This window comes from Pseudomonas thivervalensis, assembly GCF_001269655.1.
GTDB classification, from domain to species: domain Bacteria; phylum Pseudomonadota; class Gammaproteobacteria; order Pseudomonadales; family Pseudomonadaceae; genus Aquipseudomonas; species Aquipseudomonas thivervalensis.
Genome location: NZ_LHVE01000007.1, coordinates 288,358 through 345,524, shown reverse-complemented (window position 1 = coordinate 345,524; position 57,167 = coordinate 288,358). Strand labels below are relative to the sequence as shown.

The 57,167-nt window shown below is 57.8% G+C and carries 55 protein-coding genes (2 of these 55 only partly in view); 13 read left to right on the top strand and 42 right to left on the bottom strand.

The genetic code is table 11. The features are described 5' to 3' along the window. Together AD659_RS09360 and AD659_RS09355 are read left to right on the top strand one after the other, a co-directional pair. Window positions 1-294 carry the 3' portion of a cytochrome b/b6 domain-containing protein gene (locus AD659_RS09360; protein WP_053120483.1) on the top strand. The gene continues 93 nt to the left of window position 1, outside the view, so only the last 294 of its 387 coding nucleotides appear in the window; its start codon lies off the left edge, out of view; it ends in the stop codon at window positions 292-294. A 1-nt stretch (window position 295) separates the two neighbouring features. Further along, window positions 296-778 carry a GreA/GreB family elongation factor gene (locus AD659_RS09355; protein ID WP_053120481.1) on the top strand — a complete coding sequence of 161 codons (483 nt, stop codon included), beginning with the start codon at window positions 296-298 and terminating at the stop codon, window positions 776-778. A 9-nt stretch (window positions 779-787) separates the two neighbouring features. Here the strand turns inward: AD659_RS09355 and cysB are convergent, their stop codons facing one another. The 4 genes from cysB to AD659_RS09335 all read right to left on the bottom strand — a co-directional run bounded on the left by cysB (window position 788) and on the right by AD659_RS09335 (window position 4,351). Then, window positions 788-1,762 carry an HTH-type transcriptional regulator CysB gene (gene cysB, locus AD659_RS09350; protein WP_003199376.1) on the bottom strand — a complete coding sequence of 325 codons (975 nt, stop codon included), beginning with the start codon at window positions 1,760-1,762 and terminating at the stop codon, window positions 788-790. A gap of 110 nt (window positions 1,763-1,872) precedes the next feature. Beyond that, window positions 1,873-2,373, bottom strand: a complete 501-nt coding sequence (locus AD659_RS09345) for a universal stress protein (RefSeq protein ID WP_053120475.1) — start codon at window positions 2,371-2,373, stop codon at window positions 1,873-1,875. Between the two features lie 96 nt (window positions 2,374-2,469). Beyond that, complete coding sequence (locus AD659_RS09340; protein WP_053120473.1) at window positions 2,470-3,375, bottom strand: 5'-nucleotidase; 906 nt, start codon at window positions 3,373-3,375, stop codon at window positions 2,470-2,472. Window positions 3,376-3,397: 22 nt separating this feature from the next. After that, a complete protein-coding gene (locus tag AD659_RS09335) occupies window positions 3,398-4,351 on the bottom strand; it encodes a putative 2-dehydropantoate 2-reductase (RefSeq protein WP_053120471.1) in 954 nt (317 codons plus the stop codon). Between the two features lie 266 nt (window positions 4,352-4,617). Here AD659_RS09335 and AD659_RS09330 point away from each other — a divergent pair, with 266 nt between their 5' ends. Continuing rightward, window positions 4,618-5,694, top strand: a complete 1,077-nt coding sequence (locus tag AD659_RS09330) for a 3-deoxy-7-phosphoheptulonate synthase (RefSeq protein ID WP_003183777.1) — start codon at window positions 4,618-4,620, stop codon at window positions 5,692-5,694. 175 nt (window positions 5,695-5,869) lie between these two features. Here the strand turns inward: AD659_RS09330 and AD659_RS09325 are convergent, their stop codons facing one another. Beyond that, on the bottom strand, window positions 5,870-6,151 hold the full coding sequence (locus tag AD659_RS09325; RefSeq protein ID WP_053120470.1) for a GNAT family N-acetyltransferase: 282 nt from the start codon (window positions 6,149-6,151) through the stop codon (window positions 5,870-5,872). 635 nt (window positions 6,152-6,786) lie between these two features. Here AD659_RS09325 and oprI point away from each other — a divergent pair. Next, window positions 6,787-7,038, top strand: a complete 252-nt coding sequence (gene oprI / locus AD659_RS09320) for an outer membrane lipoprotei OprI (RefSeq protein WP_003183784.1) — start codon at window positions 6,787-6,789, stop codon at window positions 7,036-7,038. A gap of 139 nt (window positions 7,039-7,177) precedes the next feature. Here oprI and AD659_RS09315 read toward each other — a convergent pair whose 3' ends face one another. The 3 genes from AD659_RS09315 to AD659_RS09305 form a co-directional block, all read right to left on the bottom strand. Continuing rightward, window positions 7,178-8,149, bottom strand: coding sequence for a L,D-transpeptidase family protein (locus tag AD659_RS09315; RefSeq protein ID WP_053120467.1), 972 nt, complete (start codon window positions 8,147-8,149; stop codon window positions 7,178-7,180). A 242-nt stretch (window positions 8,150-8,391) separates the two neighbouring features. Continuing rightward, complete coding sequence (locus AD659_RS09310; RefSeq protein ID WP_003199347.1) at window positions 8,392-8,685, bottom strand: hypothetical protein; 294 nt, start codon at window positions 8,683-8,685, stop codon at window positions 8,392-8,394. 56 nt (window positions 8,686-8,741) lie between these two features. Then, window positions 8,742-9,347, bottom strand: coding sequence for an arylesterase (locus tag AD659_RS09305; RefSeq protein WP_053120465.1), 606 nt, complete (start codon window positions 9,345-9,347; stop codon window positions 8,742-8,744). Window positions 9,348-9,357: 10 nt separating this feature from the next. Here AD659_RS09305 and AD659_RS09300 point away from each other — a divergent pair, with 10 nt between their 5' ends. Genes AD659_RS09300 through greB form a run of 3 tightly spaced genes read left to right on the top strand, consistent with a single transcriptional unit; the run spans window position 9,358 to window position 13,077 of the window. After that, window positions 9,358-10,041 (top strand): ABC transporter ATP-binding protein, encoded by a 684-nt coding sequence (locus tag AD659_RS09300; RefSeq protein WP_053120463.1) that lies wholly within the window; start codon window positions 9,358-9,360, stop codon window positions 10,039-10,041. Further along, on the top strand, window positions 10,041-12,545 hold the full coding sequence (locus AD659_RS09295) for an ABC transporter permease (protein ID WP_053120462.1): 2,505 nt from the start codon (window positions 10,041-10,043) through the stop codon (window positions 12,543-12,545). Before AD659_RS09300 ends, AD659_RS09295 begins: the two co-directional genes overlap by 1 nt. 34 nt (window positions 12,546-12,579) lie before the next feature. After that, on the top strand, window positions 12,580-13,077 hold the full coding sequence (gene greB / locus AD659_RS09290; RefSeq protein WP_003199337.1) for a transcription elongation factor GreB: 498 nt from the start codon (window positions 12,580-12,582) through the stop codon (window positions 13,075-13,077). A gap of 8 nt (window positions 13,078-13,085) precedes the next feature. On the opposite strand, the gene AD659_RS09285 is transcribed toward greB, so the two are convergent. The 3 genes from AD659_RS09285 to AD659_RS09275 form a co-directional block, all read right to left on the bottom strand. Further along, window positions 13,086-13,394 (bottom strand): hypothetical protein, encoded by a 309-nt coding sequence (locus AD659_RS09285; RefSeq protein ID WP_053120460.1) that lies wholly within the window; start codon window positions 13,392-13,394, stop codon window positions 13,086-13,088. 878 nt (window positions 13,395-14,272) lie between these two features. Next, a complete protein-coding gene (locus tag AD659_RS09280) occupies window positions 14,273-14,707 on the bottom strand; it encodes a DoxX family protein (protein ID WP_053120458.1) in 435 nt (144 codons plus the stop codon). A gap of 100 nt (window positions 14,708-14,807) precedes the next feature. Beyond that, complete coding sequence (locus tag AD659_RS09275; RefSeq protein ID WP_053120456.1) at window positions 14,808-16,229, bottom strand: MltF family protein; 1,422 nt, start codon at window positions 16,227-16,229, stop codon at window positions 14,808-14,810. Window positions 16,230-16,465: 236 nt separating this feature from the next. Here AD659_RS09275 and AD659_RS09270 point away from each other — a divergent pair, with 236 nt between their 5' ends. The 3 genes from AD659_RS09270 (at window position 16,466) to AD659_RS09260 (ending at window position 19,637) form a co-directional block, all read left to right on the top strand. Beyond that, on the top strand, window positions 16,466-17,272 hold the full coding sequence (locus AD659_RS09270) for a TatD family hydrolase (RefSeq protein WP_053120454.1): 807 nt from the start codon (window positions 16,466-16,468) through the stop codon (window positions 17,270-17,272). Between the two features lie 161 nt (window positions 17,273-17,433). Continuing rightward, a complete protein-coding gene (locus tag AD659_RS09265) occupies window positions 17,434-18,915 on the top strand; it encodes a methyl-accepting chemotaxis protein (protein ID WP_053120452.1) in 1,482 nt (493 codons plus the stop codon). Window positions 18,916-19,262: 347 nt separating this feature from the next. After that, the gene (locus tag AD659_RS09260) at window positions 19,263-19,637 is read left to right on the top strand and encodes a DUF962 domain-containing protein (RefSeq protein WP_053120450.1); all 375 of its coding nucleotides are present in this window, start codon (window positions 19,263-19,265) and stop codon (window positions 19,635-19,637) included. On the opposite strand, the gene AD659_RS09255 is transcribed toward AD659_RS09260, so the two are convergent. The 3 genes from AD659_RS09255 to AD659_RS09245 all read right to left on the bottom strand — a co-directional run bounded on the left by AD659_RS09255 (window position 19,634) and on the right by AD659_RS09245 (window position 21,823). Then, a complete protein-coding gene (locus AD659_RS09255) occupies window positions 19,634-20,431 on the bottom strand; it encodes an acyl-CoA thioesterase (protein WP_053120448.1) in 798 nt (265 codons plus the stop codon). The two genes, AD659_RS09260 and AD659_RS09255, sit on opposite strands and share 4 nt — an antisense overlap. A 246-nt stretch (window positions 20,432-20,677) precedes the next feature. Next, the gene (locus AD659_RS09250) at window positions 20,678-21,439 is read right to left on the bottom strand and encodes a CHAD domain-containing protein (protein WP_053120446.1); all 762 of its coding nucleotides are present in this window, start codon (window positions 21,437-21,439) and stop codon (window positions 20,678-20,680) included. Window positions 21,440-21,532: 93 nt separating this feature from the next. Next, window positions 21,533-21,823: a hypothetical protein gene (locus tag AD659_RS09245; RefSeq protein ID WP_014337256.1), complete on the bottom strand. Its 291-nt coding sequence runs from the start codon at window positions 21,821-21,823 to the stop codon at window positions 21,533-21,535. Window positions 21,824-22,030: 207 nt separating this feature from the next. Between AD659_RS09245 and AD659_RS09240 the strand changes: the two genes are divergently transcribed. Next, window positions 22,031-23,068: a patatin-like phospholipase family protein gene (locus tag AD659_RS09240; protein WP_053120444.1), complete on the top strand. Its 1,038-nt coding sequence runs from the start codon at window positions 22,031-22,033 to the stop codon at window positions 23,066-23,068. Between the two features lie 175 nt (window positions 23,069-23,243). On the opposite strand, the gene AD659_RS09235 is transcribed toward AD659_RS09240, so the two are convergent. The 6 genes from AD659_RS09235 to kdpF form a co-directional block, all read right to left on the bottom strand. Beyond that, window positions 23,244-23,942, bottom strand: coding sequence for a response regulator (locus AD659_RS09235; protein ID WP_053120442.1), 699 nt, complete (start codon window positions 23,940-23,942; stop codon window positions 23,244-23,246). A 79-nt stretch (window positions 23,943-24,021) separates the two neighbouring features. Further along, window positions 24,022-26,673 carry a sensor histidine kinase gene (locus tag AD659_RS09230; protein WP_053120440.1) on the bottom strand — a complete coding sequence of 884 codons (2,652 nt, stop codon included), beginning with the start codon at window positions 26,671-26,673 and terminating at the stop codon, window positions 24,022-24,024. Between the two features lie 132 nt (window positions 26,674-26,805). Further along, complete coding sequence (gene kdpC, locus AD659_RS09225) at window positions 26,806-27,351, bottom strand: potassium-transporting ATPase subunit KdpC (RefSeq protein ID WP_053120438.1); 546 nt, start codon at window positions 27,349-27,351, stop codon at window positions 26,806-26,808. Window positions 27,352-27,556: 205 nt separating this feature from the next. After that, window positions 27,557-29,611 (bottom strand): potassium-transporting ATPase subunit KdpB, encoded by a 2,055-nt coding sequence (gene kdpB / locus AD659_RS09220; RefSeq protein ID WP_053120436.1) that lies wholly within the window; start codon window positions 29,609-29,611, stop codon window positions 27,557-27,559. 10 nt (window positions 29,612-29,621) lie between these two features. Then, a complete protein-coding gene (gene kdpA, locus AD659_RS09215) occupies window positions 29,622-31,316 on the bottom strand; it encodes a potassium-transporting ATPase subunit KdpA (protein ID WP_053120433.1) in 1,695 nt (564 codons plus the stop codon). 8 nt (window positions 31,317-31,324) lie between these two features. Then, window positions 31,325-31,414 (bottom strand): K(+)-transporting ATPase subunit F, encoded by a 90-nt coding sequence (gene kdpF / locus AD659_RS09210; protein ID WP_003218754.1) that lies wholly within the window; start codon window positions 31,412-31,414, stop codon window positions 31,325-31,327. A 394-nt stretch (window positions 31,415-31,808) separates the two neighbouring features. Between kdpF and eat the strand changes: the two genes are divergently transcribed. Then, window positions 31,809-33,173: an ethanolamine permease gene (eat, locus tag AD659_RS09205; RefSeq protein WP_053120431.1), complete on the top strand. Its 1,365-nt coding sequence runs from the start codon at window positions 31,809-31,811 to the stop codon at window positions 33,171-33,173. A 120-nt stretch (window positions 33,174-33,293) separates the two neighbouring features. Further along, complete coding sequence (locus AD659_RS29160) at window positions 33,294-33,461, top strand: DUF2897 family protein (protein WP_003183831.1); 168 nt, start codon at window positions 33,294-33,296, stop codon at window positions 33,459-33,461. A 153-nt stretch (window positions 33,462-33,614) separates the two neighbouring features. Here AD659_RS29160 and AD659_RS09200 read toward each other — a convergent pair whose 3' ends face one another. The 22 genes from AD659_RS09200 to neuC all read right to left on the bottom strand — a co-directional run. After that, on the bottom strand, window positions 33,615-34,466 hold the full coding sequence (locus AD659_RS09200) for an urea carboxylase-associated family protein (RefSeq protein WP_053120430.1): 852 nt from the start codon (window positions 34,464-34,466) through the stop codon (window positions 33,615-33,617). Between the two features lie 15 nt (window positions 34,467-34,481). Then, the gene (locus tag AD659_RS09195; RefSeq protein WP_053120428.1) at window positions 34,482-35,135 is read right to left on the bottom strand and encodes a GntR family transcriptional regulator; all 654 of its coding nucleotides are present in this window, start codon (window positions 35,133-35,135) and stop codon (window positions 34,482-34,484) included. Between the two features lie 143 nt (window positions 35,136-35,278). Further along, a complete protein-coding gene (locus tag AD659_RS09190) occupies window positions 35,279-35,614 on the bottom strand; it encodes a ComEA family DNA-binding protein (protein ID WP_053120426.1) in 336 nt (111 codons plus the stop codon). A gap of 114 nt (window positions 35,615-35,728) precedes the next feature. Further along, window positions 35,729-37,723: a polysaccharide biosynthesis protein gene (locus AD659_RS09185; RefSeq protein WP_053120424.1), complete on the bottom strand. Its 1,995-nt coding sequence runs from the start codon at window positions 37,721-37,723 to the stop codon at window positions 35,729-35,731. Window positions 37,724-37,914: 191 nt separating this feature from the next. Beyond that, on the bottom strand, window positions 37,915-39,924 hold the full coding sequence (locus tag AD659_RS09180) for a polysaccharide biosynthesis protein (protein WP_053121350.1): 2,010 nt from the start codon (window positions 39,922-39,924) through the stop codon (window positions 37,915-37,917). Window positions 39,925-40,023: 99 nt separating this feature from the next. Next, entirely contained in the window at window positions 40,024-41,040 is a 1,017-nt protein-coding gene (locus tag AD659_RS09175; RefSeq protein WP_053120422.1) for an MraY family glycosyltransferase, read from the bottom strand. Further along, on the bottom strand, window positions 41,037-42,002 hold the full coding sequence (locus AD659_RS09170) for a UDP-glucose 4-epimerase family protein (protein ID WP_053120420.1): 966 nt from the start codon (window positions 42,000-42,002) through the stop codon (window positions 41,037-41,039). Before AD659_RS09170 ends, AD659_RS09175 begins: the two co-directional genes overlap by 4 nt. Beyond that, a complete protein-coding gene (locus tag AD659_RS09165) occupies window positions 42,002-43,255 on the bottom strand; it encodes a glycosyltransferase family 4 protein (protein WP_053121347.1) in 1,254 nt (417 codons plus the stop codon). The genes AD659_RS09170 and AD659_RS09165 overlap by 1 nt, the downstream gene beginning before the upstream one ends. A 14-nt stretch (window positions 43,256-43,269) precedes the next feature. Continuing rightward, window positions 43,270-44,400 (bottom strand): non-hydrolyzing UDP-N-acetylglucosamine 2-epimerase, encoded by a 1,131-nt coding sequence (wecB, locus tag AD659_RS09160; protein WP_053121345.1) that lies wholly within the window; start codon window positions 44,398-44,400, stop codon window positions 43,270-43,272. 22 nt (window positions 44,401-44,422) lie between these two features. Continuing rightward, window positions 44,423-45,541 (bottom strand): UDP-2-acetamido-2,6-beta-L-arabino-hexul-4-ose reductase, encoded by a 1,119-nt coding sequence (wbjC, locus tag AD659_RS09155; protein ID WP_053121343.1) that lies wholly within the window; start codon window positions 45,539-45,541, stop codon window positions 44,423-44,425. 5 nt (window positions 45,542-45,546) lie between these two features. Next, complete coding sequence (locus AD659_RS09150) at window positions 45,547-46,581, bottom strand: polysaccharide biosynthesis protein (RefSeq protein ID WP_053120419.1); 1,035 nt, start codon at window positions 46,579-46,581, stop codon at window positions 45,547-45,549. Window positions 46,582-46,612: 31 nt separating this feature from the next. Then, window positions 46,613-47,395 (bottom strand): AglZ/HisF2 family acetamidino modification protein, encoded by a 783-nt coding sequence (locus AD659_RS09145; RefSeq protein WP_053120417.1) that lies wholly within the window; start codon window positions 47,393-47,395, stop codon window positions 46,613-46,615. Window position 47,396: 1 nt separating this feature from the next. Then, on the bottom strand, window positions 47,397-48,011 hold the full coding sequence (gene hisH, locus AD659_RS09140) for an imidazole glycerol phosphate synthase subunit HisH (RefSeq protein ID WP_053120415.1): 615 nt from the start codon (window positions 48,009-48,011) through the stop codon (window positions 47,397-47,399). After that, complete coding sequence (locus AD659_RS09135; RefSeq protein ID WP_053120413.1) at window positions 48,008-49,153, bottom strand: N-acetyl sugar amidotransferase; 1,146 nt, start codon at window positions 49,151-49,153, stop codon at window positions 48,008-48,010. Before AD659_RS09135 ends, hisH begins: the two co-directional genes overlap by 4 nt. Before the next feature lie 20 nt (window positions 49,154-49,173). Further along, a complete protein-coding gene (locus AD659_RS29745) occupies window positions 49,174-50,436 on the bottom strand; it encodes a hypothetical protein (RefSeq protein WP_153043997.1) in 1,263 nt (420 codons plus the stop codon). A 22-nt stretch (window positions 50,437-50,458) separates the two neighbouring features. Continuing rightward, entirely contained in the window at window positions 50,459-50,995 is a 537-nt protein-coding gene (locus AD659_RS09125; protein ID WP_153043996.1) for a hypothetical protein, read from the bottom strand. 183 nt (window positions 50,996-51,178) lie between these two features. Continuing rightward, window positions 51,179-52,486, bottom strand: a complete 1,308-nt coding sequence (locus AD659_RS09120) for an MATE family efflux transporter (protein WP_053120406.1) — start codon at window positions 52,484-52,486, stop codon at window positions 51,179-51,181. 153 nt (window positions 52,487-52,639) lie between these two features. After that, window positions 52,640-53,332 (bottom strand): acylneuraminate cytidylyltransferase family protein, encoded by a 693-nt coding sequence (locus tag AD659_RS09115; RefSeq protein WP_053120405.1) that lies wholly within the window; start codon window positions 53,330-53,332, stop codon window positions 52,640-52,642. A 49-nt stretch (window positions 53,333-53,381) separates the two neighbouring features. Next, entirely contained in the window at window positions 53,382-54,428 is a 1,047-nt protein-coding gene (locus AD659_RS09110) for a nucleotidyltransferase family protein (RefSeq protein ID WP_053120402.1), read from the bottom strand. 9 nt (window positions 54,429-54,437) lie between these two features. Next, complete coding sequence (locus tag AD659_RS29155; RefSeq protein ID WP_082341889.1) at window positions 54,438-55,103, bottom strand: acetyltransferase; 666 nt, start codon at window positions 55,101-55,103, stop codon at window positions 54,438-54,440. After that, complete coding sequence (neuB, locus tag AD659_RS09105; RefSeq protein WP_053120400.1) at window positions 55,100-56,185, bottom strand: N-acetylneuraminate synthase; 1,086 nt, start codon at window positions 56,183-56,185, stop codon at window positions 55,100-55,102. Before neuB ends, AD659_RS29155 begins: the two co-directional genes overlap by 4 nt. Further along, window positions 56,182-57,167 carry the 3' portion of a UDP-N-acetylglucosamine 2-epimerase gene (gene neuC / locus AD659_RS09100; RefSeq protein WP_053120398.1) on the bottom strand. The gene runs 175 nt beyond the window's last position, so only the last 986 of its 1,161 coding nucleotides appear in the window; its start codon lies off the right edge, out of view; it ends in the stop codon at window positions 56,182-56,184. The genes neuB and neuC overlap by 4 nt, the downstream gene beginning before the upstream one ends.

Here is a 57,167-nt window from a genome sequence, read left to right as displayed (position 1 = left end):
CTGACGGGCTGGTTGCTGTCCCGGTTCCTCTTCACCGAGCAACTGGCGCCCGTGGCCGCCGCCGTCCACCAACTGGCGCAACCGCCGGCAGAGCAACCGGCCCCGGAGCCGCCCACGCCGATGTTTGAACAGTACCAGCAGAACCTGCAACGCAACGAGCAGCGCCAGGCCCTTGATCAAGCCCGCAGCAACCCTCGCAACCTGTCCAACCCCAAGTGCCAGTTCTGGTTGCAACAGGACCAGAATGCGCCCAGTGAAAAAAGCCGCGCCAACGTACTGCAATTCTGCGAATGACATGAATAAACAGACCGTCCACCAGTTGATCCTCGACAAGCTCAAGATTGATCTCGACATCGCCGAACGCGCCGCGCAGACCGCCTACGAAACCGCGACCCACGAAGAAAACATCGCCGAGAACAAATACGACACCCTGGGCCTCGAGGCGTCCTACCTCGCCGCCGGACAAGCCAGGCGCGTGGAAGAAATCCGTCAGGCCCTCACCCTCTGCCAGAACCTGGCGTTGAGGCCTTACGACGAACAGCGTGGCATTCAGGTCGGCACGTTGATCGGGTTGGAAGACGAGGACGGCCGCCAGCAATGGCTATTCCTGGGGCCGGATGCGGCGGGGTTGAAGGTCTCGCTGGTGGGTCAGCCGATCACCGTCATCACCCCTCGCTCACCGCTGGGCCGAGGCCTGCTGGGCAAGTTCGAAGGGGATGAGATAGAGATCGTCGTAGCGGGCGCCCGGCAACAATTCGCTGTCACCGAGGCGATCTAGAAAGCGGCCTCAGTGCACCGGCAGTTCGACGCCGTCGAACAATTCTTCGAGTTCCTGCTTGTTGTGACACTGGATGGCCTTGGCCATGACTTCCCGGGTCAGGTGCGGCGCGAATTTCTCGATGAAATCGCACATGAAACCGCGCAGGAAGGTGCCACGACGGAAACCGATCTTGGTCACGCTGGATTCGAACAACTCGCTGGCGTCCAATACCACCAGATCACTGTCGAGCTTGGTATCGACGGCCATCTTCGCGACGATGCCCACGCCCAGGCCCAGGCGAACGTAAGTCTTGATCACGTCGGCGTCGGCGGCGGTGAACACCACTTTCGGCGTCAGGCCACGATGGCTGAAGGCTTCGTCGAGTTTGGAACGACCGGTGAAACCGAATACGTAGGTCACGATCGGGTATTCGGCCAGGGCTTCGAGGGTCAGCTTCGGCAGCTTGGTCAACGGATGGCCCTGGGGCACGACCACACAGCGGTTCCAGCGGTAGCACGGCATCATCACCAAGTCCCCGAACAGCTCCAGGGCCTCGGTGGCGATGGCGAAATCCACCGTGCCGTCGGCGGCCATCTCGGCGATCTGCATCGGCGAACCCTGGTGCATGTGCAGCGCCACGTCGGGGTATTGCTTGATGAAATTGCTGATCACCGGCGGCAGCGCATAACGGGCCTGGGTGTGGGTGGTGGCGATCGAGAGGGTGCCTTTTTTCTCGTTGGAGAATTCCTGGGCGATCTGCTTGATGCTTTCGACTTTGCGCAGGATTTCGCCTGCCGTGGTGATGATGCGCTCGCCAGCCGGGGTCACGCGGGTCAGGTGCTTGCCGCTGCGGGCAAAGACTTCGACGCCCAGTTCATCTTCCAACAGGCGGATCTGCTTGCTGATGCCGGGTTGCGACGTGTAGAGGCTTTGGGCAGTAGCGGAAACGTTGAGGTCGTGGTGCGCCACTTCCCAGATGTAGCGCAGTTGTTGAAGCTTCATATGTATCCCTCAAAGCAGTTGGACGCCACGGGCATCAGCGACGGTATATAACTATATGGAAGGTTTAGACAATAAATCTAGAACTTTTTATAAAACGCCATCATTTAGCCTCAAGCCTCGCCCTGCCGTCGGCGCTGCACCAGCGGTACCAGGTAGACCGGCACCCGGGATAACTGCAATACCCGCGCGGCGGTTCTGCCCAAAGGGGTTTCACCGCTCGCTCCTTGGCAATGACTGCCTACGATCAGCAAATCCACAGAGAGTTTCGCTGCCTGCTCCAGGATGACCTGGGAAGGATCGCCCTGGTATACCCTGACCGACTTGATCAGCTTCAAGTCCTGTTGCCCTTCCCCCAGTTCCTCACGGAAACTGTCGAGCACCCGCTGCTCGATATTAGCCATCACCGTATTCAGACCTTTGCGATGAAATTCGTTCAGCGCCTGCTCGTCGAGATAGCTTTGCAACACCGATTCGGCGAACAGCCCCATCGGTTCTACCGCATGCACCACATACAACTCGGCTTCAAACGTCCGTGCCAGCGCCAAGGCATGCTGCATCACATAAGGGGCATAAAGGCCCAGGTCTGTGGCGTACAGCATCGAACGAATCATGTGACCTCCTCACGTGCCAGAATGGCGGAGATTGATTCAGCTTAGCAGCGCCTTGGGGACTGCGACGTGCGGCCTGACGTCCCGGCCCCGAGGTCGTCAGGGCTTTATTTCGTTACTGATGCCATGGGGCACATGACCGGTGGCGACCACCTCCCGGGCCAGTTCGCAGTGGCCGGTCTGGTCATCGAAAAACACATCGGCGGCGAAGGCCTCCAGGAAGGCCGATTTGGTCAGGCCGCCGAGAAACAGCGACTCGTCCAAACGGATATCCCACTCACGCAACGTCCGGATGACCCGCTCGTGGGCCGGTGCCGAACGGGCGGTCACCAGGGCCGTGCGGATGGGGCAGGCGTCCTCGGGGAACTCGCGCTGCAGCGCGTTGAGCGCCGCCAGGAAGCCCTTGAACGGCCCGCCTCGCAGCGGCTCGCGGGCAGCCTGGCGCTCGCTGGCCTGGAAGGCTTCCAGGCCAGCGGCCTGATAGACACGCTCCGACTCATCGGAAAACAGCACGGCATCGCCGTCGAAGGCAATGCGCAGTTCTGCGCTGGCGGCGCGACTGGCCCCACCCGACAGGATGGTCGCCGCGGCGAACCCGGCGTCCAGGGCGCTGCGCACGTCTTCAGCGTGGGTGGACAAGAACAGGTCGCAGCCGAATGCCTTGAGGTACGGGTAAGGACTGCGACCGCCAACGAAAGCCGCGCGCGAGATCGCCAACCCATAATGATGAATCGAGTTGAACACCCGAAGGCCGGTGTCGGCACTGTTGCGCGACACCAGGATCACCTCGACCCGGGCACGCCCCAGGTGTTCGTTGAGGTCCAGCAGCTTCTGCACGAGGGCGAACGCGTCACCGGGTGCCAGGACTTCGTCTTCATGCTCGATCTGGTATTGCCGATAGGCCTCGACGCCACTCGACAGGTACACCTTGTGGCTTTCCCTCAGGTCGAACAACGCCCGCGACGAAATCGCCAGCACCAGTTTGTCGTCGATGTTGTTTGCCATGCCGCTCCCCCTTTCGCCCCGCTCAGCGGTTACAGCGATCCATGAACGCCAACGCCTGATACAAGGCTTCGATTTTCGGCAGCTCACACCCTGCCGCTTTCGCCGCCGCCAACGGCCGGCCGTAGATAGCGTCCAGCTCCAGCGCACGTTTGTGGGAATAATCGTGGTACATGCTCGGCCAGTAATCGGGCATCTTCTCGGTCATCGTGAACAGATACTCGGCATAACCCGGCGCGATGTGATGCCCGCAGGCTTGCGCACCGCGGACCACCTCCGCCATCAGCGCCTGGATCAATTCACGACTCTGGTCGTTGGCCATCAACGGCGTGGTGCTGGCGCCCAGCAGAACCGAAAGACCGTTGTAGGGCACATTCCACACCAGCTTCTGCCAGCGGGCCTGTTGCAGGCCTGGCATGGCCTGGGCCTCGATGCCGGCGCTGCGGAACAACGTCGCCGCCTCTTCGACGATCGCCATGCGTTGCGCCTGATCGGCGCAAGGACCGCTGTGATAACCAACATTGACCGCACCGAGTGCCTGGTGGGCGACGACGCCAGGACCGACGCGATGCACACAGATCAGGCACAGCCCCCCCAGCAGGTGCAACGAATCGGGCAGCAACGCTCGAAGGTCGTCCTCGACATCCAGGCCGTTCTGCAGCAGCAGGACTTTTGCCCCGTCAGCGGCCGCCCGGGCAATGGCCGGGGCCAGGCCGGCATTGCTGGTGGTCTTGGCGCCGACCAGCAGCCAGTCGCAGGGCGGCATGTCGGCTGCCGAGCGATACGCCTGGACCGGGTTGAGGGCCAGCGCACCGTGAACCGCGCTGTCGATCCTCAAGCCGGCTTCGGCCACGGCAGCAAATTCGCTGCGCAATAGAAAGTGCACGTCAAAACCGGCACGCGCCAGCATCACACCGTAGAACCCGCCAATCGCCCCGGTGCCGATCATCCCGATCCGCGGTTTAGCGCCTGCCAGCATCGTTCAACTCTCCCGATAAAAGTCCCTGCACACTATCAGCGCGAGCGGCATGGCATGCAATCTTCATTACATCTGCTCACGAATCTGCTGCAGAGCCATCTCCAAGGCCTTTTCCCCAGCCTATAGGGCATTAAACCCGTCCCAGCCCATTGTCGAGCAACCTCGTAACGCGATAAGGTTCGGCTCCCCGACGCGCTTAAAATCCGCTGTGCACCGCCGCGCGGGGATCGCTGGCGGCCGGCACCCGTGACCTGACGAGTAACACGATGGCTGATTTACCGATCAACGACCTTAACGTCGCCTCCAACGAGACCCTCATCACGCCTGACCAGCTCAAGCGCGATATTCCCCTGAGCGACGCTGCCCTGCGCACCGTGACCAAGGGCCGGGAAGTCATTCGCAACATCCTGGACGGCACCGACCATCGCCTGTTCGTGGTGATCGGCCCCTGCTCGATCCACGACATCAAGGCCGCCCACGAATACGCTGAGCGCCTGAAGGTGCTGGCCGCGGAAGTTTCCGACACCCTGTACCTGGTCATGCGGGTGTATTTCGAGAAACCTCGGACCACCGTCGGCTGGAAAGGCCTGATCAACGACCCGTACCTGGATGACTCCTTCAAGATCCAGGATGGCCTGCACATCGGTCGCCAATTGCTGCTGGACCTGGCGGAAATGGGCCTGCCCACCGCCACCGAAGCCCTGGACCCGATCTCGCCGCAGTACTTGCAGGACTTGATCAGCTGGTCGGCCATCGGCGCGCGCACCACCGAATCCCAGACCCACCGCGAAATGGCCTCCGGCCTGTCGTCGGCGGTAGGCTTCAAGAACGGCACCGACGGCGGTCTCACCGTGGCGATCAACGCCTTGCAGTCGGTTTCCAGCCCGCACCGCTTCCTGGGCATCAACCAGGAAGGTGGCGTGTCGATCGTCACCACCAAGGGCAACGCCTACGGTCACGTGGTGCTGCGCGGTGGCAACGGCAAGCCGAACTACGACTCGGTCAGCGTCGCCCTGTGCGAGCAGGCGCTGAACAAAGCCAAGATCAAGCCGAACATCATGGTCGATTGCAGCCACGCCAACTCCAACAAGGACCCGGCCCTGCAACCGCTGGTGATGGAAAACGTGGCCAACCAGATCCTGGAAGGCAACCAGTCGATCATCGGCCTGATGGTCGAAAGCCACTTGAACTGGGGCTGCCAGGCTATCCCGAAAGACCTCGCCGACTTGCAGTACGGCGTTTCCATCACCGATGCCTGCATCGACTGGAGCGCGACCGAGAACACCCTGCGCAGCATGCATGCCAAGCTCAAGGATGTATTGCCGAAGCGGCAGCGTAGCTGAAAAAGATCGCAGCCTCGTTTCACTCGACAGCTCCTACACAGCTCCTACACAGCTCCTATACGTATTTGCGGTGGGGAGGTAGGAGCTGGCGAAGCCTGCGATCTTTTGCTTTCCTCAAGCCACAAAAAAACGCCGGACTTTTCAGTCCGGCGTTTTTATTGGGGAATCCGTATGCTCAGAGCTTCGCCGCGTGCCGCTGGTGACGCTCCATGTAGCGCTCCACGTAGGAGCAGGACGGGATCACCGTATAGCCCATTTCTTCGGCGTACTGCAGCGCCCTTTCGGTCAGCGCCGCCGCGATGCCCCGGCCGCGCAAGGCGTTGGGCACGAAGGTGCGATAGATGTCCAGGGTCTGCTTGCCCAGGTCCATATAGGTCAGATAGGCACGATGACCGTCCACGTTGGTCTCGAACTGATGACCAGCCTGGTCATGGTGGATGGTAACCGCCTCGCTCATCACTACTCCTCGCGGGTCTGAATGCCGACCCCTACCTTACCGATGTTTTTCCGGCGAAGGAACCTCTACGCCACCCCGTGCCTTCCCGGTCACCGAGCGCCAAAACCGAACCGCTCAAACCCGAGCACGTCGTGAATAGTAGGCACCAATGACGCAAATGCTCAAGGCACGCCTGTCATCGAAGGGGTGAGCCTGGTCGGGTTTATCGATTGAGCGCCATCGTCGCGCTGTAGTCGGTCGCGGTGCAATAGCTGAACATCGCCAGTTGTTGAGTCTTGAGACGAGTGCGCGTAGTTAAAGTCACCGCCAATACCAATAAAGATGCTCGCAGTGCTGCACAAAAAATGCACAAAAGTGTAGGTGAATCAATAAACAACGACGTTAGCGAGGGCTGCAAGAGTTCTCCCACGCCACGGAACTTTTTTTCCTCGACGCGCTCCAGGCAAGGGCCTCGGGCTGTATATTTTTTAAACAACCCTCAGAAAAGTTGCTCGAAAAAGAATCACCGCCTACAATTTTTTTGCTTCTTGCGCTACGTCAGTTTACTTACTACAAGTAATGGGTAGTATGTACGCCGGCTAACTCCCCAGTCTGGGGAGACAGTCACTAATAGAAAGTCCTTGAAGGGGAAACCGATGAACAACGTTCTGAAATTCTCTGCTCTGGCCCTGGCCGCAGTTCTGGCTACCGGTTGCAGCAGCGCATCGAAAGAAACCGAAGCACGTCTGACTGCTACCGAAGACGCAGCAGCTCGCTCCCAGGCTCGTGCAGACGAAGCTTACCGTAAAGCTGATGAAGCTCTGGCTGCTGCTCAAAAAGCACAACAGACTGCTGACGAAGCTAACGAGCGTGCTCTGCGCATGCTGGAAAAAGCTAGCCGCAAGTAATAGTCCTTCGGGATTGTTATCGAGCCGACCCATTTTTTGGGTCGGCTTTTTTTTGGATTCGAGAGCGGTTGCCCGGTATTTTGCCAGGCAATAAAAAACCCGCCGACATCGCGAAACGTCGACGGGTTGCTTTGGTATTTTACTGTTGCAAGTCGATCGGCGCGCTGGAAACCATCGGTGCCGAGGTATTCGGAACAGCGATCTCCACGGGCAGGCCATCTTCGGCCGCCACCACGTCCCGCACCACGTCCCAGTTCATGCGCAGGTTGCTGGTGATGTCTTCGCGCTTGAGCATCGCGTTGATCACTGCGGTGTGCTTGTCCACCACCGACGGGTTGCCCTTGTCGTCCAGCGGCGTATGCGCTTCCAGGTACACCTTGCCACCGCTCAAGCCCAGCTTGTAGGGGTCGTTGATGATTCGCACCGACGTGCCCACCGGCACCATGCCGGCCATTTCCAATACGTTGTTGTTGAACATCCGGAAGCAACCGTGGCTGGTGCGCATGCCGATGCCGAACTTCTTGTTCGAACCGTGGATCAGGTAGCCCGGGGTGCCCAAGGTGAACTTGAAAGGGCCCAGCGGGTTATCAGGGCCGGCAGGCACGACATTCGGCAACGGGTCGCCGTCGGCGGCGTGCTCGGCCTTGATCGATGCGGGTGGGGTCCAGGTCGGGTTCGGTGTCTTGGCGATGATGCTGGTGTGGGCGATCGGCGAGCCCCAGCCCTCACGTCCAATCCCCAGCGGGAAGGTGTAGACCACGTTCCGGCCCTTGGGGAAATAGTAGAGGCGGTACTCGGCCAGGTTGATCACGATGCCCTCGCGCGGGCCCGGCGGCAGGATGAAGCGAGTGGGCAGCACGATCTCGGTGCCAGTGCCCGGCAACCAGGGATCGACCCCCGGGTTGGCGGCGACCATTTCGCTGTAGCCCAGGTCATAGGTGGTGCCCAGGTCGGCGAAGGTGTCTTCGTATTTGGCCTTGATGACCTGCACCTGGCCGATGATGTCCTCACCCGGCGGTGGCAGGGGCAGCTCCAGGGCGGCAACGGGGCCCGCCACACACAGGGCGGCAAGAGACAGGCAGCGGGCGACGGCAGGCAAGCGCGGCAACATCCGGGAAATCCTTCGCAGATCGAACTGGGGTATGAAAACGGCGATTGTACACTGCCACCTGTTATTTCGGGGAGAGCGGTACAGAGGCGTCCGATGCGCAGCATGCCTGGAGCTTGAAATGAAAACCTGTGGGAGCGAGCTTGCTCGCGATAGCGGCGGCCTGCTTGCACTGTAATGGCTGTACCGGCCCTATCGCGAGCAAGCTCGCTCCCACAAAAGGCAACAACCTTGAATGCCGGGGATTACAGCTCGAACCGCAGCTCCGGCCAGATCGGCGAGGTGCCGCGCTTCTGGGACTCAAGGATCGCCCGGCACAGCGAGCACAGGCGATGGTCCTGGAAAATCTTGCGATCGACGCTGGACCAGCGCGGCTGGGCCGGCAGCAGGCTGCCGCAGAGGGTCCGGTCAGCCGAGCCACCGAGTTCCAACTGCCGGGTTACCAGGTGCACCCGTACTTCCTGGCAGGCGAACAGATCCAGCTGCTCGTCAGGCTCGATCAGTTGGTAGGCAAACAGGGACCAGGCGGGACGCGGCATCGGGGGCTCCAAATCGGGGGCGCCACATTAGCCGAAAGCCCGCCCGTAGAAAAGCGTCAAAGCAGCGGTTTCAGTGTCGGCCAGACATTTTCCAGCAACTTGCCCTGGGCCGCGACGGACGGGTGCAATCCATCGCCCTGCATCATGGTCGGAACACCACCGACGTCCTTGAGGAAAAACGGCACCAGCGGGACTTTCTTCTCCTCGGCCAGGGTGCTGTAGACCCGGGCAAAGGCATCGGTGTAGCGCCGTCCGTAATTGGGTGGCAGTTGCATGCCCAGCAAAAGCACCTTGGCACCGCTGGCGCGGGCGCTGTCGATCATCGCTGCAAGGTTTTGTTGCAATTGTGTTGGTGGCTGTCCGCGCAAGCCATCGTTGCCGCCCAGCTCCAGGATCACCAGGTCCGGTTTATGGGCTGCAAGCAGCGCCGGCAGCCGCGCCTGGCCTCCGGCGCTGGTGTCGCCGCTGATGGAAGCATTGACCACTTTATCGTCAAAACCCTCGGCCTTGAGCCGTTGTTCGAGCAACGACACCCACCCTTGCCGGGTATCCAGGCCGAAAGCCGCGCTGATACTATCGCCAACGATCAGGACTGTACCCGCCGCTGCGTTCTGGGCCATGCACATCAAGGCCAGGCCGGCACTCAAAAACCACACACGCATCGGATTCTCCATGGGCTCAAGCATTCTCACCGCGACGGACCTTAGCAAAGTGGTCGCCAGCGCGGAAGGTGAACTGACCATCCTGCACGAACTCAGCCTGGAACTGAACAAAGGCGACAGCCTGGCCATCGTCGGCGCGTCCGGTTCCGGCAAATCCACCCTCCTGGGCCTGCTGGCCGGCCTCGACCTGCCCAGCAGCGGCGAAGTGACCCTCGCCGGCCAGGCCCTCAGCGCGCTGGATGAAGACCAGCGGGCGCGGATCCGCGCCGAACACGTCGGTTTCGTTTTCCAGTCCTTCCAGTTGCTCGACAGCCTCAATGCACTGGAAAACGTCATGCTGCCGCTGGAGCTGGACGGCCGCAAGGATGCCCGCGAACGCGCCACGCAACTGTTGCAGCGCGTCGGCCTGGGCCAGCGCCTGACCCATTCACCCCGCCAGCTCTCCGGTGGCGAACAGCAACGGGTAGCGATTGCCCGCGCCTTTGCCGCCGAGCCCGACGTGCTGTTTGCCGACGAACCCACCGGCAACCTCGACAGCCACACCGGCGAGCGCATCAGCGACCTGCTGTTCGAATTGAACCAGGAACGCGGTACGACCCTGGTGCTGGTCACCCATGATGAACGCCTGGCCCATCGCTGCCGGCGCCTGATCCGACTTGAAGCCGGCGAGATGGTCGCCCCTCTGGAGCCTTGATGGCACGCTTGCCGCTGTTGCGCCTGTTCAGTCTTGCTGTCCGTCAATTGCTTCGCGATGCCCGCGCCGGTGAGTTGCGGGTGTTGTTCTTCGCCCTGCTGGTGGCGGTGGCGGCGAGCACCGCCATCGGGTACTTCGGTGCCCGCCTCAACGGCGCGATGATGATGCGCGCCACCGAATTCCTCGGCGCCGACCTGCTGCTCGAAGGCAGCTCGCCGGCCCGCCCGGAGCAGATCCGCAGCGGCACCGAACTGGGGCTGGAACACGCCCGGGTGGTGGAGTTCTCCAGTGTCGTGGCCACCGACAATGGCATCCAGCTGTCCAGCGTCAAGGCGGCCGATGACAACTACCCTCTGCGCGGCGAGCTGAAAAGCACCCCCGCCCCGTTCGCGCCGGAAGAAACCGGCGGACGTCCGAACCCTGGCGAGGCCTGGGTCGAGGCACGGCTGCTGACGGCACTGGACCTGAAGATCGGCGACAGCATCGACATCGGCAACCAGACCTTGCGCCTGAGCCGCGTGCTCACTTACGAGCCGGATCGCTCCGGCAACTTCTACAGCCTCACCCCGCGAGTGCTGATCAACCTCAAGGACCTGGAGGCCACCGGCGTGGTGCAACCGGGCAGCCGTGTCAGCTATCGCGACCTGTGGCGCGGCCCGGCACCGGCCCTGCAAACCTACCGTGACCTGGTCAAGCCTGGCCTTGAACCCAACCAGCGCCTGCAGGATGCCCGCGACGGCAACCGCCAGATCGGCGGCGCCCTGGGCAAGGCCGAGCGCTACCTGAACATGGCCAGCCTGGTGGCAGTGCTGCTGTCCGGCGTTGCCGTCGCACTCTCGGCCAACCGCTTTGCCACCCGACGCTTCGATGCCAGCGCGCTGCTGCGCTGCCTGGGTCTGTCACGCCGGGAAACCATGGTGCTGTTCAGCCTGCAATTGACGGTGCTCGGCCTGCTCGCCAGTGTCAGCGGCGCGCTGCTCGGCTGGATCGCCCAATTGGGCCTGTTCGCCCTGCTGCATGACCTGCTGCCTACCACCGTTCCGCCGGGCGGCCTGCTGCCGGCGATCGCCGGGATCGGTAGCGGGCTGGTGGCATTGGCAGGGTTCGCCTTGCCGCCACTGGCTGCGCTGGGGCGAGTGCCGCCGCTGCGTGTGCTGCGCCGGGACATGCTGCCGATCCCCTCCAGCTCCTGGGTGATCTATGGTGCCGCACTGGGTGCACTGGGCCTGATCATGTGGCGCCTGAGCCTGGACCTGGTGTTGACCTTCGCCCTGTTGGGTGGCGGTGTCGTCGCCGCGCTGGTGCTCGGCGGCCTCTTGTTGCTGTTGCTCCAGAGCCTGCGTCGCCTGCTGGCCCGCGCCGCCCTGCCCTGGCGGCTGGGCCTCGGCCAATTGCTGCGTCATCCATTGGCGGCGGCCGGCCAGGCCCTGGCGTTCGGCCTGATCCTGTTGTCCATGGCGCTGATCGCGCTGCTGCGCGGTGAATTGCTGGACACCTGGCAAAACCAATTGCCTAAAAATGCCCCGAACTATTTCGCCCTGAACATCCTGCCCAACGACAAGCAGGCTTTCACCGACAAGCTGCTGGAACTGTCCGCGCAATCGGCCCCGCTCTACCCAGTGGTACCCGGGCGCCTGATCAGCATCAATGGCGAGCCGGCCACGGAGTTCGTCACCAAGGACTCGGCGGGGGACCGGGCGCTGCAACGCGACCTGAGCCTGACCTGGGCCGCGGACCTGCCGGCGGGTAACGTCGTCACCGCCGGGACCTGGTGGCCGCAGCAACCACCGGACGATGTCCCGGGGGTTTCGGTGGAGGGCAAAGTGGCCGAGAACCTCAAGATCAAGTTGGGCGATCGCCTGGTTTTCAGCGTGGGCGGCGTCAACCGTGAAGCGAAGGTCACCAGCCTGCGGGAAATCAACTGGGACAATTTCCAGCCCAACTTCTTCATGATCTTCCAGCCCGGTACATTGAAGGACCTGCCGGCGACCTACCTCACCAGCTTCTACCTCGCGGCAGGTCACGACCAACAGATCGTCGACCTGTCCCGGGCCTTCCCGGCGGTGACGATCCTGCAAGTCGAGGCCTTGCTCGAACAACTGCGCAGCATCCTGGCCCAGGTGACCCTGGCCGTGGAATACGTGCTGCTGTTCGTGCTGGCGGCGGGGATGGCGGTGCTGTTTTCCGGCCTGCAGGCGACCCTCGACGAACGGATTCGCCAAGGCGCGCTGTTGCGTGCGCTCGGTGCTGAGCGGCCCCTGCTGGTCAAGGCCCGGCGCATCGAGTTCGGTCTGCTGGGCGCGGTCAGTGGCCTGCTGGCAGCCCTGGGTTCGGAACTGGTGAGCCTGGTGCTTTACCGGTACGCCTTCGACCTGCCGTGGCACCCGCATCCATGGCTGTTGGTACTGCCACTGTTGGGCGCCTTGTTGATTGGTGCGGCCGGGGTGTTTGGCACCCGTCGGGCACTCAACGCCAGTCCCCTGACAGTGTTGCGCGAGGGTTGATAGACTCCCGGCTTCGCTATCACAAGAAGTTGCCATGAGCCGTTATCGCCCCCCACGCACCGCCGGCACCGCGCTGATCACCCCCGAGGGTGAAGCGCGGATGCGCGCCGAATTCCATGAGCTGTGGCATGTGCGCCGTCCCCAGGTGACCCAGGCGGTCAGCGAGGCGGCGGCCCAAGGTGATCGTTCGGAAAACGCCGAATACACCTACGGCAAGAAAATGCTGCGGGAAATCGACAGCCGCGTGCGCTTCCTCACCAAGCGCCTCGAGGCGCTCAAAGTGGTCAGTGAAAAACCCAGCGATCCGAACAAGGTGTATTTCGGCGCTTGGGTGACGGTCGAAGATGAGGACGGCAAAGAGTCACGCTATCGCATCGTCGGCCCGGACGAGCTGGACCTGAAGCAGAACCTGATCAGCATTGACTCGCCGTTGGCCCGGGCGCTGATCGGCAAGGCCCTGGACGCCGAGGTCAGCGTCCAGACGCCCACTGGCGAGAAGCGGGTCTACATCGTCGATATCGCGTATCCGTAATCCCCGTCTCAGCGGCGGGTGATCAAGCCCTGCCGTGCAACACGGGTCAGTTGCCGGATCATTTCCGGAGCGTCTTCGGCGCTGGGGGATTGGATGACAGCCAGGTCGAAGCTGTCATTGGCAAAGCGCGCCAGTGACTCGCCGTCTTCGACAAACTGGATCAGGAAGGCTGCGGGCCCGTGATTGCGACGTGGCCAGCCGTCGAGGTAACGCAAGAGTGTTGGCTGGTGGGTGCCGCCCAGGAGAATTTTCGGGTTGCGTTGCACAAGGTTCGCCGTGATCGGCGCAAGACGTACAAGGGGGCTGGGTGCGTTCATCGTGTCGTGTCTCTGCCTCAAAAGTCTGCATGGCAGGTGAGAGGCAACACCGAACCAGCGCTTTAGCGGTATTTCGAAGCCGTGTCGTTCCGGCTTCTATCGGCAACTGGATGAGTCACCTGGCGCCCCGCAAGTAGCTGTTTAAATCGGCGCATGAGCGGCATCCTAGAGAAGCTGACTGGTCAGTGTCAAGAATCACTCCCATAAAAAGCGCGTAAAGGAGGTGATGCTGTTTGCGTAAGGAAATGGCGCTTTTCTGAGGGAGGGGGGAGCGCTGTTTTTGTTTGGGGTTGGGTTGGGTTGGGTACATATCCGTTGCTGCGGTAACGGCGGCTGGCGGTTCCGCTCTTACAGCGGGTCACTTTTGGAAGAGCCGGGAGCCGGACCAGCCAAAAGTAACCAAAAACGCTTTGCCCCACCACTTGGCACCTCGCTTAGGCTCGGTGTGCCCTCACTCCGGCATTGCTCCGTGGGCCGCCGCGAAGGGCCATCCATGGCCCAGCGCGGCTATCCCGGCATCCATGCCGGGATGCCCACTGCGCAATGCCTGCGTTCGGCCAGCGTGGTTTAACGGGGCGTCTCAGATCAAAAGCAAAAGCAAAAGCAAAAGCAAAAGCGGTCGGAGCTGGCATTTATGTGGCTGCACCACTGCTATCGCGAGCAAGCTCGCTCCCACATTGGATCTCCGGTGAACACAACATTCATGTCCTGCACAGACCTCTGTGGGAGCGAGCTTGCTCGCGATGACATCGGCACACCCAACATCACCACAAACTGACACACCGCCTTCGCGAGCCCCTCCCACAGGAGGAACGCGGTCCCCATCAAGAACCAGGTCGGCTATAAGGCCGCCTCGCGGTGGACGTTAAATCGAGCGATCAACCCGCGATGGCGCGATCGACCGACAGTTTGCCCGCCCCTTCGATCAACACGGCAATACTGCCCGCCAGCAACGCCAAGGCGAACTCATAACCGTTGTTGGCCATGAACAAGCCGTTACCGATGTGCACCGAGAAAATCGCCACCAGCGACAGGAAGGCCAGGCCCAGTGCCGCAGGGCGCGCCAGCAGACCGATGATCAGCGCCAGCCCGGCAAAGAACTCCGTGCCGCCCGCCAGTGTCGCCATCACGTAGCCCGGGGTCAGGCCGATGCTTTCCATCCACTGCGCCGTGCCTGCCAGGCCGTAGCCACCGAACAGGCCGAAGAGCTTCTGCGAACCGTGGGCCGCGAAGATGACACCGACGGCGATGCGCAGCACGGTCAAGCCATAGCCGGCGCGGGTGAACAGAATTTTGTTGATGAAAGTATTCATAAAGTCATTCCTTGGAGAGGTAGGGAGTTGGCCGCTATATTAATCAATAAAATTCATGTTAAAAGCGGAAAAAATCCGTCATATCAATCAGTTTATTCGATCACTTACGCAATGCAACCTTTTGCTCTTTCGGTTCCAAGGACTCCCGTTCACGATCAAACGCCAGGTAGTACTTATTCACACTATTAACATAGCTGACGGCGCCCATTCCCACCTGCTCCATGGCAATGCGCTCGACCTGGAAAAACCATTGATTGGGGTTCAACCCCCGCCGCCGGGCCTCGGCTCGCATGCCTTGGACGCGCTCGGGGCCCATGTTGTAGGCCGCCAGGACGAAGGCCATGCGTTCGCGTTCGTTGAGCTTGGGGCTGGCAAAGAACTTGCGACGGATGAGGGCCAGGTACTTGGCGCCGGCTTGCACATTGGCGTCCAGGTTCTGGATGTTATCGACCCCGACCCGCTGGGCCGCCGCCGGGGTAATCTGCATCAAGCCGGTGGGGCCGGCGCCGCTGCGGGCATTGGGTTGCAGGGCTGATTCCTTGAAGGCCAGCGCTGCCAGGTTGAGCCAGTCCATGCCCTGGGCATCGGCATGTTTTTGCAACACCGGACGCAGCTTTTCCAGGCGTTGGCGATTGGCCCGGGCCAGCGGATAGTGGACTTGATACAAACGCCGATAAATACGCAGGAATGCCGCGTCTTGGTTGGAGGGCACCTTGTAGGTCGCCAGGAATCGATCGATGCTCGCCCGCAGCATGGCGGCGTCACGGCGAACGAACCAGTATTCGTCACCCGGTTCGCCAATCAGTACCTGACGGTCAAAGCGCAGCTTGGGCAGGATCTTGCCCCAGCGCTCGGCGATGGGCTGCTCGACGATGGTCAAATGGAAAATCCCACCCTGGACCATCTCCAGGACATCCTCCACCGCCAGGGTGGGATCGACCCATTCGATTTTCACTGGCGGCAGCTTGAGCAGCGCCAGCTTCTGGTTGATCTGACTCACGGCATCTCCCGCCGCGCTGCCATTGGGCAGGGCCAGGGTCTTGCCGGACAGTTGCTCCACGCGGGTGTAGCGCTTCTCGCCCTTGATGCCCACCAACAGCAGCGGCACATCGGTACGGATCGGATCACTGGCACTGACCGCATGGCCGGCCTGGGGTTCGAGCAGCTCACCCGGCGCGACGAGGTCGCCCTCCCCGCGCTGTAAGGCACCGAGCAATTGGTCCTTGGCCATGGGAACGATCTTGAGGGTAATCTCCTGGCCGTCCCGGGCGTGACCGTTGAGGTATTGCTCGAAGGCGCGCAGCCGATGGTATTCGACGCCAATGGGTTGCCCCTGGACTTCACCGGAGCTGTTGCGGCTCTGGTTGACCAGCACCTTCAACACACGGCTGCTACGGATTTGCGCCAAGTCGCGCACGGTGCCCGGCGCCACTGCCTGCACAGGTCCGGGCAGCCGCGCTTCGGCCGGCATCGGCAGCAACAGCGAACAACACAACAGTAGCAACACCTGGGGACGTGTCATCCACTCTCCGGAAGGAATACTGCGGACCGCCTCCCTTGAAAAACGAGGCTGAGTCGGCAGAAACAGAGCGCCTGGGGCGCTGAAAAAGTGCGAAAGACTGGCACAGTGATGGCTTTTATACCAACCCGATGTGTCTCGCGGCCTTAACAGACAGCCTCAACTCATTGTAGTTCTTGGCTTTTCTTATAAATCTACAGCTCTGATATGCTTTCCGGCCTTTGGGCCGAGGTAGCACCATGCAACTCATCGATATCGGCGTCAACCTGACCAACCCCAGTTTTGCCGACAAACACCAGGCGGTGCTTGAGCGTGCCTATGGATCAGGGATCTGCCAACTGGTCTTGACCGGCACCAGCCTCGAGGGCAGCGAACAGGCCCTGGAATTGTGCCAGCACCTCGACGACACCGGGGAGCGGCTGTTTTCCACCGCCGGCATTCACCCCCACAGCGCCAGCGAGTGGACTGCCGACAGCGCCCGGCACCTCAAGGATTTGCTGATGCACAGCCGTGTGCGTGCGGTGGGAGAATGCGGGCTGGATTTCAACCGAGACTTCTCTCCTCGCCCTCAGCAGGAAAAGGTCCTGGAGGAACACCTCGCCCTGGCGGTCCAGTTGCAATTACCGGTCTTCCTGCATGAACGCGACGCCAACCAGCGCTTGCTGGACATCCTTCGGGATTTTCGCGATCTGTTGCCGGCGGCCGTGGTGCACTGTTTTACCGGTGAAAAAAAGGCGCTGTTCAGCTACCTCGACCTCGACCTGCACATCGGCATCACGGGCTGGATCTGCGACGAACGCCGGGGCACGCACCTGCACCCGTTGGTGCGCGAAATACCCCGCGGTCGGCTGATGCTCGAAAGCGACGCGCCTTATTTGTTGCCTCGCACGCTGCGGCCCAAACCCAAGAGCGGGCGCAACGAGCCGGCCTACCTGACAGAGGTCTTGCGCGAAGTGGCCTTGCACCGGGGCGAAACCCAGGAAGACCTGGCCGCCCACAGCACCGCCTGCGCCCGGACATTTTTTGGTTTGCCCACCCTTTCCTGACCTCTATAAATCCCCACAAGAGTAATTTGTTGCCTGTCGGCCCGCATCAAAACCGCGGAATCCGCATTGTCTGTTGACCCACATCAAAACCCAGCCCCATGAGTAGCGGCAGAATAATGGCACCTTGCCAATACTGTTTCCGCTATCAGAGAAGACCTTCCATGGGTGCCTGGCTTAGCAATATCTCGTTGAAATACAAATTCTGGGCGGTCAATGCGGTCGCCTTTATCACCACGTTGATGCTGGTGCTCTACGCAGTGCACCTCGAACAGCAGGCGCGCAACCACGCCGCCCAAGCGAATGCCCAGACCCAGGCACAGATGCTCGATGCCTGGCCTGCCGGACAACCCTTGCCCAAGGCTGACAACCTCTTGGCATTCCAGCGCGACCAGGTCCCGATGTTCAACGAACGACCGCTGCCTTCGTTGGTTCAAGCCGAGGGCTGGGTCGAATTCGATGGCGGGCCGCTGCTTGGCCAGGATCCGCTGCTGGGTGCCCAGGTGATCCGTCGAGGTGACGGGCAACAACTCGCGGTGTTGGCCCAAGGTGCAAGCCTGGGCCAAGTGTTCGGTGAACGCTTCAGCCAATACGCCGTGGCCGTGCTCGTGTTGATGCTGGCGATGTTGGGTGCGTCGCAACTGTTGATCCGCTTTTTGCTCAGCCAGCTCAACACGCTCAAAGACGTGATGCTGCACGTGGAAAAAACCGGTGACCTGTCCGCCCGCGTGCCCCTGGCCTGCAAGGATGAAGTGGGTCAGATGGCGGCGGCATTCAACGCCATGCAGGCCGGTTATCAACGGGTGGTCGACACCGTTGCCAGCACCGCCCGGCAGTTGGACAGTGGCGCGGCGCGCCTGGCGTCGAGCATGAACCAAGTGCGCCACGGCATGCTCGGCCAGCAAAGCGAAACCGATCAGGCGGCCACGGCCATCAACGAGATGTCCGCCACGGTTTATCACATCGCCCAGCATGCTGGCGCCACCCGCGACCTGTCGAAAACCGCCGATACCCTGGCCGGCAACGGTCACGAAGTGGTCGGTCGGGTGCAACAGTCGATTACGGGGTTGTCTTCGGGAGTGCAGCAGACCGCCGAAATGATCCAGCGCCTGGCCGAAGACAGCCAGAAGATCAACGGCGTGGTCAACGTGATCCACAGCATCGCCGAACAAACCAATCTGCTGGCCTTGAATGCGGCCATCGAGGCGGCGCGGGCCGGGGAAATGGGTCGGGGATTCGCCGTGGTCGCCGACGAAGTGCGCAACCTGGCCAAGCGGGTACAGGCCTCCACGGATGAAATCACCACCATGGTTTCGGCCCTGCAAGCCGGGACCCGGGACGCGGTGGACTTCATGCAGGAAAGCTCGCTCAAGGCCGACGACTGCGTGCAACAGGCCCGCGAGGCCGGCGACGCACTGGCGCAGATCACCGCCGCGGTGGCACAGATGCGCGAGAGCAACACCCAGATCGCTGTCGCAGCCGAGCAGCAAAGCCACGTCGCCGAGGAAATGAACCGGGCGGTGGTGAGTATTCGCGACGTGACCGAAAACACCGTGCGCCAGACCGTCGACTCAGCCACCACCAGCGACGAATTGGCAACGTTGGCGGGGGAATTGAGCAAGGCGATTGGTCAGCTGAAACTGTAGAAACTGGCTTGGCTGTGGCCTCTGTGGCGAGGGAGCTTGCTCCCGCTGGGGCGCCCGTAGGAGCTGTCGAGTGCAACGAGGCTGCGATCTTTCCCCTGACACTTGAATTTCAAGCGAAAGATCAAAAGATCGCAGGCTTCGCCAGCTCCTACAGAGCCCAGCGGGAGCAAGCTCCCTCGCCACAACGACGGTTCCTTGCCACAAAGCAGTTCCTTGCCCAAAGCCGTTCGTAGCCACAACAGCAAAACTGTATGGCCACCTATCGCTTCGATAGCCAACCGCCATTCGCCGCCCCGCTCGCCCGGACCTATCCTTGGGTTATTCGGTTTCATTCAAGGAATAGCATCATGGGCAAACGTCACCCCAATCTTCCAGCCTGGCAATGGCGCGCCTACCCCGACAATCATCGCCACCCCACCAACCTGGTATTGCACCTGATTGCCGTGCCGCTATTCGTCATCGCGTTTCTGCTGATTGTGTCAGGGGTGTTCAGCTTGAGCGTGGGCGATGTCGCCATCGGCGTCATCGGCCTGCTCGCGGCACTCGGTTTGCAGCGCCACGGCCATAGCCTGGAAGCTCAGGCCTCCGAACCGTTCAGCGATCGCAAGGACGCCGTATCACGCCTGCTGGTCGAGCAGTTCCTGACTTTTCCGCGGTTCTTTTTCAGCGGTGGCTGGTGGCGCGCCTGGCGGGATCGCCACCGTCACAGCCGCAAGCCTTAGCCAAAGATCGTTACCGTCTGCCGGCTCAGGGCGATCAAGCGACCATCGGCGCTCCAGAACTTCGCGGCGACGTGGCCGTAGCCGTCCTGGGCATGCTCGATCTCGGCCAGGTATTTGCACCAGTCCAGCGTCGTGAGCTCCAGCAACGGCTGGACGAACTCGATGGTCCACGTGAGCGTGCTGCCCGGGGCCATTTGCGAGAGGTGCGGCAACAACGCCGGTGGCCAGGCGTCCACCAAGGCCAGGATATGGCTTTCGTTCAGCGGCTCCTCCTGCACATCGCCGCGCAAACGCACCCAGCCCCCCATGCTCCGGGATTTATTGCCGCTGAATGGTAAGCCGCCGATGCTCCAGCGCATCGCCAGGTGGCGCATGAATTCCGGGGTCATGCCCTTGACGTAAGGCAGTTCCTGGCATTGCTCCACGCTCTTGAAGTCCGGCGCGGGGTCGGCCTGCACCGCCACCACGGACGCGCGCGATGCACCGAAACTGCCCTGCACCACGGTCACCACCTGACCGTTCTGCACCGCCCGCCCCAACACTTGGCTCACCGCCTTGCCTTCACGCAACACATCGACTTCAAAACTGACCGGCACGTCGGGCTCGACCGGGCCGACAAAGGTAATCGCCAGCGAACGCACCGGGCGATCCGCCGGCACCTGGGCACGCATCGCCTCATATTGCAGCGCCGCCACCAACCCGCCAAAACTGGCCCGCCCCTGGCCCCATTCTGGCGCGATGGTCACCGCACCTGGCTGCCGGCGCACGGCATCGATCAAATCGGAAAAGCGCATGACGACCTCGAAAACAGGGAAAAGGATGAAGGGATCTTAACCAGCCCGGGCTGGCGGCACAGGGCTCATTCCGGCCAAAGAGACTGACAGAAAAGCCGCAGTTTTTGAATTCACCCCCAACCTACTGTGGGAGCGAGCTTGCTCGCGATGGCGGTGGGTCAGTTTGCATAAGGATTGACTGATGCACCGCTATCGCGAGCAAGCTTGCTCCCACAAAGGGAAGTCCCACAGGGGGATGTGGTGGGGTCAGGATTTTTCGAAGCAACTCGCAATCAACTTGTCGAGCACCTTGTCGGACTTGGCCTCGGCCTTTTCCATCGTCTGCTGCCAGGTCGGCACACACGCTTGCAGGTCGGTTTCTTCCTTGGCCCTGGCCAGCCATTGCCAGCAATCGTGCCAGTCGCCCAGCGCCCCTTGGGCCGACTTGAGTCGTGGCGTTGCGGCTTCGGGCAGGCGATTGAGCTCGGGATAAGCTTCGATGGCATAGCGCACGCGCTTGATCAACAGGCGCAACCGATGGCGGTCATGGGCCGGATCGCGCAGGGCTTCGTCGAGTTTCTTCCATTGCTTGTCCAGGCGCTTTTCGATGCGTTTGCGCAGCCCCTTCAGCAGCCCCTCACGCTGGGCGGCGCGAATGAAGCGCGGGAAGGCATCGAGGATCATCAGCAACTGCGCCAGTTCGACGCTGGCGGCCACGGCGGGATAGGCATCGGCCATTTGCACCTGCCGACGCCGCGCCGCCTCGGTCTGGCCGTGTTGCTCAAGATAAGCCGCCAGTACTTCCCGATCCCGCAAGGGCGTGGTCAGGGTGCCGACCGCCGAAGCCGCTGTTTCCAGTTGTTCGACGCCGGGCAACCCACGCAGCGGACGCAGCAGGCTGCGCAAACGGCGTACCGTGGTGCGCAGGTCATGCAGGGCTTCGCTGTCGGTGTGAGCATTCAAGCGGGCCTGACAGGCCAGCAGGCGGACTTCCAGGCCCAGTATCCGGGCCACCAGCCGATCGATCATTGGGCGTACTCCGTACGCAGCTTCAAGTCGTGAGCCTCAAGCTGCAAGTAAGGAGCGCGTCGCACGCTCCTTACTTGTAACTTGTAGCTGTTTTTATCGTCCCGCGCGGGATTCGCGAATGTAGAAGCGCGCCTTCTCGGCTTTCTTGGCGCAGCCTTCGAACGCTTCGAATTGCTGTTGGGTCTTGGCGCCTGTCAGCAGGGACAAGGCCTTGGAATAGCTGACGGTGCCAGCAAAACCTTCAGCCTTGGCCAGGTCCAGTTCACGCCAGGCGCTGTCGAGTTGGCTGCCGCAGCTGTCACGGTAAGCGGTTTTGCCTGCGCAACCGGCCAGGGCCAGAACCATCAGGGACGCCACTAGGGGCAGGCAGATCCGGGCTTTCATCGATTACACCTCAAGTCAGGAAAACAGTCGTGCTGGTAAGACGGTCGCGTCGGCAAAAAGTGCCAAGGCCCGACCATGTAAATTCAGTGTGACTGAGAATACGCAAATGCCACGCTGGCGTGTCAAAAAACGACGCGTATGCCACAACGATTGAGCCGAGCCGTCGATGGGTGCATTGTTGAGGTCTGTTCGACAAGAGGCCGGGTCATGACAAAACGTGTCGCATTGGTATTGGGTTCCGGTGGCGCCCGGGGCTATGCCCATATCGGGGTGATCGAGGAAATCGAACGGCGTGGCTACGACATAGCCTGCATCGCCGGTTGTTCCATGGGCGCCGTCGTGGGGGGAATCTATGCGGCGGGCAAGCTTGAAGAGTACCGCGACTGGATCGAAAGCCTGGATTACCTGGACGTCCTGCGCCTGGTCGACGTCAGTTTTCGCCTGGGGGCGATCCGTGGCGAAAAGGTCTTCGGGCAGATCCGCAAGATCGTCGGCGAACTCAACATTGAACAGTTGCGCATCCCCTATACCGCCGTCGCGACCGACCTGACCAACCAGCAGGAAATCTGGTTCCAGGAAGGCTGCCTGCATCAGGCAATGCGCGCCTCGGCGGCGATTCCCAGCCTGTTCACGCCGGTGATGCAAGGTAACCGCATGTTGGTGGACGGTGGCCTGCTCAATCCGTTGCCGATCGTGCCGGTGGTGTCGAGTCACTGCGACCTGATCATCGCGGTCAACCTCAACGCCACCAACCAGAAACAGTACCGTTTACCGGTGATCGCGCGCCCCGCCGCGTTCAGGCGTCGCTTCGACACCCTGGTCAGTTCCCTGGGTTCACGCCTGCCGTTTCGCCGCAAGCAGGCCGAGCAGCTGTTGTTGCTGGAGCAGGAAGCCCTGAAGGCCGAGGCCGCCGACATCAACCCGTGGATCGACTCGGCCGAGCCCGAAGGCCAGCAACCGGCGGCCGCGCCAGAGAACGAAGGCGCGCCGAAATCCGCCACCGGTTCGTTCATCATCGATAACGTCGGCCCCGCGTCGTTGCTGGACTTGATCAACCAGAGTTTCGAAGTGATGCAGACCTCGCTGGCCCAGTACAAGATCGCCGGCTACCCGCCGGATGTGCTGATCAACGTGCCAAAACGGGTGTGCCGGTTTTTCGAGTTCTACAAGGCGCCGGAATTGATCGCCCTGGGGCGGGAGATTGCCAGCGATACCCTGGATCGGTATGAGCGTGAACAAAACTGAATGTGATCACAGGCCTCCTGTGGCGAGGGGATTTATCCCCGTTGGGCTGCGCAGCAGCCCTCAAGCCTGATACCACGGTGTGTCAGGAAAACTCTGGCGAATGTTTTGGGGCTGCTGCGCAGCCCAGCGGGGATAAATCCCCTCGCCACAACAGCGCTTGGCTTGAACCTTGTGGTTAAACAGCACCCTCCCCCAACAACCGATACCCCACTCCCGCCTCGGTCATGATGAACCGCGGTCGGGTCGGGTCGTCGGCCAGTTTCTGGCGCAAGTGACCGACCACGATCCGCAGGTAGTGACTGTCTTCGGTGTGGGTCGGCCCCCAGATGTCCTTGAGCAGTTGCTGCTGGGTGATGACCCGACCCGGGTGCCGCGCCAGTTGCGCCAGGACCGCGTACTCCTTGCGGGTCAAGGCCACTTCGGTGTCGTCCAGCAGCACCCGGCGATAGGCCAGGTCCACCGTCAGCGGGCCGAACTTCAACGCCGCTTCCTGCGGCTCGCCGGTCGGGGCCTGGCGCAACAAGGCGCGGATGCGGGCAAGGAATTCCTGGATGCCGAACGGCTTGGTCACATAATCGTTGGCACCGTTGTCCAGCGCCTCGACTTTCTGCGCTTCGCTGGCGCGCACCGAGAGCACCAGCACCGGCACCGTCGACCATTGGCGAAACTCGCGCAGTACCTGTTGGCCGTCCATGTCCGGCAGACCCAGGTCGAGCACCAGCAAATCGGGCTTGTTCAGCGCCGCTTGGGCAAGCCCTTCGGCACCGGTGCCGGCTTCCAGCACCTTGTAGCCTTGGGAACTCAGGCTGATGCGCAGGAATTTGCGGATCTGCGGTTCGTCATCGATGACCAAAAGGGTCGCGGTCTGGCTCATGGGGTTCGTTCGTTGCAATCAAGTGGAAAGGCAAGCAGATGGCAAGCTGCCGGTAACCAATAGAGTATCTCAGCCAGACTCAAGCTTCATCGTCCATGCCCGGTTGTGCCTGCAACGGCAGGTGCAACGTGATGCAGGTGCCGCGCCCGTCGAGACCTTCGGCCACACTGATTCGCCCGCCGTGGGCGCCGACCATGCCCTGACAGATCGCCAATCCCAACCCCGTGCCCTGCCCGCCCCGATCACCGCGCGCCGCGGTGTAGAACATATCGAAGATTTTCTCTCGCTCTTCTTCAGGGATCCCTGGCCCTTCATCGGCCACGGCAAAAAACACCTCGCTGTCGGTCGCCCCGGCACTCAGCAACAGGCGTCCTTGAGCCGGCGAGAATCGCGCCGCATTCTCCAGCACGTTCACCAGGGCCTGTTCGATCAATGCCGCATGGACATGCAACAAGGGCAGTTCCGCAGGCACCTCGACACTTAGCGTCAGCGGCGCCAGCACCGCCCGCAGGCGGTTCAGCGAGCTGCCAACGATATCGGCCGGCGCCACCCAGTCCCGTGACAGCTTCAGGGCGCCGTGGCCGAGACGGGTCATGTCCAACAGATTCTGGATGTAGCGATCCAGCCGCTCGGCCTCATCGCGGGTGCCTTCGAGCAGTTCGCGACGATCGGCCAACGGGATCGCCTCCCCCAGCGCCAGCAGGCTGTCGATGCTGCCGCGCATGGCGGTCAGCGGGGTACGCAAGTCGTGGGACACGGACGCCAGCAAGGCGCTGCGCAGTTGCTCGGTTTCGCCGTGCAGACGCGCCGCTTCCAGGTCCTGGGCCAGTTGCGCCCGGGCCAACGCCTGGGCCAATGGCTGGCTGAGGGCCGCCAGCAAACGGCGGCGCTGGCCACTCAGGGGTTTGCCCTCTTTCGGGCATACGCCCAGCAAGGCCAGCGGCCCGCCTTCCGCCGACAAGGGCCACCACCACCAACGCCCGGAGGGTAATGTCCCGGTACCGGCACCCGCCGGTTGATCGTGCTGCCACGACCAGTCGGCCGCCGCGCGCTCGGCTTCGGTGAACGTCAGCGGCTCAGCGCTCTCGACTTTCCAGCCGCCCTGACCGTCGCGGTTGAGCAGGCACAATTGCAAGTCATGCCAATCGTTGAAATGCTGCACGGCGGCGCTGATCACGGCCTGGCGGTCGGTGGCAGCGGTGAGTTTGCGGGACAGGTCGAGCAGCTCGCCGGTTTCCTGTTGGGTGTCGCGCAGGGCCTGCAACTGGCGGCGCTGGCGCGCGGCCAGGTTGCCGGTCAGGGCGGCCATGAGCAGGAAAAACACCAGCGTCAGCACGTCTTCTTCGCGCTGGATGGTGAAGGAGAAATTCGGCGGAATGAACAGGAAGTCATAGGCCAGGAACGACAGCGCCGCGCAGGCCAGCGCCGGACCGAGGCTGCTGCGCACCGCCACCAGCAACACCGCCATCAGGAACACCAGGGAGATATTGGGCAACGCCAGCACCCCCGAGATCCCCCAGGCCAATGCGCTGGCCGCCACGGTCGCCAACAACGCCAGCACATAATCGAACCCGGTCTGGACGGCAGTTGAACGCCCCCGTGCGGGACGCGGTTGCTCATCGCTGTCCAGCACGTTGATTTCCAGCCCCCGGGCATCGCGCAGCAAACGCGAAGCGAGACCACCGCCAAACAAGCGTCGGCGCAGACGTGGCCGGGACTGGCCCACCAGCACCAGCGTGGCGCGCCGTTCGCTGGCATGTTGGATCAGCGTCCGGGCCACTTCGCCGGCCCGCAGCAGCACCACTTCGCCGCCGAGGCGTTCGGCCAGTTGCTGGGCATTCTGTAAGCGTTGCCGCGAGGCCTCGTCACGGGCGCTGCCGTTGTCCACATGCACCAGGCTCCACGGTAGATGCCGACGCTGGGCGACGCGGCTGGCGTGGCGCACCAGGCGTTCAGCCTGTACGTCACCGTCCACGCCTACCAGCAAGCGTCCGCGCACCGCCGGCGCGGCCTGACCCAGTTGTCGATAACCCTGGGCCAAGTCATTGTCGACCTGGGCGGCAGCGGTCTGCATGGCCAGTTCACGCAACGCGGTCAGGTTGGTCTGGGAGAAAAACGCATCGATCGCCGCCCTGGCCTGTTCCGGTACGTAGACTTTGCCATCGCGCAGGCGCTCCAGCAGCTCACGGGGTGGCAGGTCGATCAGCAGCAGCTCATCGGCCTCCTGCAGGACCCAGTCCGGCAATGTCTCGCGCACCTGCACACCGGTGATGCCGCGCACCTGGTCGTTGAGGCTTTCCAGGTGTTGGACATTGACCGTGGTGTAGACATCGATGCCCGCCGCGAGCAGTTCCTGAATGTCCTGCCATCGCTTGGCATGGCGACTGCCGGGGGCGTTGCTGTGGGCCAGTTCGTCCACCAGGACCAGGCTCGGCCGAGCGACAAGTAAACCGTCAAGATCCATTTCCTCGAGCATCACGCCGCGATATTCCGAGCGCACCAACGGCTGCTGTACCAGGCCGCCGAGCAGTGCTTCGGTTTCGCTTCGACCGTGGGTCTCCACCACCCCGGCGATGACCTTCATGCCTTGGCGTATCTGGGTGTGAGCCGCTTGCAGCATGGCGTAGGTCTTGCCAACACCCGGGGCCGCGCCCAGAAAGACCTTGAGCCGGCCACGGCCGTTGCGGGGCAGATTGGCTAACAGTGCGTCGGCGCGGCCGGAGTCGCTCATGTTGGGAAAGTCTCTTATTCAAATTGTTCGGACACCCTGTGGGAGCGAGCTTGCTCGCGATAGCGGCAGGTCAGCCAACATTGATAGTGACTGATATACCCTCATCGCGAGCAAGCTCGCTCCCACAGGTTCTTACAGTTTTTCCAGGGCCAGGTTCAGCGCCAGCACATTCACTACCGGTGGGCCCACCAAGGGTCGCTCGGTATTGGCATCGAGCAATGCCTGCAACGTCGAGGCCGGCAAGTTACGCGCTGCGGCGACTCGCGCCAGTTGATAGGCAATCGCCGCCGGAGGCAAGTGCGGATCCAGCCCGCTGGCGGAGGTGGTCAGCAATGCCAGCGGCACCGGGCCCTGACCGGGCACCTGGAGTTTGCCGGCGTCATCGATCACCCGTGTGGCCAGGGCCGGATTGCTCGGGGATAAATTGCTGGCACCGCTGGCGACTGTGGCGAAGGCACCGGCCGATGGCCGTGGATGAAACCAGGCATCACCGGTGAAATCCTGGGCGATCAGCGTCGAGCCACGCACCTTGCCGGCAGCATCGACGATCAGGCTGCCGTTGGCCTGGGCGGGAAAGGCGACTTGCGCCACGCTGGTGACCACCAACGGGTAGGCGACACCGGTGATCAGGGTCATTAGCAATAGCAGGCTCAAGGCCGGACGAATCAGAGTGGACATCTCAAAACCCTCGAATAAGAAAACAGCTGATTTCCAGGCAAACCTTATTTGTGGCGAGGGAGCTTGCTCCCGCTGGGCTGCGCAGCAGCCCTGAAAATCAGCGAATGCGGTGTGCAGGGCAGATAGCATTCAGCTTCTTGGGGCTGCTTCGCAGCCCAGCGGGAGCAAGCTCCCTCGCCACAACGGCCTCACCTGCCACAACGACTCAAACCAGGTGCAACGCCGTCAGCAACATATCGATTGCCTTGATCCCCACGAACGGCACCACGATCCCGCCCAGGCCATAGATCAGCAAATTGCGCCTCAACAACGCCGCTGCGCTGGCTGCTTGCACACGCACGCCGCGCAGGGCCAGGGGGATCAGCACGACGATGATCAAGGCGTTGAAGACAATCGCCGACACAATCGCACTCTGCGGGCTGCTCAGGTGCATCACGTTCAACACGCCGAGTTGTGGATAAATCGACGCGAACAGCGCCGGCAAAATGGCAAAGTACTTGGCGATGTCGTTGGCGATGGAAAAAGTGGTCAGTGCCCCACGGGTCACTAGCAGTTCCTTGCCGATCTGCACCACATCGAGCAGCTTGGTCGGGTCGCTGTCGAGGTCGACCATGTTGGCCGCCTCGCGCGCGGCCTGGGTGCCGTCGTTCATCGCCATGCCGACGTCAGCCTGGGCGAGGGCCGGGGCGTCGTTGGCGCCGTCGCCGCACATGGCCACGAGCCGACCGTCATTTTGCTCATGACGGATACGCGCCAGTTTCTTCTCCGGCGTGGCCTCCGCCAGCACGTCATCGACCCCCGCCTCGGCGGCAATCGCGGCGGCGGTCAACGGGTTGTCGCCGGTGACCATCACCGTGCGGATCCCCAGCTTGCGCAGCTCGGCAAAACGCTCGCGAATGCCGGGCTTGACCACGTCCTTGAGATGGATAGCACCGAGCAGCTTGCCGTCCACGCACACCAGCAACGGCGTGCCGCCACTCTGGGCAATCTTGTCGACCTCCCGCGCCAGTGCTTGCGGCAACTCATTGCGTGCCAGGCCGATGAAGTCCAGCAACGAGTCCACGGCGCCCTTGCGGTAGATACGGCCTTGATAGTCGACCCCGGACAAACGGGTTTCGGCACTGAACGGCACCGCCGTCAGCGCTTCGACGCCGGGCTCGGGCTGCGGGTGCAAACCTCGCAGGTACTCTACGATGGACTTGCCCTCGGCCGTGTCGTCAGCCAACGAGGCGAACAGCGCGCCTTCGGCCAGCTCCTTGGCGCTCACGCCGGGAGCGGCATAAACCGCCGTGCAGCGACGATTGCCAAAGGTGATGGTGCCGGTCTTGTCCAGCATCAACACATGCACGTCCCCCGCCGCCTCGACCGCGCGGCCGGATTTGGCGATCACGTTCAGACGCACCAACCGGTCCATCCCGGCGATGCCGATAGCCGACAACAGCCCCCCGATGGTGGTGGGAATCAAGGTGACCAGCAGCGCCACCAGAAACACCAGCGGTAGGCTGGCGTTGGCGAAGTGGGCGAACGGTTGCAGCGTCACCACCACCAGCAAGAAGATCAGCGTCAGGCCGATCAGCAGGATATCCAGCGCCACCTCGTTCGGCGTTTTCTGGCGCTTGGCACCTTCCACCAAAGCGATCATGCGGTCCAGGGTGGACTCGCCGGGATTGCTGGTGATGCGTATCAGCAGCCAGTCGGAGACCAGTCGCGTATTGCCGGTGACGGCCGAGCGATCACCACCGGACTCGCGGATGACCGGCGCCGACTCGCCAGTGATCGCCGCCTCATTGACCGCGGCGATACCTTCGATCACTTCACCGTCGCCGGGGATCATATCGCCGGCCTCGACGCGCACCACATCGCCTTTGCGCAGACGGGTGGCGGGGATGATTTCAAACCCGCTCTCGGTCTGGCGACGGGCGTTGAGGCCCTCACTGCCGGCCTTCAGGCTGTCGGCCCGGGCCTTGCCCCGTCCTTCTGCCAAGGCTTCGGCGAAGTTGGCGAATAGCACGGTGAACCACAACCACAGGGCGATTTGCGCGGCGACAAAGGTTGGCACGGCGCTGTCGGGAATGAAGCACAACACGGTGGTGAGGATCGCGGTCAGCTCCACCACCAGCATCACCGGTGCACGGTGCAACTGGCGAGGATCGAGCTTGACGAAAGCTTGCACCAACGCTGGCCGCCAGAGGGCCGACAGCTGGGTCTTCGGTTGTTCCGGCGCCTTGACGGCGACGGGTTTGCTCATTGGCATATTCATCATCAAGTCCTCAGAAACCCATGCTCAGGTGCTCGGCGATCGGCCCCAAGGCCAGGGTCGGCAGGAAGGTCAAGCCGCCCACCAGCAGAATGGTCACGGTCAGCAGAGTCACGAACAGCGGGCCATGGGTGGGAAAGCTGTTCTGGCCAATCGGCGCGGTCTTCTTCAAGGCCAGGCTGCCGGCCAACGCCAGCACTGGCAGGATGTAGCCGAACCGGCCAATCAACATGCCCAGGCTGAGCATCAGGTTATGGAATGGCGTGTTGGCACCGAAGCCGGCAAATGCCGAACCGTTGTTCGCCCCTGCCGAGGTATAGGCGTACAGCAATTGGCTGAAACCGTGGGCGCCGGGGTTGCTCACGGCGGCGGCCGGTCCGGGCAGGCTGGCGGCGACAGCACCCAGCACCAGCACGCTGACGGGCATTACCAGCAGCGTTGCGACCAACAGTTGCACCTCTCGGGCCCCGAGCTTCTTGCCCAGGTATTCCGGGGTGCGACCGATCATCAGGCCGGCCAGGAACACCGCGATGAGCACGTTCAAGAGCATGCCGTAGAGCCCGGCCCCGACGCCGCCGAAGATCACCTCGCCGACCATCATGTTCACCAGCGACACCATGCCACTGAGCGGGTTGAGGCTGTCGTGCATGGCGTTGACCGAGCCGTTGGACGCCGCCGTGGTAGTCACCGACCACAACACCGTGGCGGTGGTGCCGAAGCGTGTTTCCTTGCCTTCCAGTGGCGCGGTCTGTTCGACGCTGGCGTTGTCCAAGGCCGGATTGGGCTGGTATTCGGCCCACAGTGAGGTGGCGCCGCCAATCAGGAACAGGGCCAGCATGCAGGCGATGATCGCCCGGCTCTGGCGCAGGTCCTTGACGTAGTGACCGAAGGTGAACACCAGCGCGGCAGGAATCAGAATGATCGACGCGACTTCGAACAGGTTGCTCCAGGCCGTCGGGTTCTCGAACGGGTGTGCCGAGTTGACGCCGAAGAAACCGCCGCCGTTGGTGCCCAGTTGCTTGATCGCGATCTGACTAGCGGCCGGCCCCAGCGGGATGACCTGGTCGACGCCCTGCATCGTGACCCCGTGCACATAGTGCGCGAACGTCTGCGGCACGCCCTGCCAGACCAGGAATAGCGCCAGCAGCAGGCACAGCGGTAACAGTCCATAGAGGGTGGCGCGGGTCATGTCGACCCAGAAATTACCCAGCGTCGTAGCGGACTTGCGACCGATGCCGCGACACAGTGCCACCAGCACGGCCAGGCCGGTGGCGGCGCTGACGAAGTTCTGCACGGTCAGGCCGACCATCTGGCTCAGGTAGCTCAGGGACGCTTCACCGCTGTAGGACTGCCAGTTGGTGTTGGTCATGAAACTCACGGCCGTGTTGAAGGCCTGGGTCCACTCCAAGCCGGGCAATTGCTCGGTATTGAGGGGCAGATACCCTTGCAGCAGCAGAATCGCAAACAGCAAGACAAAACCCGCCAGGTTGAACGCGAGCAAGGCCAGGGTGTACTTCTGCCAGCTTTGCTCAACGGCGGAATCGACGCCGGCCAGGCGATAGCAACCGCGCTCCACCGGACCGAGGATCGGTGAAAGCCAGGTGTGCTGGCCTTCCATCACCCGGTAGTAAAACCGCCCCAGGAACGGTGCCGGAATCAGCACCAGGGCGAAAAAGGCAAGGATCAGCCCGTAGTCATAACCGTGCATAGCCGCTCCTAATTCCGATCGGCGCGCAACAGCGCAACCAGCAGATAGATGAACAGCGCCACTGCCAGCAGCAGCGACACCCCGTCCAGAACACTCATGGGATTTCTCCGTGGTACGGCGTCGTGCCGTGTGTGGGGTGATTGTCGGCAGGGAGGCTGTAAAGGAACGAGACCGACAGCCGGGCTGGGGGGTAAAGAATCCGTAAAAAGTGTTGGCTGGGCTGGCCTCATCGCGAGCAGGCTCGCTCCCACAATGGTTCTGTTGTGTATATGGAGTCCGTGCCCACTGAGGATCCCCTGTGGGAGCGAGCCTGCTCGCGATGACGCCAGAACAGGCAACGCCGCCCTCAACTAGGGCACAAAACCAAGCCATCCCGCAGCGAACATCCCCGATACGACACGATTTCATCCATTACGACTGCCTTCACCACACTGGCACGCCCACTGCACTACCCGCCCTAGCGCTTTTGCTATGGATCGAGGGGAGCCACCGATGAACACACAACTCAAACCCACCCTGGGCACCCTGCACTTATGGGGCATTGCCGTCGGCCTGGTGATTTCCGGCGAATATTTCGGCTGGAGCTACGGCTGGGGCGTCGCCGGGACACTGGGATTCCTGGTGACGTCCTTCATGGTGGCGGCCATGTACACCTGCTTCATCTTCAGCTTCACCGAGCTGACCACCGCCATTCCCCATGCCGGCGGGCCGTTTGCCTACAGCCGTCGAGCCTTCGGCGAAAAAGGCGGGTTGATTGCCGGGCTGGCGACGCTGATCGAATTCGTCTTCGCACCGCCGGCCATTGCCCTGGCCATCGGTGCCTACCTGAACGTGCAGTTCCCCGCGCTGGACCCGAAACACGCCGCGGTCGGCGCCTATATCGTGTTCATGGGTCTGAACATCCTCGGGGTCAAGCTGGCCGCGACATTCGAGTTGATTGTCTGCATCTTGGCGGTGGCCGAACTGCTGGTGTTCATGGGCGTCGTGGCCCCGGCGTTCAGTTTCAGCAGCTTCGCCCTGAACGGCTGGGCCGGTTCCGATGTGTTCGGCGCACCGGCGATTGCCGGCATGTTCGCCGCGATTCCCTTCGCCATCTGGTTCTTCCTGGCCATCGAAGGCGCGGCCATGGCCGCCGAAGAAGCCAAGGACCCGAAACGCACGATTCCCAAGGCCTATATCAGCGGTATCCTGACCTTGGTGATCCTGGCCATGGGCGTCATGTTCTTTGCCGGCGGCGTCGGCGATTGGCGCACCCTGTCGAACATCAACGATCCCCTGCCCCAAGCCATGAAAACCGTGGTCGGCGAAAGCTCCGGCTGGCTGCACATGCTGGTGTGGATCGGCCTGTTCGGCCTGGTGGCGAGTTTCCATGGCATCATCCTGGGTTACTCGCGGCAGTTCTTCGCCCTGGCCCGCGCCGGCTACCTGCCCGCCTCCCTGGCCAAACTGTCACGCTTCCAGACGCCGCACCGGGCGATCATCGCCGGTGGCCTGATCGGCATTGCCGCAATCTACAGCGACGGCCTGATCAACCTCGGCGGCATGACCCTCACCGCCGCGATGATCACCATGGCCGTGTTCGGTGCCATCGTCATGTACATCATGAGCATGCTCAGCCTGTTCAAGTTGCGTAAAACCGAACCCAACCTGGAACGTACTTTCCGCGCACCGGGTTACCCGATCGTGCCGGGGATCGCCCTGGTGCTGGCGGTGGTGTGCCTGGTGGCGATGGCCTGGTTCAACGCGCTGATCGGGCTGATTTTCCTCGGCTTCATGGCGGTGGGCTTCGTCTACTTCATCCTCACCGCCCAACTGCGTGCAGACGCTCCCGCCGATGCGATGCTGACCGGGCTTTGAGGTGAAGCCAACCGAACGGGCGTAGTATTGAACCACTGCGAGCAACCTTCGCTCATAAGTGGTAGGTGCGATGGATCGGCGAAAGGTTCGTCCGTCCATCGCCCCCTCAAGGAGAGCCCTATGCCCTGGTATGCCTGGTTGATTCTGATTGTTGCAATCGGCTCGATCGTTGGTGGTCTGATGATGCTGCGCGACACCGCCAACAAGGTCGAACTCACGGATGAACAGCGCAAGCGTGTTGCCGAACGCAATGCGGAAATGGATGCGAAGGAAGCGAAGGATCGTTGATCTGCTTGTGTGGCGAAGGAGCTCGCTCCCGCTGGGTCTGTAGGAGCTGTCGAGTGCAACGAGGCTGCGATCTTTCCCCTATCAATTGAGTCTGGAGCGAAGATCAAAAGATCGCAGGCTTCGCCAGCTCCTACAAAGCCAGCGCCAGCTATATCACTTCTCCCAATCCGCCTTGGCAATGTGCAAGCCATGCAACCCCTTGTACGCCGCCCGCTCAGGCTGGCTCCAGCCTTCCAGCAATGAATCCTCCAATCGATAGATCTCCACACCCAGCGGGCGACAAACGCTGAGGGGATCCTGCGCGTCCGGCCCCCACATCGCCAGCGACAGGTCGCCACCCGGACAGGTGGACAGGGCGCACAACAGATCAATCTCGGCAAAGAACTCCAGGTAATCACCCTTCTGTGCCGGACAGGCCTTCATGAAGTACATGTCGTCATGATTGAGTCCGGTGCACTGGAAAATATTCAGTACATCGTGCACATCGAACTCCGTCAGGCCATGGGGCAACACCGCACGGGTCAGGTTCGAATGGCAGTGATGATGGAAGTCCTCGCCGGTCAGCATCTTGTTTACATAGGGATCACAGCGCGTACCCAACAAATCGTGCAGCCGTCCGCCGTGCTCATCAATGCCGTAACCGGCCAGGCTGTCATCGGTAATGGTCACCAACGGCCGCAGGAATGGCAGATTCGACCACAAACGATCATGGGTACTGACGTGGGCACCCTGAAGCTGACGCGTGCGCGCCGCCCACAGGCGTTCCCGCGGATCGTGGGCGTTCCAGACGTTGAAGTCCCCCACCTGCGGGCCCACAGGGGTGGTGACGCGGAACACATGACCGGCGGGTACGTGCCAAGCGCGGCCGGTGCGAATCGGCACCTCGAACTGTTCGATCAGGGTGCGCTTGTCCTGCTGGGCGCGGATGCGGTCGTAGAAGGGTTTGTCCACTTGCAGGGCTGAACCTTTGCTGACCTGGTAGGCGGCTGGGTAGTCTTTGTACATGGCGCGGGTCCTTGATCAGGGGTGATGGGTAGCTGCGAGCAGTTGCAAAAGCAATTGCTCGGAATCGTCGAGGTAAAGGCTCATCGCTTCGTAAGCCGCCAGCCTGTCGCCTTCGGCCAACCAATCATGGATGCACCGGTCACGCGCCAGCCAAGGAGCCTGGAAGCACGCCTCATCGGGCGCGGTGCTAAACACCAGGCGCAGTTGTGCAACCACATTGGTAAAAAACTCATCGAGCAACGGGCTGCGCATCAATCCAACGACATGCTGATGGAACGCCAAGCCATGGGTACCGACCGAACGCCAGTCCTCACGCTCCCGAGCCAGATCCGCCGCCTCGAGGGCCTCGAGCATCCGGTCGGATTGATACTCGCGCAATGGCTGGCTGCCCAGGATGGCTTGAAGCTCCAGGGCGCGGCGGACCTTGAACAGATCTCGCACGTCATCGACACCCAGCCTTCGGACCATCACCCCTTTGTTGCGCACGTAACGGGTCAACCCTTCCTGGCCCAGGCGGTGTAGCGCTTCGCGGATGGTGTTGCGCGAAGCGTTGTAGGCCGAGACCAGGTTGTTCTCTACCAGCGCCATGCCTGGTAGCAGGCGACCGCCGATGATGTCGGCGCGTAGCTCAAGGGTGATCTGGTCGGCGAGGGAGAGCGTGTTGATCATGGAAGGGAGGCCTTGGATTGTTGAACAATCGGTTGGCTGTAGATAATCATTATTTATGCCAACAATGGAGAAGCCTTCAGTATTTGCATATACCAGATAGCAAAAAGGCCAGTCGATTCGACCGGCCTCCTTCAATCACAAACTCAATTCACTTCCAGCTTGTCACGGTTCCTGTCGAGAATCGCCTTGCCGATCCCCTTGACCTCCAACAACTCCTCCACCGAAGAAAACGGCCCATTACTCTCCCGATACGCAACAATCGCCTCGGCCTTGCCCTTGCCTATCCCCGATAGTTCGCGCTGCAACGTTGCGGCATCCGCCCCGTTCAAATCGACCTTGGCGCCCTGGGTTTTGGCTGGCTGCTCCACTGCTTGCGGCGCAGCGACCGACTCATGTCTGGCCGCTGGGGCGGCGATAGCAGCAATCGAGGCGCTGGTCAGAAGGGCAAAAATCAAAGAGTAGAAGTAGCCTGTACGCATAAATGACGCTCCATGACATCGTTAAAAGAGAAGCAGCTTTTCCGAAGCTGCTTCTCAAACTTAGGCGATGAAGTGTCGCTGTCAAAAATGTGTACGTTACAGCGTATGTAACAATCAGGGTTCGAGGCGGCGTTGCTGGTAGATCCAGTCGACAATCTCTCCATCCGGTGCGTAACCACTGACGGTATCGCGAAGCAGTTGGCGGACCCTGGTGTAGTCATCCTGCTCGATGGCGACCAGCAACTCGGCCAGCTTGATCTTGAGCGCGTCCCAGGACAGGTGATCCTCGTTGGCGCTCATGATCATCGGGTGCTGGGTCGCAACGACGTTGTCACCGATCAGCAACTCTTCGTAAAGCTTCTCGCCTGGACGCAGGCCGGTGAACTCGATTGAGATGTCGCCGTGGAGATTTTTTTCCGAACGTACGCTCAGCCCGGACAAATGGATCATCTTTTCCGCCAGTTCGATAATCTTCACCGGCTCGCCCATGTCCAGAACAAACACATCCCCGCCCAGCCCCATGGAACCCGCCTGGATCACCAACTGGGCGGCCTCAGGGATGGTCATGAAATAGCGAGTGATCTTGGGGTGGGTAACCGTCAACGGCCCGCCGGACTTGATTTGCTTATGAAACAGGGGAATAACCGAACCGGACGACCCCAGCACATTGCCGAACCGGACCATGGTGAAACGGGTTTTATTGACCCTCGAGACGTTGGCCTTGTCGCCAAACAACACAGGCGCCAGTTCGCGGCTAAGGGCCTGCAAGGTCAGCTCCGCAAGCCGCTTGGTGCTGCCCATGACATTGGTCGGGCGCACCGCTTTATCCGTGGAGATCAGCACGAAGTTCGATACACCTGCCTGCAACGCAGCCTGCGCCGTATTCAAGGTACCGATCACATTGTTCAGGACGCCTTCCGCGATATTGTGCTCGACCATCGGCACATGTTTGTAAGCCGCGGCGTGATAGACCGTGTCGACATTCCAGGTCTTCATCACGTCCAGCAGTTTGTCCTGGTCTCGTACCGATCCAAGGATAGGCAGCAACCGAACCGACAACGATTCCCTGATCACTCGAGGTTCAAGCTCGGACAGAATGCTATAGAGATTGAATTCGCTATGCTCATACAGCAGCAGCGTAGTCGGCTTCAGTGCCAGGATTTGCCGACAAAGTTCGGAGCCAATCGAACCACCGGCACCGGTGACTAAGACCGACTGGCCAGTAATGCAATGCTCTAATAGATCAGGTTGCGCGGGAACCGGATCGCGCCCTAGAAGGTCCGCGATGTCCACTTCCTGGATGTCATCGACCTTGACCCGGCCGCTGGCCAGGTCCATGAACCCGGGGACACTGCGTACATGCAGCGGGAAGCCTTCAAGCAGCGTCAGGATCTCTCTACGGCGGCCCCGTGACGAGGACGGTACTGCCAGTAGAATTTCCTGCGCGCCAGTTGTGTCGATCATTTTCTGGATATGTTTTGGCGCGTAGACCTGTAGCCCAGCGATCACGCGGTCAGTGATGCTGTTGTCATCATCGATGAATGCGACCGGTCGCATCACCCGTCCCATGCGCAGCGCGGCCACGAGCTGGTTACCTGCGGCCCCGGCACCATAAATAGCAACCTTGGGCAGACCATCGTCACGGTTGGTGAAGGGCACATGCTGGGCTGCGGTAAACCAGTCCCCCAGGAAGTACTGCCGCATCATCAGGCGCAAGCCGCCGATCATGATCAGGCTAAGCCACCAATAATTGAAAATGATGGAGCGTGGCACCACGGTTTTATGGTTGCTGTACCAATACACCACCAGAGCCAGCAACAGGGCCGAAAGGCTGACCGCCTTGCAAATCGTGATCAGCGCGTCATTACCAAAATACCGCATGACCGCGCGATACATGCCAAAGCGGATGAAGATCGGGATGGCTACCAGCGGGGCTGAACCAAAAAGCCACAGATGTGTTGCAATCGGGCTGGCCAATGCTTCGACGCCCAGACGAACGACGAACGCCAGCCAGAGGGCGACCCAGACAAGGACAATGTCTGTTGCCACTTGTATCGCCCGCTTGTGGCGTCTTGGCAATCCCAGCAGGGCTATTCTTAACTTATCCATAAACCCTTTACTCACCTTGGCACGTTCCCGTCGTGAATACGTTCCTATTGTACGTAGCAACGTTACACATCACTTAGTAAAAACGATCATTTGAAAACGAACCTGTACCGGCCTTCAGATTAGACTTCCTCAAGATCCAGTAGGGCGCTTGAGCGGCCGACATCATCAGCCACAGCGAGCCAAGGCTCCACTCAACGATCCTTGTGTTTTGGCATCAGGCGTCGTTGCTGGAATATCCAATCGACAATCTCTCCTTCGGGTGTGTAACCGCTTACGGTTTCGCGTAGCAGCATGCGGACCCGTGAATATTCATCCTTGGCAACGGCGGCCATCAGTTCATCCAGTCTAGCCTTGAGTTGTTCCCACGGCAGATGGTCCTCATTGGCGCTCATGATCATCGGGTGCTGGGTCGCAACCACGTTGTCGCCGATCAACAGTTCTTCATAGAGCTTCTCACCTGGCCGCAACCCCGTGAACTCGATCGCAATATCACCGTGCACATTCTTCTCGGAGCACACATTCAAGCCAGACAGGTGGACCATTTTCTCAGCCAACTCGGCGATTTTCACCGGTTCCCCCATATCCAGCACAAACACATCGCCACCTCGCCCCATCGACCCCGCCTGAATCACCAACTGCGCAGCTTCCGGGATTGTCATGAAATAGCGGGTGATATTGGGATGCGTAACAGTGATCGGCCCCCCGGATTTGATCTGCTGCCGGAAACGCGGAATAACCGAGCCGGACGAGCCCAGCACATTACCGAAGCGCACCATGACGAAACGGGTCTTATTGACCCGGGCAACATTACCACTGTCTGCGAAGAGCACCGGCGCGAGCTCTTGACTCAGGGCTTGCAAGACCATTTCAGCCAGGCGCTTGGTGCTACCCATGACATTGGTCGGGCGCACCGCTTTATCCGTGGAAATGAGCACGAAGTTCTCGACCTGAGCCTTCACCGCCGCTTGTGCGGTGTTCAACGTACCGATGACGTTGTTGAGTATGCCTTCGGCGATATTGTGCTCCACGAGGGGTACATGCTTATAGGCTGCTGCGTGATACACAGTCTCGACGTCCCAGGAGGTCATGACGTCGAACAATTTCGTCGCGTTACGTACCGAACCCAGGATCGGCAACACACTCACCGGGATCGATTGTCGGACGATGGTCTCATCCAGCTCGCTCAAGATACTGTAGAGGTTGAACTCACTGTGATCGAACAACAGCAAAGTGGATGGCTGCAGGGCGAGAATCTGTCGACAGAGTTCAGAACCAATCGACCCACCCGCTCCCGTGACCAGGACAACTTTTCCCCGAATACAACGCGACAAAAGTTCCGGTTGGGCTGGCACTGCATCCCGCCCCAACAAGTCGGCAATATCTACCTCCTGGATGTCGTCGACTTTCACGCGGCCGCTGGCCAGATCCATGAAACCCGGCACACTGCGTACGTGCAGTGGATAGCCTTCCAGATACTCGAGGATTTCACGGCGTCGCGCACGACTCGCCGAAGGAACGGCCAACAGCACTTCTTGAGCGCCAGTGAGTTCAATCATCTTCTGGATGTGCTTGGGCTTGAACACCTGCAGACCAAAAATCATTCGATTGGCGATACTGGCATCGTCGTCGATGAAAGCCACCGGTTGCATATCTCGACCAATACGCAAGGCCGCTACCAGTTGATTACCGGCGGCACCGGCTCCGTAGATCGCCACTTTGGTAAGACCAGCGTTGCGGTTGACGAAAGGCACATGGCGGGAAGGAATGAACCAATCGCCCATGAAGTACTGGCGCATGAGCAATCTCAAACCGCCGATCAACACCAGGCTGAGCCACCAGTAATTGAAGATGACCGAACGTGGGACAGGCGCCATGTAAGATGCCCCCCAATACACCACAAGCGCCAATACCAACGCGCTCAAGCTGACCGCCTTGATGATTGCGATCAAGGCATCGTTACCCAAATAACGCATGACGGCTCGGTACATACCAAAACGAACGAACAGTGGGATGGCAATCAAAAAGGCGCTGACAAGGAGCCATGGATGGGTGGTAAACGGATTGATCATCTCGTCGAAGCCAAGGCGCACCACGAATGCCAACCACAAGGCGGCCCAGACCAGCAACACATCAGCCATGACCTGAAGCAGGCGTTTCTGCCGACGCGGCAAGCCCAGCAATGCAACGCGAAGTCTATCCATGAATGTTTCCAGCACCTTGTTGTTTCTGTTCATTCTCGTTATGTCCGGCTGCCCAACGGCAGCCCTCCATGACCCATTTCACATCATTACCCGGCGTAATCAGACGCCCTCCAGTTGACCGGCCTTGAACTTGAAGGCCAATAACACCAAGGGCACGTAGGCCAACACGACGCCTGTCAGCCCATCCAGCTTCAGAACCACGACGCACCACGCCAGGGGAAACAGCCACAGCACATTGATCGCCGCTACTGCCAACGTGACCGGACGATGGCGACCATAACGGCGCGAGGCAAACTGATAAGCATGACTACGATGAGCTTCATAGACCTTATCACCCCGCAAAAACCGCCGAATCAGAGTGATCGTCGCGTCGACGATAAACACCCCCAGCAGGATCAGCCATGCCCAGAACAAGGCCGGAGAGACCCAGGCGGCTTGCAGGGACATGATCCCAAGCGCGATCCCCAGGAAACCACTGCCCGCGTCTCCCATGAAAATCTTCGCGGGTGGGAAATTCCAAAACAGAAAGCCCAGCACCGCGGCCGCCAGGATCAACGGAGGCCAGATCAGGTCGGTGAAACCCGACAGCACGTAGAGAGCACTCGCCCCCAGGCAGGCCGACACCGCCTCGATGCTGGCAATACCGTCAATACCGTCCATGAAGTTGTACAGGTTGAGAATCCAGACAAGATAAAACGCCGCCAGGGCATGTCCTATCCAGGATAAATCGACACTGACGCCAAACAGGTTCAGCGGCGCCAGGCCTTCAAGCCATGCCAACGCCCAGACAGCGGCGCTGAAATGCCCGAGCAATCGCCACCGGGCCGCAATGTGACCATGGTCATCCATGAACCCCACGATGGCGACCAGCGCACCGGCCCCGCCCAACGCGACCAGATAATGAAGCGGTACCAGACCCAGTTGGCCCAGCAAGGGCAATGTCAGCAGGAATGCCACGACAATGGCGACGCCCCCGCCCCGGGGCGTCGGGATACTGTGGGAGCTGCGTGCATTCGGAATATCGATGATGCTACGCGCCAAGGCATATCGACGCAGCCCCGCGGTCATGAGCAGCGAAGCCAGCGTGACAGAGACAAACAACCAGAAGTACATCATTTAGCTTGATTCATCCTGAAATGCCGTGCGGTCTTGGCCAATGCATCATCGACACTCACGGGAGGGTTCCAATTCAAAAGTGTACGGGTCTTCTCGATATTGACCTGCAGCGAACCACACAGGCGCTGGGACAGTGCTTTTCTGCCCAGCATGCTGGCGCCGCGCTCGAGTATCCAGCTGGGTACCGGAATCAACCGGGCAGCTTTGCCTAGCGCACGGGCCATTCTGCTGAGCAACGCCGTGGTCGACAGATCCTCTCCATCGCTGACCAGAAAGGTCTGGTTCGCCGCCGCAGGGTGATCAATACAGGTCACGATGAGATCAACCAGGTTATCGATGCTCACCAGGCTGCGCTGGTTATCGATGGCGCCGAATGGCAAAGGCACACCTTTGTCCAACCAACGCATCATGTTCAAGAAGTTGGCCTTCACGCCGGGCCCGTATACCAGGACAGGTCGGATGACGACCACCTCCATTCCTGTCGCCAGAGCAACCTCCCGCAGGCCTTGCTCAGCTTCCTGCTTGGACACGCCATACGCGTCCGCCGGCGCAGGTGCATCGTCGGCAGTGTAAGAGTGGCCGGGCGACGTGCCCTCCCCATTCACTTTGATGGAGCTGATGAAAATAAATCGACGGACACCGCCTTCAGCCGCCTGCCTTGCAAAATTGAGCGTGCCTTCCACGTTGACCCGCCGAAAGGCAGCCAGCGGATCAGCCTCCGTATCGTTCATCACATGCACGCGAGCGGCGCAATGAATGACTGTATCCACATTGGCCAGGTGCGCGTGCCATTGGGTTTGCGCGGAAAATGATTCGATCCGCACAGTAGTGATGGGCCCTGACAAATGCTGGTCACCGCGAACCACTGCAATCACGGATCGTCCTGCGTCTGCTTGCAACCGTGTAAATACCGCACCACCTACAAACCCGCTCGCCCCGGTCACAAGAATACTTTTCTGCATCAGCGGTTCACCTTCCGTAGCGTGGCTTTTCTGAAGATATCTTCCAAACGCGCCAGCAAGCGCTGCTTGGAGTAGTGCTGAAGGTAATAGTCACGACCACTCTCCCCCATGACTTTACGTTGGGATGGAGCAATCTCCGCCAGGATCCGAGTGATACGTGCCAAGCCATCGGCATCACCGGATGCACACGTAAATCCCGCACCGGACTCATCGATTACGCGCGCGGCTTCGCCATTGATCATGCCCAGCAGAGGCCTGCCCGAGGCCAGGTAAGCCTGGACTTTGCCGGGGATGGTTTTTTCAAACACATCGTTGGTCTTCAGTGAAACCAACAATGCATCGGCGTTGGCAAACAAGGCTGGCATGGCCTCCAATGGATGCCTGCCCAGGAGCAGGACGTTATCCAAACCTCGCGCACTTACCTGTTGGCTCAGCCACTGGCTCATTCGGCCGTCACCCACGATAGCCCAGCGCACGGCGACTTTCCCGCGCAGTCGCTCAGCAGCGTCCAGCACGGCAGGGAAATCCTGAGCCTCGCCCAGATTACCAGCGAACACCACGGTAAATACCGACTCGTCGCGTGCAAGTATCGAGTTCGCACGATCCGCAGTCGCGGAGAAGTCGTCTTCAGCCCAGCTGGGGAAGTAGACCAAGCGTTGCGGGTCTATGGGCCGAGTACAGTAGCCTTTGACGTTCTCGAGAAAACCATTTGATTGCAGCAAAAGGTAGTCGGCGCGGTTATAGATCCAAGACACCATTCGACCAACCATGGACAGCAACGCCGGCTGTTTCAGTACGCCAACCGCCCTCAGTGTTTCCGGCCACAAATCCAGAACCCAAATGAACACGGGGGCCTTCTTCAAGCGACCGATCACCAAAGCCGGAATAGCCGCCATGATGGGGGAAACTGCGTAGACGAATACGGCATCGAAAGTACGTCCCCGCAACGCGTAGGCGCCAACAGTCGAAGCACTGGAAAAAAAACTCAGGTAATTGAGGATCAATTGGATGCTGCGTTTACCGCGCGGGATCATGGGCACCCGGACAATGCGGGCGCCATGGTATTCCGTGAACTGCCCAGGTGCAGCCTTGTAGGCATCGAACACCTTTCCTTCCGGATAATTAGGCATTCCCGTAAGCACCGTGACCGAATGCCCTTTTTCGGTGAAGTCACGCACCAGATCGTTGATGCGCATGTTCTCTGGCCAGAAGTATTGCGTGACCACCAAAATATTCAGCTTGCTCTCAGGCATATCCACGACTCGACTCAATACCGCTTCCAAACGACACGGTTTACGTAGTCGGTATAACTGTGCACGATCCTGGCTACCTTTTCGGAAACATTAGGCATGCTGTAGTCCGCGACCAGACGAAGGCTGCGCTCGCTACCCGAGAGTTGCGTCTGGAGAATATTCAGTCCCTGCAGGACTCGCTCGACTTCCAACCCCACCATCATCACTGCCGCTTCCTCCATTCCCTCTGGTCGCTCATGAGCTTCGCGCAGGTTCAAGGCTGGGAAGTTGAGAATCGACGATTCTTCATTGATGGTGCCACTGTCGGACAAGACCGCACGCGACTCGAGTTGCAGCTTGTTGTAGTCCATGAATCCCAAAGGCTTGAGCAGTCGGACATTTTCATGGAACACGATGCCCATGGCATCAACACGCTTTTGAGTGCGCGGATGGGTGGAGACAATAACGGGCTGACCAAACGTACTGGCCACGGTATTGAGCACCTCGACCATCTTGAGGAAGTTCTTATCCGAGTCGACGTTCTCTTCGCGGTGCGCACTGACCACAAAGAACTTGCCCGCCTCCAAGCCAAGTCGCTCCAGGACGTCCGACGCCTCGATGCTCTCGCGATAATGGTTGAGCACTTCAAACATAGGGCTGCCAGTCTTGATGACACGATCGGCAGGCAACCCCTCGCCCAGCAAGTAATCTCGGGCGATGGAGCTATAGGTCAGGTTGATGTCTGCCGTGTGATCAACGATGCGCCGATTGATTTCTTCGGGGACGCGCATATCAAAGCAACGGTTTCCGGCTTCCATATGGAACGTGGGGATCTTGCGTCGCTTGGCGGGGATAACGGCCATGCAACTGTTTGTATCACCCAGTACCAGCAAAGCTTCAGGCTCAATGGTAGCCAGTACCCGGTCCACCGCGATGATCACATTGCCGATGGTCTCTGCGCCGGTGCTCCCGGCAGCATTCAAGAAGTGGTCAGGCTTTCGGATGCCCAAGTCCTGGAAGAAAATCTCGTTCAACTCGTAGTCGTAATTCTGACCGGTATGCACCAGCACGTGCTCGCAATATTTATCCAAGGCGGCCATGACCCGGGACAAACGGATAATTTCGGGGCGCGTCCCCACTACGGTGACGATTTTCAGTTTCTTCAGTGCAGTATTCATTGCAAATCCTTCAGGCCTGAGTGCCAACAGCCATGGTGTAAGTGTCTGGCCGCTCACGATCAAAAATCTCGTTAGCCCAAAGCATTACGATCATTTCGGTTTCGCCAGTGTTGGTGATGTCATGGCTCCAACCCGGGACGGTTTCAACGATCTGTGGCGTTTCGCCATCAGTGTAAAGCTCGTAGAACTCACCGCTGACAATGTGCCGAAAACGGAAGCAGGCCTGACCTTTGATCACCAGGAACTTCTCGGTCTTGCTGTGATGGTAATGCCCTCCCCGCGTAATGCCCGGATGAGCAGTGAAGTAGGAGAACTGACCGGCGTCCGGGGTCTTGAGCATCTCAACGAATACGCCTCGCGCATCACCGTGCTTGGGCAATTCATAAGTGAAAATATCAGGAGTGAAATAGCTCAGGTAAGTCGAATACAAGGCGCGGACCAACCCTGTCCCCACCCGTTCGGTCACCATTGTCTCTCGGCTGCGCTTGAACGCCTGCAACTGATCGGCCAACGCCCCGACCGTCGTGGCATAAACAGGTTGCACATCCAGATAAGGACCTTCCGGAGCGCGGCCATCCATTACATCGATGAAGCTTCTGATCACATCGTCGATATAGACCAACTGCAGCGGCGCCGCGGGATCATTGACGGTGATTGGCAAGTCACGAACGATATTATGACAGAACGTCGCCACCGCCGAGTTGTAGTCTGGCCGCGCCCATTTCCCGAAAACGTTGGGCAAACGATAAAGATAAACCGGTGAACCTTGCTGTTTCGACAGTTCAAGCAAGGCGTGTTCGGCTTCGCGCTTGCTCATCCCATAAGGATTGTCGACCTCGGCCTGTATGGATGAGGTGTAAATCACGGGTATCGAACGGCCGGTGGCCCTGAGCGCAGCACACAACATTGCAGTGAGGCCGCTGTTACCTTCGCTGAACTCCTCGACACGCTGGGGCCGATTGACGCCCGCCAGGTGAAACACGAAGTCCACGCCATCAAGCATCGACAACAGATCGGATGGAGCATCCTGGCGACCAAATCGAACCACCTGAACGTCCTGACGCTCTTGTAGGTGAGCCACGAGGTTCTTGCCGACAAAACCGCCAGCCCCGGTAATGAGAACTTTCACGGGCATCACTCCTCTGGAGTGGCGGGCTCGCCACGCTGTATGGCCCGCATGAAATCCAGTTTCAACAACAACTTTTGCATGCCTTCGACGTCCAAGCGCTCGGTGTTATGCGAGTTGTAATCCTCGGTGCGTGAAATTTTCTCCTCGCCTAGCTCGACGAACTTGCTGTAGTTCAAGTCGCGCAGGTCTGGTGGTACACGGAAATAGGCGCCCATGTCTTCAGCACAGGCCATCTCCTCACGACTGAGCAGTGCCTCGTAAAGCTTTTCCCCGTGACGCGTGCCAATGATTTGAATCGGGTGGTCTGGTTGCCCGAGCATCGATGTCAGCGCTTGAGCGAGGGTTTCGACAGTGGCAGCAGGGGCTTTCTGGACAAAGAGATCACCGTTGTTACCATGCTCAAAGGCGTAGAGCACCAGATCCACCGCATCGGCCAGGGTCATCATGAAGCGGGTCATGTTGGGATCGGTGATCGACAGCGACTTACCTGCACGAATCTGCTCGATGAACAGTGGGATGACTGACCCTCGGGAGGCCATTACATTGCCATATCGTGTGCCGCAAATAACCGTCTTGCTCTCGTCGACATTACGCGACTTGGCAACCATGACTTTTTCCATCATGGCCTTGGAGATACCCATGGCATTAATTGGATAGACAGCCTTGTCAGTGCTCAGGCATACCACGCGCTGGACGCCATTCTGGATGGCCGCCTCAAGCACGTTGTCGGTGCCAATGACGTTGGTTTTCACCGCTTCCATGGGATGAAATTCGCAGGAAGGTACCTGCTTGAGGGCCGCAGCATGGAAGATATAGTCAACACCACGGGTAGCATTCAGCACGCTTTGGTAGTCCCGTACATCGCCGATGTAAAACTTCAGCTTGGCGTTACTGTAACGCTTGCGCATGTCGTCCTGTTTTTTCTCATCGCGGCTGAAAATGCGGATCTCAGCGATGTCGGTATCCAGGAAGCGTTTGAGCACCGCGTTGCCGAAGGAACCAGTACCACCAGTGATGAGAAGTTTTTTGCCGTTGAACATATGATCTGACCCTTGCCACGAACCCGGCAAATTACCTGGCTCGTAGAGCTGAATAAATGATGTCGTCTTTCTGCTGAGCGCTCGGATAGCTGATCAGCACCGCCCGATACCCGCCCTTGAACACAAAGAAGCTGCCCGCCGCCACGCCAACAACGCCACAAGCTGCCACGACGCTGCGCATGTCTTCAAGCGAGCCGCCACCGCCTAAAATAGTGATAGGGATGCGTACGGCCTCTCGAAGCTTGATTGCAAGCTCGATATCGTAGCCCTTCATTTTGCCGTCATTTTCGATGGAATTTAGAACGATTTCCCCGGCACCGAGTTCTTCAAATTCTTTAGCAGCCTCAATGACACTGCGCTTGGTATTACGCGTGCCGTTGTGCGTCCAGACGTCCTGCTGCTTGCTCAATAAACGCGCTTTATGATCCAGGACCACGACAACGCTCTGCCTGCCAATCTCTGCAGCGATCTGACTAATCAATTGGGGATTTTCAAATGCCGCCGAGCTGATGGCAACCTTCTCGACACCCAGTGCGATAATTTGCTTAGCCTGCTCTGCCGTGCGAATGCCACCGCCATAGCACAGCGGCATCCTGCATTCCGCCGCCAGTTTGGCGATCTGGGCATAATTGGGCTCCACAGCATTCGCGGTGGCATCGATGTCAATCACGATCAATTCGTCGGCTTCTTTCTCATTGAAGATTTTTACCGCATTGATCGGATCCCCGACGTATTTGGGGTCTTTGAACTTCACTGTCTTCACCAGCCCGCCATCTTGAATCAGCAAGCAAGGAATGATCCTGGGTCTCAACATGTCATAGTTCCGCGAAGTTTTTCAGTAATCCGACGCCGAAGTGATGGCTTTTTTCTGGATGAAACTGGACGCCATACACATTTTGAGCGCGCACCGCGCAACTGAACTCTAACCCATAGGAGGATGCCGCCTCGCTATATCGAGCTTTTTCGCATTCAAAAAAGAAAGAATGTAAGAAATAGAAACGCGCCTCCGCCTCAAACCCCTTGAACAAAGCGGAACCGGGGGAAGGATTGACATCGTTCCATCCCATATGCGGCAGCGGCAGCTCAGCCAAATGAGGAACCGACTTGAAAGACCGAACACGACCAGGCACCCAGCCAAGGCCTGGCAACGCGCCCTCTTCACTACTGGTCGCCAGGATCTGCATGCCTACGCAAACGCCCAAGACCGGCACCTTGTGAAGCAGGACCAATTCCTCAAGCGTGGGACGCATTCCCGAGGCATTCAGCCGCTCGACAGCATGATCGAACGCACCGACCCCGGGGAGGATCAACTTCGTCGCACCGTCGAGCTGCGCAGCCGTCTGAGCGACTGCGACGGGTATGTGCAAACGTCGATAAACGTTCACAAAAGCCTGGATATTACCCAGACCGTAGTCAATGATGGTAATCATCTGAACAGTCGTCTTTCCAATCCGATTGCACTGAGGATACGAGCACCTATTCCAATCAAGAAGCGCTTGTTCTTGTAATCACGGAAGGTCTTGTTTTCGCCGTCGAAAATGCGCTGAAGCTCGGGAACAGTCAAGTCCAGCTTGTGCGCCACGTATTCAAACTCCGAAGTAAGGAAGTTTTCATCCAGTTCGGGTTTGGCGATACGCGCCAAAGCGGCTTCCCGGGTCATTTGCCCGGTCATGATAAGGCTCGAGAAATGAGCACGACGTTTCTCATAGCCAAATTTACGCGGCATCCAGTAGTCTTCGTAAAAACGTGTGAATCTGGATTCATGATGCTTATGCTGAAAACGCTTCCAACCAAACAAGCGCTCAAGCGTATCCTCAGCCTCGCTCTTTACATAAGGCACAAGATTCAGAGGACGTACAACCTGCATACCCAAGACATAACGATAATAAATCTTATAGGACAATATATCTACAAGCGGAAAAGTTTTAAGTTTTCGCGTACCAAATTTAGCATGAATATCATTTATCAGTATCTTGTCGATCCCCGGATAGGCTCCCCACTCCTCCGGCTCACGACAACACTCGGTAGAATAGTTAGCCCCCGTCAGTACGTACTTTATTTTATTAGCCTTGGCAAACTTATAGAGCCCTGAAAAAAAAGCAGCATCTTGCGGAATATCCTGATCCGGAATCTGAGCCTTTAAAAAAGCCACTTGCAGGCTTTTCATTTCTTCCCAGTTTATAACATCAGTGTATAAATCCAAACCGAGACCATCGACCAGCTTCTCAATATTACCAACAGCCTGATCTGTGTTCCAACCCGCATCAACATGAAACAACAAAGGGCGCAACCCCATAACCTCTTTAGCTACGTAACATAAGTACGAGCTATCAAGACCGCCACTAAGACCGATGATGCAATCGAACTCACGCCCAACACCATCAGCTTTTATTTTTTTAGCCAACAACTTCAGCTCAGCATCACCTCGCGCATCAGTGTGCCAACTAGGCTTAATAGCCTTGGAAAAATTATTGCAATATTCACAAACACCCTGCTCATCAAACTTTATATTAGGATCACTTGTGTCCATAATACAACTACCACAAATAGCATACTCCAAGGTGCTGCTCATTTATCCCTCCAATTAAAATGCTATTTCATCGCTTGTAATTTATTATTTATTCTTGATAATACTTCGCAATATTCTTCAGGTTTAATCGCCAAGGGATGCAAAACCGCCCCGATCCCGCTCCCCTCGTACTCAGCCACCAAGGTTGAGGGATAGGATATTAGCAAATCGACCTCAGGAAAGAAATCGGTCTGCTCAATCATATGCCACCCCCTTGATTTTATCTCCTTGCTCGGAGACACCGTAGGATGCGGCTTATAAAAAAAATCAATCGTAGAATTCGACACCATCTGATCATAAAGATACAAGTGAAATTTTTCACATATGGCATGCCCGACTATCAGGACACTGAAATCAGAGGATACGGGCGACAACGAAATCTTAGGCTTGAAAAACTCAACCTCTAGGGAGTGTTCGGCAGCCCTACGAGACAAAATATGATGACGAAACACTTCAACCGAACCTTCGTTATAAACATATAGTTTCGCCACGCTGCACAACCGCGTTGGAATCTCCACAGAAAAACTGGACTCCATGCTTGTCGAAGCGAGCCCAACCAATGACCCATGCTGAACAATTGTAAGGCTTGATTCCTTTTTTGACCTTTCTGCAACAAGGCGATCCATCAGGACCGCCCACCTATCGTAATGATCGGTTATGATAAATTGATGAGAGGACATTTTTTCAATAGCCAAATAGAACGCAATCCATTTGAACGCGGTGTAGCTCTGCAGTCTCCACACATCGAATAATACTTTTTTCCTCATCCGACTTGAGATAACAAAAGACAGCCTCAATGCTTGAATACAGTCGCGCCAAGTCAACAATGCGGAGAAGTTAAATGCCAGCATCTTAGAGTCTAAACTAAGCACCTCACTGCCAGGACATTTAATCAAACCACCCATTCCATTTAGCACGCCAGCTGACTCAAGCACACCCAACGCACGAGGAGAGAAAGAAAGACCAATAGGTAAATCCGAAGGTAAATTCGAATATCGAATATCGAATTTATCCTTAACAATTAACAATTTTAAAAAATCAAACAAAAACCAACACTTATCCAGCCCGAGCCACCACATGAAACCAGCCAGACTTATAACAAAACGAATCGAACGAAAGTTTGAACCCACTATGCTTATCAATTTGGCTGGGCGAGGCGCATACGCCAAGTCACTTGGCTCGCAGCCACAAAGCGAATATACACTTTTGTCAATAGCAATTTCATTTTTTGTTGCAGCAAGGTAATGTGCAAGCAGCCTCAATCGGCCCGACTTATTCTTATCCATGCCCTTTGTTCTCTGTGACTCTCTAGACAAAAAACACCCCCAACGAAATAAAGAACATCTGATTATCTGGTAAGGAATTCAATGTATTTTCGAACAATGCACAGACGAGGTAACTCCAAAAGACTCGTTTGTAAGCCCCCCCATCCCCGCCCGAACGAGCCTTGAAAAAAAAGACCACAAGAACCAGGAACAGCACGAAACCCAAAATACGCAGGGAATTCATTAAGGCAAAATAAGCACTTTCGCTCACAAGACCGAGTCTCGCCCCCTCATGTGCCCAACGCCCCTGATACAATTCGACAAGAAAGTGTATTTCATAAAATGACATGACTCCGGCACAAAAAGCGCCAAACAAAATTGCTCCAATCAATCCGTGGCGCTTCTTCTCAGTACAACTCCCTAGCAAAAGAGCGATACCTGACATCAAAAAGAAAACTATTAGCGATTCAATCAACCATAGCGAGCCGGGAAAAATAAAATATATTATGCAGACCAAAAACAACGACATGACACACATCAAGCCACTTAAATAGCAACCCGATTTCAGTATTAAAGCCATCGACGCACCTAAAGCCATCAGGTATTTTGCCATTCTGTAAAAAAGTTATCATCGCGGGATGCTAAATTATTCCCATAAAACAAGAATTCAATATAGCAAACCGCAGAAATCACAAGCCACAACGATATTATCGCGACAAAAAAAGCAGATATTTTTTCACGACCCAATCCTGAAAAACCCTCCTTAGGCTTTAGCATCACAATCATCCACTTTAATCAATCCAAAGCCCAGAACGTAAGCCAACGTCTTCCAGACGAATATAATCGCAAAAGCATTACACATACCCCAGAGAACCGATAAAACCCCATCAACTTTCGCAATGCGCATAACAAGATAAGACATGACAAAAATCCCCAAGCCGCCTATCTGACTAAAAAATATATGTTTATCCTTATGGAGCGCATACAATCCCACATGAGGAATCATACTGAGCGAATACAAGGCAATCGACAAAATCAGCCACTTCAGAATATAAAAATAATCTACATAGATACTATTATCCAACCACAGCACCATACCCCAGCCAAAGAAATAACAAGCCAAGGATAAAAATGAGGTAAAGCCAACGACATTCAGAGTCAGGCCGCGCATAGTAGATGAAAACAGATGAGCGTCGCCATCTTTGGCTGAAAGAATGAGTTTCGGGTAATAAAATACAATCACAGCGGCATCTAAGAAGGAAAGCACTGCTGTCGCCATTCCGATATACAGCACATACGCGCCCAAGACGTCTAAACCCGCGACACTCTCAATCCAATACCGATCGATCGTAAAGATACCGCGAATACAAAGACTGGCGATCAATAGAGGCCACATCAGCCTCAGTCCTTTCTTAATCCATGACCAATTCACCGGCCTGAAAAAAGAAAGGAAGCTATAGGACCTTAAACTCCAGAGTCCTATAATCAACGCAAACAAGCACCCCAGAAACCAGAGCACCATAACCAAATTCAAGTTACGTGAGCCCGGCGATAAATACATTATAACTATTACAAGCAAACACCAAACGCCGCTGCGTACGAACAGGACGACGCTCGCAAGCATTTGTTTCGAGATAGCCACCAACACCCTATTTAGCTCTTGAGCCAAATGTTCGACCACTAATAGACATCCAAACCAGTAAATATATTCAATCGGTATAACCCCGGTCGAAAAAAACACAACGGTCAACGGAGCAACTAGAACATAGGCTATCACATACAGCACAAGTTGATCTTTTATATAACCAAATAAAAGATCAGGATCAGAACCGATAATTTCTCGAGTAGAATAATTATAAAACTCAAATCCAACCAAATATATGGCATACCCGATGGTAGCTGATATTAAACCATAGAGACCCACATCCTTGGCATCAAGGTATTTTGCAATAAAAAAAATAAGAGCAAACTTGCTAACCAACGTAGCCGCCCTTATATTCAAATTAATTAAGCGCTTTAGATTTTCGCGCCCTATCAGCGTTAACATTTCATATAGCAACCGAATCAGCATTTATTTATAACAACAGTAAATTTTCCACTTCCACAAAGCGAAATAGAAACATTCCCTACTGCCCACAAAATATTATTAAACCATATTTTAAAATAATGCAGCTCGCCAGCTTTTCAACTTCGAGCTGCCCATCCTGGTTCAGCATCAGGCATTTCAATCAGCATTCAGATTTTCATCATGCACAAACATTTCAGCCATCTTAAAATCGTAAATATCATCAACGTCAACAGCTCGCATACGCGGGATGACAACAGACTTTAAACGCCCATCAAACAGCCCCTTCGCTACCTTTATGTAGGAAGGTCTAGTCACATAAGCGACACCGGTCATATCGTAGACTGCCGGGGCATCTTGTCTCCGAGTGATAGTGCCATCCCCACATACCAGCTTACTTAATCCAACATCATCCCTAACCAACATTGCAAAATACGGGTTTGTTGCCGCGGGTGTTACCGTAACCACCACGTCGGCGCCTTCAATCGAGTCAAGGCATTTACGTACATCGCTGGCATTTCTTAATGGGCTTGTAGCGGGAAGACTCAAGAACACATCAAAATAGTCACCGCGCTGCTCCAAAACCTCGATTGCGTGCTGCCAGGACTTCCACTCCGCCGCTGTATCCGCAGCTAAATACTCGGGGCGCTCAATTACTTCCGCCCCATATTGAATGGCTATGGCCGCAATTTTACTGCAGTCAGTTGAAACGAAAACCTTATCTATCCCTTCAACTTGCTTAGCCACATTAATGGAATATGCCAACAAAGGGGTACCCGCCAAAGTCCTGATATTTTTACCAGGCAGACCTTTAGACCCACCTCTTGCAAATATAAAAGCGTAAGTTTTCATGAACAACCTCTACCTTATAAAAAATAAAACTCATCCGAATGCATAATTTCTACAAACTTAAAAACTCACTTTGCGCCCTTTGAAAGTCTTCCATGCGACCAATATCAAGCCAATATTCATGCACAGGAAACATATTTACATTTCTATCACATTCAATTTCCCTTTCTAAGAGCGTCGGCATGTCAATACGCTCTCCCGGAGGGACACTTTTTACCAGCTCAGGTGAAAGCAAGTAGATTCCGGCGTTTATGAAAAAATGCTGCACAGGTTTTTCAACCATCGAAACTATCTTATGCCCTTCGCTTTGTATGACGCCATAAGGTACACAATATTCGAACTCTCTTACGCACATCGTAGCGGAGCCATTATGTGTTTCATGAAACTCCAGCAGGTTCTGGAAATTCAACGTCGTCAATAAATCGCCATTCATCATGAACAACGGCATGTCTATTTCATCATGGGGAAGTAGACCGAGCGCCCCGCCGGTTCCCAAAGGCGTCTCTTCATGGATATAGGTAATGCTGACGCCCCATTGACTTCCATTGCCAAAGTAGTCTCTTATCATCTCCGGCATATAATGGGTAGATATATAAAAACGATGAAAACCTGAGTTTATAAATCGTTCTAAAATAAGCTCCAAAATAGGCTTATCGCCAACCTTGAGCAGTGGTTTAGGGCAGTTGTGAGTCAAAGGCCTCAATCGTGTACCGAAACCACCGGCCATCAGAAATACCGGATTGTCGCGACGAGGAGTATCGATAAGATCGTGGAGAGTTTCCAGGCCAATGACCCTGTCTTGATCATCTAAGACAGGAAGCTGAAGCAGTTTGTATTGTTCCATCACAGAAAGAATGCGTGCTTTCGTCCAGCCCAGTCGGGCTGTTTTAGGTGATAAGCACATGATGTCTCTGACGGGACCATTTAACGGCAGTTTTTTTAATAGAGCTCGCCTAATATCCCCATCGGTGACGGTACCTAGTAGGCTTTGCTGTTCGTCTACAACCAGCACTATGCGCATAGCAACACGATCGAGCGTAGCTATGGCGTCTTCCATCGCCATATCCGGACTAACAAGCGTTAACTGCCACTGTTTCATTCTTGCCTCTTAATTCTGTTGCCGTTGGGTAACATAAGGTTTAATACCTAACGACATGCAATTGGCTGGTAGAGATCTCACCAGTACCGAGCCGGCACCTACCACCGCATTCTCTCCTACGACCAAGGATTGAACGATGGTAGCACCTGCACCAATGAAAGCATCGCACCCGATGGTGGAACTCCCGCACACCACTGCGCCAGGCGCTATATGCACGTTAGCATTTACAATGCAATCGTGATCGATGCTTGCGCGCGAATTGATAATTGTATTTTCCCCAATCACACTGTCTGCCTGTATAACAGCACCAGCCATCACCTGAACGCCCTGACCAAGACTCACACTTGGATCTACAGAGGAAAACGGGTGAATCAATGCAGGAAAACTGAAACCCTTTGTACGATAACGCTCAAAGATGGTTTTTCGAACGCTGTTATGCATCACATGACCGATCCCATTGATAAGACCGATTCTTTGGGGGTCTAGCTGTTCAATGGAGCTATCACCACCCAATACTTTGATGCCACGCCACTCTTTTATTTCTCGGGACTCAAACTCTGGTGCACACACACCTATAACTTCGAAACCTGCGGACTTAGCCAAAGACAGAAGAACCTTGGCATGTCCGCCGGCACCGACCAGCACCAATGTTTTTGCAGCCTCTGCTGGCTTCACTTTTCGAAAGCCTCGCCAATCGCATATTCGCGAAGGCTAATTTCTCCTATCCGCCCCCATAGTTCAACCGCGGGTAAGCCGCCGCCACTGCGAGCGGTTGTTAGATCTTGGCGTGTTATCACTGCGCCTTTTGCGATTGGACGATTCGCTACAACCTGTTGGCGAGCGGCTTTACGTGTATCCCATTCGCTGGCTTGCGGAGCCTTGCAAGCGCTACCAAGAGCTTGTTCCAAAGCGCGAATGTCGCAGATCATGCTTTTGAGTTCAGTCGGCTCGAGAGATGCCTTGTGGTCAGGCCCAGGCAATGTACGGTCAAGGGTAAAATGTTTTTCAATGACCTTCGCTCCCCTGGCTACCGCTGCGATTGAGACCAATGCCCCCTCAGTATGATCCGAATATCCAACCTCGAGGCCGAAGGCATTTGCAAGCGTATCCATGGCTCTTAAGTTGACTTCGGACCAAGGGGTTGGATATTGCGATGTGCAATGAAGCAGCGTCACATGACCCAGCAATCTGTACCTATTCTCTGGCCTCCCCCAAGAACGCCACACCTCATCCATATTTTGAGGCTCGTGCTCATGGGCCAAGGCATGAGTAATGATAGCCAAGCCCTGCTCAACCTCACTCAGTGTGGCCATCCCGGTAGAAAGAACCAAGGGTTTCTGAGTACGCGCAAATTGCCACAACAATGGTCCATTGGTTAATTCGCCAGAAGGCACTTTGAAAAAAGGCATGCCTAAGCCGGTTAAAAAATCCAGGCTCTCCGTATCAAAAGCGGTAGAAAGAAACTCAATTCCACGACGGCGTGCATGTTGTTGTATATCAAGATGCCACTCTTTGGGCAACTCCAGTTTCTTTAACATAGCCAACTGAGATTCAGCATCATCAGTATTCTTGACTTGATAAGCGGCCTTGGGTGCAGTTTTGGACGCCAGTTTCGCAGCGTCAAACGTCTGAAACTTCACAGCATCAGCACCAGACTCCGCAGCCGCATCAACGAGCGCAAAAGCCATATCCCGTTGACCGTTATGATTAACTCCGGCTTCTGCGATTACATACACACCTTGATGGCTACTTTTCATAGTGAGTCCAAATCGTGGAATTTTTTTGAAGTACTGCCATCAAAATTCATTAGTTTCTGTATGATTTTTTGACTGGCATCACCTTGCCCGTACGGATTCGTTGCATGTTGGCACATGCTGGAAAAATCTTTTGATAGCGCGAGGGCAATAGCTTCGGAAATCGCGTTGCTGCCAGGTTCACAATGTATGACCGTTTGGGCCGCTAGCCTGCCTTTTTGGCGCGAGCCGATATTCACCGTCGGCAATCCAAATGAAGGTACTTCAATGATTCCACTTGATGAATTGCCAACTACAACACTAGCATGCTTTACAGTGCTTAAATAACGTTTGAATCCGAGCGATGGGACAGCGAGCACCCTGGAAGGATTGGCCGCTGCATATTTTTCGATCAGAGATATAATACTGCGACCACCATTATCTGCATTCGGATAAGTTATTATTACCTGATGATCCGGAAATAATTCCAGTGCATCCAACAAAGAAAGGAAACTCTGTTCAGGATCTTCTTCAGCGAGCGTGACCGGGTGGTACGTGACCAACATAAACGGCTTGGTCAATTCAAATCCGAGACTCAGCGACAATGCCTCAAGCGACAAAAACTCGCCACGTTTGATGTGATCCAAACCTACCGCGCCCACATTAAATACGCGGGCCGGGTCTTCGCCCATTTGAATAACACGCTGTCTGTAGGGCTCGGCAGCTACAAAATGCAACATCGACATCTTGCTTATGGCATGCCGGATAGCATCGTCATAGGCCCCTTCAGTTATCTCTCCGCCGTGGATATGAGCGACTGGAATCTTCATGATTAGTGCAGCTTGCACCATAGCCAGCGCCTCGAATCGATCCCCCAGTACTACCAGCACATCTGGAGCCAATCGTTCCAAAGCGTCAGCAAAGCCTAATAAGCCAAGCCCCATGGACTTAATCACACCCACAGCCGTATCAGAGGACAGCAGCATTTCTACTTTGGCACTAATCT

Coding starts and splice junctions, on each gene's coding strand:
- AD659_RS09355 (WP_053120481.1), top strand. CDS start 296: ATGAATAAACAGACCGTCCACCAGTTGATCCTCGACAAGCTCAAGATT.
- cysB (WP_003199376.1), bottom strand. CDS start 1,762: ATGAAGCTTCAACAACTGCGCTACATCTGGGAAGTGGCGCACCACGAC.
- AD659_RS09345 (WP_053120475.1), bottom strand. CDS start 2,373: ATGATTCGTTCGATGCTGTACGCCACAGACCTGGGCCTTTATGCCCCT.
- AD659_RS09340 (WP_053120473.1), bottom strand. CDS start 3,375: ATGGCAAACAACATCGACGACAAACTGGTGCTGGCGATTTCGTCGCGG.
- AD659_RS09335 (WP_053120471.1), bottom strand. CDS start 4,351: ATGCTGGCAGGCGCTAAACCGCGGATCGGGATGATCGGCACCGGGGCG.
- AD659_RS09330 (WP_003183777.1), top strand. CDS start 4,618: ATGGCTGATTTACCGATCAACGACCTTAACGTCGCCTCCAACGAGACC.
- AD659_RS09325 (WP_053120470.1), bottom strand. CDS start 6,151: ATGAGCGAGGCGGTTACCATCCACCATGACCAGGCTGGTCATCAGTTC.
- oprI (WP_003183784.1), top strand. CDS start 6,787: ATGAACAACGTTCTGAAATTCTCTGCTCTGGCCCTGGCCGCAGTTCTG.
- AD659_RS09315 (WP_053120467.1), bottom strand. CDS start 8,149: ATGTTGCCGCGCTTGCCTGCCGTCGCCCGCTGCCTGTCTCTTGCCGCC.
- AD659_RS09310 (WP_003199347.1), bottom strand. CDS start 8,685: ATGCCGCGTCCCGCCTGGTCCCTGTTTGCCTACCAACTGATCGAGCCT.
- AD659_RS09305 (WP_053120465.1), bottom strand. CDS start 9,347: ATGCGTGTGTGGTTTTTGAGTGCCGGCCTGGCCTTGATGTGCATGGCC.
- AD659_RS09300 (WP_053120463.1), top strand. CDS start 9,358: ATGGGCTCAAGCATTCTCACCGCGACGGACCTTAGCAAAGTGGTCGCC.
- AD659_RS09295 (WP_053120462.1), top strand. CDS start 10,041: ATGGCACGCTTGCCGCTGTTGCGCCTGTTCAGTCTTGCTGTCCGTCAA.
- greB (WP_003199337.1), top strand. CDS start 12,580: ATGAGCCGTTATCGCCCCCCACGCACCGCCGGCACCGCGCTGATCACC.
- AD659_RS09285 (WP_053120460.1), bottom strand. CDS start 13,394: ATGAACGCACCCAGCCCCCTTGTACGTCTTGCGCCGATCACGGCGAAC.
- AD659_RS09280 (WP_053120458.1), bottom strand. CDS start 14,707: ATGAATACTTTCATCAACAAAATTCTGTTCACCCGCGCCGGCTATGGC.
- AD659_RS09275 (WP_053120456.1), bottom strand. CDS start 16,229: ATGACACGTCCCCAGGTGTTGCTACTGTTGTGTTGTTCGCTGTTGCTG.
- AD659_RS09270 (WP_053120454.1), top strand. CDS start 16,466: ATGCAACTCATCGATATCGGCGTCAACCTGACCAACCCCAGTTTTGCC.
- AD659_RS09265 (WP_053120452.1), top strand. CDS start 17,434: ATGGGTGCCTGGCTTAGCAATATCTCGTTGAAATACAAATTCTGGGCG.
- AD659_RS09260 (WP_053120450.1), top strand. CDS start 19,263: ATGGGCAAACGTCACCCCAATCTTCCAGCCTGGCAATGGCGCGCCTAC.
- AD659_RS09255 (WP_053120448.1), bottom strand. CDS start 20,431: ATGCGCTTTTCCGATTTGATCGATGCCGTGCGCCGGCAGCCAGGTGCG.
- AD659_RS09250 (WP_053120446.1), bottom strand. CDS start 21,439: ATGATCGATCGGCTGGTGGCCCGGATACTGGGCCTGGAAGTCCGCCTG.
- AD659_RS09245 (WP_014337256.1), bottom strand. CDS start 21,823: ATGAAAGCCCGGATCTGCCTGCCCCTAGTGGCGTCCCTGATGGTTCTG.
- AD659_RS09240 (WP_053120444.1), top strand. CDS start 22,031: ATGACAAAACGTGTCGCATTGGTATTGGGTTCCGGTGGCGCCCGGGGC.
- AD659_RS09235 (WP_053120442.1), bottom strand. CDS start 23,942: ATGAGCCAGACCGCGACCCTTTTGGTCATCGATGACGAACCGCAGATC.
- AD659_RS09230 (WP_053120440.1), bottom strand. CDS start 26,673: ATGAGCGACTCCGGCCGCGCCGACGCACTGTTAGCCAATCTGCCCCGC.
- kdpC (WP_053120438.1), bottom strand. CDS start 27,351: ATGTCCACTCTGATTCGTCCGGCCTTGAGCCTGCTATTGCTAATGACC.
- kdpB (WP_053120436.1), bottom strand. CDS start 29,611: ATGAATATGCCAATGAGCAAACCCGTCGCCGTCAAGGCGCCGGAACAA.
- kdpA (WP_053120433.1), bottom strand. CDS start 31,316: ATGCACGGTTATGACTACGGGCTGATCCTTGCCTTTTTCGCCCTGGTG.
- kdpF (WP_003218754.1), bottom strand. CDS start 31,414: ATGAGTGTTCTGGACGGGGTGTCGCTGCTGCTGGCAGTGGCGCTGTTC.
- eat (WP_053120431.1), top strand. CDS start 31,809: ATGAACACACAACTCAAACCCACCCTGGGCACCCTGCACTTATGGGGC.
- AD659_RS29160 (WP_003183831.1), top strand. CDS start 33,294: ATGCCCTGGTATGCCTGGTTGATTCTGATTGTTGCAATCGGCTCGATC.
- AD659_RS09200 (WP_053120430.1), bottom strand. CDS start 34,466: ATGTACAAAGACTACCCAGCCGCCTACCAGGTCAGCAAAGGTTCAGCC.
- AD659_RS09195 (WP_053120428.1), bottom strand. CDS start 35,135: ATGATCAACACGCTCTCCCTCGCCGACCAGATCACCCTTGAGCTACGC.
- AD659_RS09190 (WP_053120426.1), bottom strand. CDS start 35,614: ATGCGTACAGGCTACTTCTACTCTTTGATTTTTGCCCTTCTGACCAGC.
- AD659_RS09185 (WP_053120424.1), bottom strand. CDS start 37,723: ATGGATAAGTTAAGAATAGCCCTGCTGGGATTGCCAAGACGCCACAAG.
- AD659_RS09180 (WP_053121350.1), bottom strand. CDS start 39,924: ATGGATAGACTTCGCGTTGCATTGCTGGGCTTGCCGCGTCGGCAGAAA.
- AD659_RS09175 (WP_053120422.1), bottom strand. CDS start 41,040: ATGATGTACTTCTGGTTGTTTGTCTCTGTCACGCTGGCTTCGCTGCTC.
- AD659_RS09170 (WP_053120420.1), bottom strand. CDS start 42,002: ATGCAGAAAAGTATTCTTGTGACCGGGGCGAGCGGGTTTGTAGGTGGT.
- AD659_RS09165 (WP_053121347.1), bottom strand. CDS start 43,255: ATGCCTGAGAGCAAGCTGAATATTTTGGTGGTCACGCAATACTTCTGG.
- AD659_RS09150 (WP_053120419.1), bottom strand. CDS start 46,581: ATGTTCAACGGCAAAAAACTTCTCATCACTGGTGGTACTGGTTCCTTC.
- AD659_RS09145 (WP_053120417.1), bottom strand. CDS start 47,395: ATGTTGAGACCCAGGATCATTCCTTGCTTGCTGATTCAAGATGGCGGG.
- hisH (WP_053120415.1), bottom strand. CDS start 48,011: ATGATTACCATCATTGACTACGGTCTGGGTAATATCCAGGCTTTTGTG.
- AD659_RS09135 (WP_053120413.1), bottom strand. CDS start 49,153: ATGAGCAGCACCTTGGAGTATGCTATTTGTGGTAGTTGTATTATGGAC.
- AD659_RS29745 (WP_153043997.1), bottom strand. CDS start 50,436: ATGGATAAGAATAAGTCGGGCCGATTGAGGCTGCTTGCACATTACCTT.
- AD659_RS09125 (WP_153043996.1), bottom strand. CDS start 50,995: ATGGCTTTAATACTGAAATCGGGTTGCTATTTAAGTGGCTTGATGTGT.
- AD659_RS09120 (WP_053120406.1), bottom strand. CDS start 52,486: ATGCTGATTCGGTTGCTATATGAAATGTTAACGCTGATAGGGCGCGAA.
- AD659_RS09115 (WP_053120405.1), bottom strand. CDS start 53,332: ATGAAAACTTACGCTTTTATATTTGCAAGAGGTGGGTCTAAAGGTCTG.
- AD659_RS09110 (WP_053120402.1), bottom strand. CDS start 54,428: ATGAAACAGTGGCAGTTAACGCTTGTTAGTCCGGATATGGCGATGGAA.
- neuB (WP_053120400.1), bottom strand. CDS start 56,185: ATGAAAAGTAGCCATCAAGGTGTGTATGTAATCGCAGAAGCCGGAGTT.